Below are 56372 nucleotides of genomic sequence, written 5' to 3' on the forward strand. Positions count from 1 at the left end.
GGCAGAGGGCACGGCGGTTATTTACGCTAAAACCCGCCCCGGAACATTATCTTATGGCCTGGAAAACACGTCGCATTGGCATAAGCTTTATCCGGCCAGACGAAAAAACGTCCACAACGCAAATAGCTCAGTTAGTTTGCCTATTGACGCGATCTTACCCCGTGTGCTAGCATAAACTTTTTTGACACCCCTTTCAGGCTTTGTTATAATGATTACAACAAAGCTTAGGAGGTACTTCTGTTGTTTAACGTCGGCGACAAAGTGGTATATCCTATGCACGGGGCAGGGATAATTGAGGCAGTAGAAGAAAAAGAGGTATTGGGACAATGCCGGAAGTATTACATTTTAAGGATGCCTCTTGGCGATATGAAGGTAATGGTACCGGTGGACAATGTGGACGAGGTGGGGTTACGATCGGTAATCAGAAGCTCAGAAATACCTAAGGTGCTAAAGGTGCTAAAAGAGGGGGGTATAGACCCTGCGCCGATAAACAGCTGGAATCGCCGCTACCGAGCCAACATGGAGAAGATGAAGAGCGGCGATATTTTTGAGGTGGCTAAAGTAGTGCGTAGCCTCTCAGTTCGGGAGCGACAGAAGGGGCTTTCTACCGGGGAACGGCGCATGCTAGAGACAGCAAGACACATTCTTATCAGTGAATTGGTATTGGCCAAAGGGGGTGGAAGGGAAGAAGTCGAGTCATGGCTGGAGGCTGCAATGGTATAAGCGAGATCATTTACAGGGAAAATATGGGGTAGGAGGTGATAGCGTGGTTTATAAAATCGCGCGCTGGTTTATAGCCTTACTGGTGGCCGGCATCGGATTTGAGAGCTCGCTATGGGCTGTAAGTATTTGGTATGGTGGCGTTGGGCCCGGACTCAAGTGGTCATTGGTAGGTATTGGTACGGTTGCTGGTGGGCTAGGAGGTTTTTTGTTAGCCCCGGCGGTAATGCGGCTGGTCCAAATTACGACTCAGAAAATGGAGGGTTGGCTACATAAAACCCCGACCGCTGACGTGTTGAGCGGGGTAATCGGACTTATTCTTGGCTTAATAATAGCTAACCTATTTGGGGCACCATTTTCTCGAGTTCCGCTGATTGGACCCTATCTTCCGGTGGTCTTCAATATCTTCTGCGGGTATGTTGGTTTCAGTGTTGGCCTTAAAAAACGGGAGGACCTTGCTTCTCTGCTTGGTTCCATTCCTCGCTGGGGACCTCGGGATAAGGAGAAAGAAAAAGCTTCTAGGTCCCAACGATTCAAGGTGCTAGACACTAGTGTCATTATTGACGGCAGAATAGCAGATGTCTGCCGCAGTGGTTTTTTGGAGGGCACCCTGGTAGTGCCCGGTTTTGTTTTAGAGGAATTGCGACATATTGCTGATTCGTCCGATCTCCTCAAACGCAATCGCGGTCGCCGAGGTTTGGATATCCTAAACCGAATTCGTAAAGAAGAGGACGTTCGGGTGCAGATTGTCGAAGTTGATTATGAGGACCTATCTGAGGTAGACTCGAAACTGGTACGCCTAGCCCAGGAGCTAGGAGCACCTATTCTCACCAATGATTTCAACCTCAATAAGGTGGCAGAGCTGCAAGGGGTGCGGGTGCTTAACATTAATGAGCTGGCCAATGCGGTTAAGCCGGTGGTGCTTCCTGGCGAAGAAATGGTGGTCCAAGTAATTAAGGAGGGCAAAGAAGTGGGCCAGGGGGTTGGCTATCTGGATGATGGCACCATGATTGTGGTGGAAAATGGGCGCAGGTATTTGGGCCAGACCATTACTGTTATGGTTACCAGCGTGCTGCAGACTCAGGCTGGGCGCATGATCTTTGCCCGGCCCAAAGTCAGCGAGAAACGAGCTGGGGGAGTAGCTAGTCACGCAAACTCAACCACTGCTCAGGCCCAAGCGCATGCGCGGACCAGCGAACGGGGCGACTATCAGTGGCTGACCTAGCCGCCAGATCTGGAAATGGACCGGTAGCTGCTATTATAGCCGCGGCCGGAAAAGGGGAACGACTGAAAGCTGGATATAATAAACAATTTGTCCCTATGGCGGGCCAACCCATGTTGGCCCGCACCTTAATGGCCGTAGGTGCTTGCCCACATGTTGATGAGATAGTTGTAGTGGTTGGAAGCGGCGAGGAAGAGCTAGTTTGGCGTGAGATACTGGGGTATACTCAGCTGGGCGCACAAGAGACGGAAGCATGGCGAGAAAAAGTTAGAGCTATTATACCTGGAGGGCCACGGCGGCAAGATTCCGTGTTTTTTGGCCTTAGGGCGATCAGGCCGGAGACGGAAATAGTGGTAGTTCACGACGGTGCTCGACCTTTAGCTCCGCCAGAGTTATTCAGCCGGGTTATTGCCGCTGCCAAAGAAAGTGGCGCAGCTATTGCTGCGGTTCCGGTGAAGGACACCATCAAAGTGACCACCGAGGCTAGTTGCTCAGTCCAAATCGGGGGTACTTTGCCCAGGGAAAAGCTCTGGGCGGCGCAGACTCCTCAGGCCTTTCGGTATGAGTTGCTATGGCGGGCCTATGAGCAATGCCAGAGGGAAGGAATCGAGGTTACTGACGATGCTGCGGCGGTAGAACGCTTAGGGGTTCCGGTTGATTTGGTAATGGGAAGCTATAGAAACTTGAAAGTGACTACTCCTGAGGATATAGCTATAGCTGAGGTTCTTATGGGACAAGCCTTTGCAAACAATTTTAGAGTAGGTTTGGGGTATGATGTTCACCCCTTGGTGGCGGGGAGGCCCTTGATCCTGGGGGGGATCAAAATCTCTTACGACCGAGGGTTGGATGGCCATTCCGATGCCGATGTATTAGCTCATGCCTTAGGCGATGCTTTGCTTGGAGCTTGCGCCCAGGGTGACTTGGGTCTACATTTTCCCGATACGGATCCTGCCTATGCGGGGATAAGCAGCATGACCTTACTAAAGCGGATTCGCGAGCTAATCGAGACCGAAGGCTGGAGAGTAGGCAACATCGACGCGGTGATAGTAGCTCAAAGCCCGCGTTTAGCGCCTTACATTGGCGAGATGCGCAAGGTCTTGGCACAGGTGCTGGGAATAACTGAGCAGCAAGTCAGCATAAAGGCAACTACTAGCGAAGGCCTGGGTTTTTGCGGGCGGGGAGAAGGGATTGCTGTCCATGCGGTTGCTACCTTAGTGCGCTAACTACGGTGGGGCAACTTCGGCCAATTGCTATGATAGTTAGCATATACAGACTTGAGCCTGGAAGCCTTGTGGCCCTAACCAGCCTTGCCATCTGGCTTGACGGTGGACCGGTGATTTACTATAATAACGTTGCACCCGGGGCGTGGCGCAGCTTGGTAGCGCACTTGGTTTGGGACCAAGGGGTCGGGAGTTCAAATCTCCCCGCCCCGACCTCTAGGCTTTTGGCGGAGGCTAGGGTCAGTAGGCTCGTTGGTCGCCGATGTAGCTCAACGGTAGAGCAGCTGATTTGTAATCAGCAGGTTAGGAGTTCGAGTCTCCTCATCGGCTCCCTAATGGGTTATAATAGATGGTGCACTGGCTACGGTTAGAGTTGAGGGCCAGCAAGAGGGATAGACTAGTTTAAGAGTAGCGTTGGGGTGTAGCCAAGCGGTAAGGCAATGGACTTTGGATCCATGATTCGGAGGTTCGAATCCTCCCGCCCCAGCCTTTTTATTTCATTCCAGGAGAAAACCTGTCAATGATAGATTGCATAGCATTCAGTCCTGATCGGGGGTTAATCGTCGGTTTAGCCGAAGCTGTTCAGCTGCTTCAGCAAGGGCGATTGCACTGCTGGTTGGATCTGGAGAACCCGCAAGCAGAGGAAGTGTCTTATTTATCCTCTCAGGTAGGCATTCCCGAGCAACTCTTTGATCTAAAGTGGCGTAGGCAAGATCGGAAGGTCGAGATTGAATCGGTCGAAGACTTCGACATGTTTGGGTTTTACGTGCCAACAACGGGTAAGAGCTATTCCATTCATCCTTGGCAGTTCATTATACGAAACAACTTGCTTCTAACTGTCCGCGAAACGACACCGCCATTTCTTTCCGAGATTAAGGCCAAACTGAAGCGCCACCCAGAGCTTCTTGCCCAAGGTATGGGTAAAGTAGTAGCCGGGATTCTTGGGGAAAGCGTTAACCTTTTTCTCTCTAGTCTAGAAGAAAACCAGGCCAAGCTAGATCGCTTGGAGGAGGGAGTACTGGCTCACCCCGACCGAACTGGATTGAACAAGGTATTCAAGTTGAGAAAGCAAGTGGGCGGGTATTATCGGTGCCTGATGCCCAATGCAGAAGTCTTACATAGCCTATCGTTGCACGAGGATGGCAGGTATTTTGACCGCCAAACTCACACCCGCCTGGCGGAGCTAAACGAGGAGCTTTTACGGATCGCCGACTTGTATGAGAATTACTATGATCGGTTTCATGACCTGCTTGAAGCCCACCTTTCTTTGTCTTCGTATCGCACTAACGAAATCGTCAGGGTGCTCACGGTCATAACTACCATCCTTATGCCCTTAACCGTGATTACCGGTATTTACGGTATGAACTTTCAACATATGCCAGAACTGCATTGGCGTTATGGCTATTACGTAGTCTTAGCAGGCATGGGGGTGATTGTATCCTCTTTGCTGTATTACTTTCACCGGAAAGGGTGGATTTAAATTGCTTTTAGGTTAGGTAGGGTCAGGTAAAATTGAACATAATTTTATCAATTGCTAGCAAAAATATTGACAGAAAGATCTGGTAATAGTAGGATGATGTCGGTCGGTTGGCCGACCGATACTTGCGAGGTTGTAATTGTATGGACAGCGATAAGCGGACTTTGATTAAAGAAGTAGCTAAAAGGCTGATTAGTAAAAAGGGTGCCAAGTTGACAACGCTTGCCGAGATTGCCAAAGCAGTAGGCATCAGCAAAGGAACTCTTTTTTATTACTATCCCAGCAAAGATGAGATTCTCTTTGAAGTGTTAGATGATTGCTTTGCCCAATACACAAGTATGTTCTTCAGCTTTCTTAAAGAGGTCAAAAATGTGCCCTCGGTCGCCCCAAGTCAGGTTTTTCGATTATTGCTAGAATTGTTTGCTTGCGATCAACCTTTGGCCAGCCTGAATCTATTGTTGCTTCACGAAGCACTATCTCGAAATCAGAATTTGCTGGAACGGTTTCGCCAGAAGTATGAGGAGTGGAGAGAATTAATAGCCATCGGGTTGGGGGAGCTCTACTATCCGCGCCCTGAGCTTGGTAACAACGGGTTTACCTTGGCCTCTGTTATTTTAGCCTTGATTGACGGTTTTAGTATCCAGTACTTGATCGACGAAGGTAGAGTGCAGCCGGAGAGGATTGGTCAGGTGCTGGAGCTAGCCGTGAGAGGGGTGATTGAAGAGGGTAACGGTATGGGTAGTTAGTACTCTTGGAGTTCAGTTGGCGCAAAAAATTAACCGGGGAGGGTTTTTGGTGAGGATCGTCTGCTTAGGCGGAGCCGGGGAAATGGGTAGCCGAGCAGTTAAGGATCTTGCAGCTCAGGCTGATGTTGAAAAGCTTACCATAGCCGATATTAATCTGTTTAAGGCCAAAAGCCTAGCGGAGGAGATCAATGCTGAAGTTGGCAATAAGGTCGAAGTTGTGCACATTGATGTCAACGTGCCCGAAACCCTTGAGCGAGCCCTGGAAGGCCATGATATTGCTACTAGCACCGTTGGGCCCTTCTACAAGTTTGGCCAAAAAATAGCCAAGGGAGTCATCGGCAAAGGTCTTCACCTAGTAGACATTTGTGATGATTATGATGCCGTGCAGCAGATACTCACGTTGGATGAGGAAGCCCAAGCTAATCAGCAGACTATACTAACTGGCATGGGCTGGACGCCGGGCCTTAGTAATATGCTTGCCCTCAAAGCTGTTCGAGAACTAGATCGAGCTGAGCACATACATATCTATTGGGCAGGCAGTCCTCTCGGACCAACCGGTTTAGCTGTCATCCTGCATACGCTGCATATCTTCGTAGGGGAAATCCCCTCATACCAAAACGGAGAATGGGTGAATGTCAAGGCTGGATCTGGCAGGCAGGTAGTAAATTTTGCTGATCTAGGCGATGTAACTCAATTCCATGTTGGCCACCCCGAACCGGTGACCATTCCTCGCTATATAGAGAGCCTTAAGACAGTAACCCTTAAGGGTGGACTAACCGATCACTTCTTGAACGAGTTGGCAGTTCTTGTAGGTAATAGCGGTTTTACCGGCAGCGAGGATACCAAGGATATTCTGGGCGGGTTGTTGAAGGTTGTACTGCCTTTTGGAGAAATGCTGCTGCCAAGCAAGGAGACTAGGTCCGCTATCCGAGTTGATGTCATAGGCTTTAAGGACGGTGTTGAGAAGACCATTTCCTACCAGGCTCGGGCTCCCATGGCTGACCTGACTGGGCTGCCACTGGCTGTTGGTGCTCTGATGTTGGGCAGGGGAGAGATTACCAGGCGTGGAGCTTTTGCTCCCGAGGCAGCAGTAGACCCAGATAAATTCTTAGCTGAGCTACAAAAGCGGGGGATAGAGATCCTCCGGGAGAGTAACTAGAAACAACTATATCCGCCAGGGGCGCTACCCCTGGCGGTCCTTTTTTGGGAGCCGGTCGCATCAACCTATAAGCCCCGGAGCTGTTGATTCTTCTGGTGCGGCAGAAGGGATTTGAACCCCCACGAGCGCTATGCCCACTAGACCCTGAATTTCCTGCAGGCTGCTTTGTGAAGTCCATGTGCTGTTACCCGATGTAGGGATTGCAAGCTTTCCCGCCGTTTCCGCGCTTTCTCATACCCTATTACGCGACGTCCATCTGCACCTGGGTAGTTGGACTGGTTGTAGTAACCTCGGAGTTTTATTAGCGCCATATGCTAGATTTTTTGGCCTATGCTTCTATGCCACGCCAAGTGAGACCTTGGCGGTTTTTTGTTGCAAATAACTTTTTATAGCCGGGCTATCACGCCCGGCTATTTTGCACCTCAAAAAGACCAGGGCTCACGTGAGCCCTGGATTCGGAGGCACTCCTAAGCCGTTCCTAATACCAAGGATCAACAGGGTGGACACTTCGCGTTTGAGCCTTTGCCGCGCAAGGCTTTTGGGCATTACGTCTCCCGCTTGGCGGGAGCTTCACATATACCATACTTTTCCAGATAAGACTGCGGTGAAAGTCAAGTAGTTCTGCAAGGAAATTTTGCGATTGATCCTGGCCATAAGATCGCTGCTCTTTGGCAAAATGGGCGCACAGGAATAAGCCCACAAAAGAAGGCTCCTTTGGGCGACAGAAAATGTCGGGGCGCACCGCGTAAGCGTGTTGACGAGTCTTTCGCCCTTTGGTAGATTAAGGCTAGGCGAAGACCTTACGTGTTGACTGCTGGGTAACCCCGCGCATGTTCCTGCGGCTTCGCAGAGTTCTTTGGGGTATGCGGCGACCGTTTGGTCTTCGCTTTTCTCCGGACGGCCTTTATACCCCGCCTGTTTTGGGCCGTAGGATCGAGAACCTTAGCATTCACCTCCTGCCTGGCGCCCTCGGCTTGGTAGAGCACTCCCTTAGACAAAAGGGCATAGACGAGGCGCACCAGCTTACGTGCGGTGAGCGACAGCGCTCGCTTTTTGGAATGGCGAGGGGTTTCTTTGGCCTTCCTGGCATAGTACTCCCGGTACTCCTGGTTATGCATCACCAGGCATTGAGCCGCCTGGATCAGGTAGTAACGCAGGTACGGATTGCCGGTCTTGGTCATGGGGGTAATATCCCCGTTAAAGCCGCCGGACTGGCGCTTCCTCCAGGTGAGCCCGGCAAACTTGGCCAGCTTTTCCTGGCCGCTAAAGCGGGAGATATCGCCGATTTCGGATATGTCCGCTGCCAGCACCGCCCCGATGCCCGGGATGGAGGTGAGCGTCTGGGGGATCCCGGCCAGGTGTTTGGCAATGCGCTTGTCCAGCCGCTTTAAGAGCTTGTCTACAAGCTCCAATTCATTGAGGGCGAGTTTGACTATGAAGTGGACCTCTTTGGCCAGCACCGGGGGTATAAAAAAGGAGTCCTGGGCCGCCCGAAGGACAGTCTCGGCCTTTTCCTCTAGGTGGCTGAAGTGGTTGCGGCTAAACCTTAAAAGGTAGGCCTTAAGCTCCTCCAGGGATAAGGACCGCATGTCCTTAGCCGAGCCAAACAGCTTTAAAAGCTGGCCGGAACAAGCTCCGAACAGGTCCGAGAAAGGTCTAGCCCGCATCCATTCGCTAAAGGTCAAAAACAAAAGGGACTGAAGGTAATTCTTAAGCTGGGATTGATGCTGAACCAGGTGGTAGCGGAAGCGGGTCAGCCTTTCGAGGGCCAATAGGTCCTCGTCCGGGAGGTGCTGCTCGCTCAGGCGGCCGAAGCGGAGCCGGTCGGCGATCAGCGAAGCGTCAATAGGGTCGGTCTTGTCCATGTCGGCATAGGTCTTGCGGATCCCCTGGACCAGCTTGGGATTCAAGGCCAGGACCTGGGCCCCAAGGAGGCGCTCGTCGTTTCTCAGCGCCCAAAACAGCGGAAACCAGTATAAAGAGGTAGCCTCCATGCCGATTGAAAGCGCATCAAACCCGGAGTTCTCCATGAGCCCACATAGGTGCTCTATCATCTTGGCGGTGCCGGGAAGATTGTTGGGAAACCTCCGGGTCTTGCCCACGGCCCGGCCGTCGCCGTCCATCACAAACAGCTGGTTTTCCGTAAGGCTGACATCGATGCCGCAAAACAAGCGTCTTGACAAGTTCATCACCACCTTAGGATTAGTTGGGCATAAGGGTCCCTTAAGCCCGGCCAGATCAACACCCTCGCTTCAATTAGAATTCTAAGAAACAAACTGCGCGTCAGAAGTACCGGCCGGGCCAGGGGGCACGCTCTTTTCAAGAAGTCACCGAAGTGCAACAAGGAGGAACTGTGCTTCCCCTATGTCCAGGGACCATCATGCCCGAAACCCAGGACCCTGTAAAGGCCTGTGGATATGCCGCGGCTGTGGACTTCTGGACAACTCGGCTGGCCAAAAAACAGCATCTTTGTTCCAGACTCCTTTGAGCCAACCTTGTAGCTATCGCCAAGGGTTGCCCAGAGGGTCCACAGCCGCTTGGACAACGCTTCCGCGTTGCCCACATACCCACAGGCCCGGCGGCGGGGGCTGATGAAGAAGATGCTCCCACACCCAAAAACCTGAGGCCTATGGGTCCTGGAACCTAGATGTATGAAGGTTTCAAAGAGCCTATTGGGTTGCGATTTAATCTTAATACGAGGAGGTATGACCATGAAGAAGTTGTTAGCGGTAGTGTTGGCGGGAGTATTGTTGTTGGCGGGATCGGCTATGGTTGGCTTTACATGGGTCTACGACCCGGTGACAACCGAGCCAGTGGGAACGGAGCCCCTGCCCTGCCCGGTGCTGGCCAGGAACTACCTTTACCAGTTAGACGATACTCAGACCGGAGGCAAGGAGCTCTCCGCTACTTGGAGGGCCATGCAGCTTGACGAGTCAAAGACCTACGATGACAGCTACATTGCCGAGCCCGGGGCCAGCCACCCCACCTATACGGCTGTTGTAGGAAAATCGGCGGCGCGGCAGAAAGAAGATGTGTGCTATTCAGGCTTTTTAGGTACAATATTGTCAACAGCAGGGCAACTGATCGGTGCGATCGGAGTGAGAGTTTATGACTACTGCCAAGGAGGAACTGCTTCGCGTTGTAGAAAGCCTTGATGAGGGGCAGGCGGAAAAGCTCCTCAGAGCTGCCCAGAAGGTTAAGGGGATCAAGCAAAAAGACCGTAAATGGCCCGGGACCAGCCTGCTTAAGCTGGCCGGGGCTTTTGAAGGTCCCCCTGATTTATCTGAGCGGCACGACCATTACCTGGCTGGGGAACCTAATGGATAGAATGGCGGTGCTGGTCGATACCAGCGTAAGCGGTTCAAACCAGACCGGTAATAAAACATTACCCGTCTGGTTTGTGCCAAAATCGGGGACATTCTGCACGATGCTGTTGACGTTTTTCTTCTAGAGGCTGGCATAGGATCAGGCTATAATATCCATAGTGGGAGTATTCTAAAGGAGGCGTAAACCCGTGGGCGTGCCTAAGGACGAGCTACACCGGCTGGTGGAGGCATTGCCGGAGAAGGAAACCTCCGCGGTGAAAAGGTTTTTAGAGTTCGTGTTAGAGAAGGCTGAGGCCGAAGACCGGTCCTGGCTGGAAGCCGATTTAGGGGAGCTTCCCCCGTATGACTGGGGTCCGGAGGGCCCGCCTAAGGGAAAACCGGTGCGGTATCAGCCTGGCGTTGGCTTGGTTGTAGAAGGGGGCAAGAAGTAGTGGCCGCGAATCGGGTGGCCCCGGGGGATATCTTGCTTATTGCCCTTCCCTCCCAGTACCCCCACGGGCACGAGCAGGAAGGAACTCGACCGGCTGTTGCGGTTGGCATCCCCCAGGGGCCTGTACGCTACCCTGTGGTAATCGTAGTCCCCCTGACTACGCAAAGTGGTCCTTGGGCCAAGAAAAATCCCTCTTTATACCAGACCCTGCCGCCAGGGACTGGAGGGCTTCCCAGGGTCTCCACCGCTCTGGTCGATCAGGTACGGGCAGTTGACATTAGGCGCGTAAGGGCCTACCTGGGCACCCTGGAAGAGGCGGCCTTTAAGCCCATTCGAGACAGCCTGCTGAGGCTCTTTTCTGATTAAGCCTTGCCATCTCCTTGGGAGTTCTCCTCCTTTTTGAGCTCAATGTCTTCTCTAGTAACCCATTCAAGGGGTGGCGGTCAAGGAAGGATTGGTAGCCAGGAACGTTGCCAAGGACGTGGAGCTGCCTCCGGAGAAGAAACCTGACCCGAAGTTTCTCGCTGAGAAGCAGGTACGGCAGTTCCTGGATGTCGCTAGAGGCCATCGCCTCTATGCAGCCTTTTTGCTGGATCTCGGGACTGACCTCCGGCGTAGCGAGCTTCTTGCCTTGCGCTGGCAAAACGTCGATCTGGAAGCCGGGACTTTGCGGGTAATGAAAGGCATAGGACAGGTAAAGGGCAACCTGCTGTACCAGCCCCCTAAAAATGAGACTTCCTGGCGGACTGTGCCGATGCCCAGGGCCGTTTTGCCCGAGCTAAAGCGGTGGAAGGTCCGACAGAACCAGGAAAAGTTGCTATTGGGCGAAGCCTATCATGACAGCGGACTGGTATTTGCCAAGGAGGACGGGACTCTGCTAAAGCCGAGGACGTTTTACCACCACTTCAAAAGGCTGGCGGAAAAGGCTGAACTGCTTTCGGGCGTTACTCTCCACTCTCTCCGGCACACCTTCGCGACCTTGCTCCTGCAGTACGGGGTGCATTCGAAAGTGGTGCAGGAGCTTATGGGGCATAGCGACTATTCTGTAACCATGGACACCTATAGCCACGTGATGCCTCCAATGATGTACCAAGCAGTGAACGTTCTCAACGATGTTTTAGGAGAGAAAAAGAACCCTTCCCTGAGAACCCCAAGGAAGGGAACTAGAAGAAGCACAAAACCTAGCGCTTACAGCCGTCAGGACCGCCTCCTGGCGGCTGCGCATAGCGCTAGCGGCAACGCCCACAGGTTGTTGTAACGTTGTAGTATCCCGACAAAATGACGTTAAACTAGTCTCCAGCCGCAAACGCTGAAGCCCTTGATTCTTCTGGTGCGGCAGAAGGGATTTGAACCCCCACGAGCGCTATGCCCACTAGACCCTGAATCTCACTATCTTCATTTAATCCAGTTTAGCCTAGTGCCAAAACCCCAGCAAAATCAAGGTTTTTTGGCCTTCCTGCTGGCATAGCCTTCCTGTTGGTTTAACCCATTTTAATGCTTTTTAACCGTATTTGCATTATGAATTGCATTACTGCAGTAACCCGGAGGCGGCCTATTGGCCGTTGTTTTAACTCTAAACTACTTCTTCATATGGAGGCTAAAAAACTATTGACAGACCAACGCGAACTGATATAATTAATCCAGAAAGCACGTTTCCAAGTATAGGCGGGGTACGTATGCCCATTTTTAGCGGTGCAGAAAGGCTTTTCTGGCAAGAGGTATGGGAGAACGCCAGACTTGCCTCCTGTCGAGCCAAACCCAAAGCAAGGGGGATTGGGTGGAGGATGACCCCGGACGAACTTCTTAAGAAGCTTAGGGACTGGGGATTAGGGATTGACCGTCGAACCCTGACGAACTACATAAAGGGGGGTTTGGTTACGGCCCCTGAGCAACGGAGTGGCGGCAAGGGGGTGAAGGCGAGCTTCCCGGAACATGCTGTAGCGGAAGCGGCGGCGGCAGTGGAGCTTATGCGGGAACACGGATGGAAGAAGGAAAAGGTGCTAGGTGCCAGGAAGTTTTTTGCTTCTGTAGCGAGCAACGATGAGGATTTTAGCCTTTTCGAGAAGGTGGAGGCGGAGGAGTTTGCCAGGCTGTTTGTTAGAGAAGGTGAGGCGGAGAAGCTTAGGTATGCGCTGCTTGTTTCTCAGGCTAAGGTTTACTGGACGGTTTTGCAAATGTACTACCTGAAAACGCTAGGCTAAAGACAAAAACCTAAAGACGACTCAAGGCTGCCTGAAAACCCAGGCGGCCTTTTTTATTGCCCAAAAACTTTAAGGAGGCGATTGGCATGAAGCAGGCAGTTAATTCGAGCGAGCGGCTAACCTATACGGTGCCAGAGGTTGCCCGGCTATTGGGGATAAACACTATTACCGCTTACTACCTGGCCCGGCGGGAGGATTTTCCGGCTGTTAGAATTGGTAAGCGGATTATCATTCCAAAGGTTGCCCTGGAACGGTGGCTTGACCGTCAATCTGGTGCAGGCGCTGAAAGGTAGGGAGGGCAAGGAGTTGCGGGCGCATGATGCAGTTTTAATGCAAAGAAAAACCCCGGTTACTGGCCGGGGCAGGAAAAGGAGCAAAAGCAGATGGCTTCTGAGGTAAGTATATCACAATTTGCTTATGAATACTACAAGCAAGGATTCGCAATCATTCCGGTTGCCCGTAGTAAAAAGCCCCTCGTTCGATGGGAAGAACTCCAGCATCGTAAGCCAACAAGCGAAGAAATAACTGCGTGGTGGAGGCGGTGGCCCAAGGCCAACATCGGCTTGCTGACGGGTGAAATCAACCAGTTAATAGTCCTAGACGCGGACGGCAGAGAAGGCTTGGCCACCCTGCGCGGTAAGCCCCTGCCACCAACTCCTTGTGCGAGAACTGGCGGAGGCGGCCTCCATTATTATTTCCGGCACCCCGGCTATCCGGTGCAGAACTTTGTTCGCAAGCTACCCGGCCTGGATTTTAGAGGCGATGGCGGGTATGTGTTGGCCCCGCCAAGTCTCCATCCTTCCGGGAAGCGGTACGAATGGGTAACAGGCCTCGCTCTCTTTGAGATTGAGTTGGCCCCGCTCCCGGCCTGGCTGGTGGCAATCCTAAAACCCGAGCGGCCCCAAGGATTGAGCCGAAGCGTTGAGGACTGGCGGAAGCTGGTGAGCGAGGGAGTAACCGAAGGGCAGCGGAACAACTCCATAGCGGCCTTGGCGGGGCACCTACTTCGCAAGTATGTTGACCCATGGGTGGTCCTGGAGCTTTGCCTGGCCTGGAACCAGGTGAAATGCAGGCCCCCGCTAGACGATGATGAGATAGTCACAACTGTAGATTCGGTAGCCCGGCTTGAAGCTAAGCGGCGGCAAAGGGAGGCGAGGCAAGATGCCTAGGGAGCTTGTAGGAATTGCCAGCCTCTTGGCACAGAAAGATAGGCCAGCAGAGCCGGAGCCCGAGCTTCGGATAGCACCCTGGCCGGACCCCCCAAAGCCACAGGCTTTTTTTGGCCTTGCCGGAGACTTCATAAGGAAACTGGAACCGCATACGGAGGCCGACCCGGTAGGTATCCTGGTGCAGTTTTTGGCGGCATACGGAAATGCCGTAGGCCGAGGTGCTTTCTGCACGGTTGAAGCGGACAAGCACTATCCTAATCTTTTCATTGCCCTGGTAGGTGTAACCAGCGGAGGACGCAAGGGCACTGCCTGGGGACATTGCCGGAGGTTCTTCAGAACCGTGGCTCCTGACTGGGAGCAAAGGATTATGACCGGCCTGTCCAGCGGCGAAGGATTAATTTGGCAGGTGCGCGACCAAGAAGATGACGATGAAGGCGTGGCAGACAGGCGGTTACTGGCCTACCAGCCCGAGCTTGCCAGCGTATTAAAGGTTATGGAGCGGGAAGGAAACACATTGTCGCCTACCCTAAGAGCCGCATGGGACGGAGAGCCCCTTCGGATTATGACCAAGAATAGCCCGGCTAAAGCAACCGATGCTCACATAAGCCTTATTGGTCATATAAGCAAACATGAACTGGTTCGTTACTTGAAGACTACCGAGGCGGCAAGTGGTTTCGGCAACCGCTTTTTATGGGTATGCGTAAAGCGGTCTAAGGTCCTCCCGGATGGCGGCAATATCCAGGCGGTGGATTTTGGCCCGGAACTTAGAAGGCTGGCGGAGGCCATAGAGTTTGGGAAGACCGCTGGGGAATTACAACGAGACGAAGAAGCCCGCGAAGTTTGGCACCATGTGTATGAGGCGCTTACGAGGGAGAAGCCCGGTTTCTTGGGAGCAATGATAGCACGGGCGGCCCCCCAGGTAGTGAGGTTGTCCTTGATTTATGCGCTTTTAGACCTAAGTCCAGCCATAAGGCGGGAGCATCTGGAAGCGGCCCTGGCCCTTTGGGACTTTTGCGAAGCCTCAGCCAGGTTTATTTTCGACGAATCGCTGGGTGACCCCAATGCCGACAAGCTATGGGAGGCGCTTCGCAAAAAACCAGAGGGTATGACCAAGACGGAGATACGGGACCTATTCCAGCGAAATCTATCGGCCAAAGAAATGAGCCGGGTGGCGGGGATGCTCGTAGACTTCGGCTTGGCCGAGTGGAGGGAAAGTCCCAGCACAGGGGGGCGTCCAGCCCAAAAACTGGTTGCTAGGCTTTTGTCGCCTTTTGTCGTTGACCCCCCATAGGCGGAAGGCTTGAAAAATAAGCAATGTCGTATGTATCGTTTTTGTCGTAACCGTAATATGTGGTCTCAGCCAAGGAGGGGGTTACCGAAACATGGCTTATCCAGGCCAAGCGGAAGGACCAAGAGACCTTTTGACCGATGCAAAGGACGGAAGGGTACTGGTAGGCAGTAACCCAGCCCTTTCCGCTAAAGAAAAGTTATAGAAGGTACGACAAAAACGACATCAACGACAAACCCCATGGCTCAAGGCTTTCAGCCGATAGGCGGTTACGACAAATACGACAAAACCCAGGGGGGTGGAGTATGGGTTATTTGGAGATGGCCCAGCAGGTGCCTAGAAAGACGGAGCAGGAACCCCGCTCCCAAACCGACTTTGTAACCCAGGGCAAAAGGCTTCTGGCAACCCAAGGCTGGTTTGCCATGCACTCAGAGACGCTTGGTGAGACCGTCCTGATAGCGAAGGACGGCATAACTCCACCAGGAAGCGATATGGCCGCTGTCTATACCCTGGAGGAATTGCGGGAGCTAGCCAAGCCACCCAGGGTAGGACCCCAGGAGCTTCGCTTCCTGCACGAAGCCAAGAAGCAGTTTGGCGGCAAGGTGGTCCAGAGACCGCTTGCGCCTAGTGAGAGGGATAGGCTCATTGCCCTGGCCGGAGGCATAAAGGGTACAAAAGAGGTGCAAAAAAGGTAGCAAAAACGGGAGGTGAGACATATGCGGCGAAGCCCAAGCTATGAAGTGGTTCATGAGCTAATCGAGGCCCTTGGCTCAAGAGGGCGGGCAACCACGGTTGTTGATGCCATAAAAGGCCCTGGCCGAGGCGGTTGACCGACTGGCCGAAGCCGTCAAGTCGCTTAAAAGCGAGCGTTCGGGAGGTGGACCCAATGATTTTCCTGAGATTACCCGACCATCTGGTGGTCCTAACGCCGGGTGAGGTAATGACTGCACTCCAGGCCCGGCCCGAGATTTGGGAGCGGGGCATCAAAAGAGGCAAGGCACATATCCGGGCGATGCGGCGGGCACAGAGGCCGGGTAAAGGCAGGGAGGTGAGACCGAACACTTGATAGCACAATCAGGTGGCGTTGCTGAAACCAAGGAGTACCAAGGCCAAAGAGAGGCCGGATGCAATAATGATGCAATGGGAGGTTGAATAAAATGGCTCAGACAATTGAAGACAGGATTCACCAATTCGGAGCGTCAATCCTACAGGAAGCGGAGACCAGGAGGCAGATGATTAACAAGCTCCAGATGTCGGGGAGCTACACTCCTGACTTTATCGCCAAGGAGCGCAAGACGGGGATTGAGGCACTTCAGAAGGAAGTGGGAGACTGGTTTGCCGACCTGAAGAAAGAACTCCAGGGCAAGATGGGCCAGATTGAGAGCAAATACAGGCAGACCCCGGTAGGTGACCCTTCGGCCCAACTGCTGGCCTTCCAGCGTACCCAGGCTAGGCTTAAAGCCATGGGGAAGGAAGAACTGGAGGCCGAGGCGTTGAAGTATATCCAGACCGGGACTGTAGCCAGCCTAGATGAGTTAGATTTGCTTCAAGCCGAGCTTAGGAGCCGGGGCATGGACAACCTGGCTGACCGGGTAAGGCTTGAGGCCCAAGAGCGGTATCACAGTTATGAGCCCTGGAAGGCTGACCCTGAATACCAGCAAGCGGAGCAAGACCTGCAGAAAGCCAATGTTTACGGTGCTGACCTTAACACGGTTTACGTCAAAGCGAAGGATGGTGTTGTTGAGGCCCGGCTTATATCCGACCTGCTCCACATGAACACCGACGACGTCATTGGCCGGTGGTAAGGCTGGGTGGTGCCCAGGGTGGCCTTCGCTGGCTGCCCTGGGGAACATCCCCTTAAGGTGGTGATATGATGGCCCGGAAATGCTCCATATGCGAACACCCACGAGCGGACGAAATAAACGCGGCCCTACTAGGCGGCGTCCCATTACGGGACATAGCGGGACAATTTTCCGTTTCCAAAACGGCCCTGCATCGGCATAAAGACCATGTCCCTGCCGGCCTGGTGAAGGCCCAGGAAGCCCAGGAGATAGCCAAAGCCGATACCCTTCTTGACCAAGTTACCGAACTGCGGGACAAGGCCCTTTCCATCCTTGCCAAAGCAGAACAGGCCGGAGATTTGCGGACGGCCCTGCAGGGTGTGCGGGAAGCAAAAGGGTGCCTGGAACTACTGGCAAAGCTGCAGGGAGAGTTACAGGAACGGACTACCGTCAACGTCCTGATTAATCCGCAATGGCTATCCTTACGAGCAGCGATATTGGCGGCCCTGGAGCCTTTCCCGGAGGCCAGGCTAGCACTTGCCCAGGCCTTGCGGGAGGTGGAAAGCAATGCTGGTAAGTGACCTGGCACAAGCGTTAGACCCGGTTATTTTCGCCAGGGAAGCGTTAGGTTTTACCCCTGACCCCTGGCAGGAGCAGGCGTTAAGGTGGAGCGGTAAGCGGCTTTTATTAAACTGTTCACGACAAAGCGGAAAATCGACAACGGCGGCAATCCTGGCCCTGCATAGGGCGATATTTTACCCTTCCTCCCTGGTGCTGCTGGTAAGTCCCAGTTTGCGGCAATCAAGCGAGCTTTTCCGCAAGGCACAGGACTTGCTGAAGGCGTTACCAGCAGAGCAGCAGCCCGAACTTGTAGAGGATAACAAGCTGTCCTTAACCATGAAGAACAAAAGCCGGATAGTTTCCCTGCCCGGCAGCGAAGGAACTATTCGAGGCTTTAGCGGTGCCAGTCTCATTATTGAGGATGAGGCGGCTAGGGTGCCCGATGACCTTTACTTTGCGGTGCGGCCCATGCTGGCAGTATCAGGCGGCAGGCTAATCCTAATGTCAACCCCCTTCGGCAAGCGAGGCCATTTCTTCAAGGAGTGGACTGAAGGCAGCGACACTTGGGAACGGATACAGATAACGGCCCATGAATGCCCTAGGATAAGCCCGGAGTTTCTGGAGGAAGAGCGGCAGGCCCTCGGTGAATGGTGGTTTAGGCAGGAATACCTTTGCGAATTTGTGGAAACGGTTGACCAGGTTTTTACTTACGACCAGGTGATGGCGGCCATAAGCGGGGAAATTGAACCCTTGTTCGGAGGTGCAGGCAATGTATAAATTCTTCCTTGGCCTTGACTTGGGACAGGCTCAGGACTATACGGCCCTGGCGGTGGTGGAGCGGAAAGTTTTCCGTTACGAGGCGAAGCCGGATGAATACCATATCCGGCACTTGGAGCGGCCCAAGCTGGGTACTCCCTACCCGGCCATTGTGGAGCGGGTACAGAACCTGATGCAGTCTAACCAGCTAATAAACCGGACGGCCCTGGTGGTGGATAAAACCGGCGTGGGTGCCCCGGTGGTGGATATGTTCAGGAAGGCAGGACTTAGGCCCGTGGCAATCACTATTACCGGGGGGAATTCCGCAAGCAGCGGTGACGGCGGCTACCATGTCCCTAAGCGTGACCTGGTAACTACCCTTCAGGTGCTATTCCAGACCGGGAGGCTTAAGGTGGCGGCGGAATTGGCTGATGCCCGGCTTTTGGTGGAGGAACTGCTGAACTTCAAGGTGAAAATCAACGTCAAGACGGCCCATGACAGCTATGAAGCCTGGCGGGAGGGTGTGCATGACGACCTGGTATTGGCAGCGGCCCTAGCCTGCTGGTATGGGGAGAAGTGCCAGAGGATGACCCCAGTCCCTAAGCCGGCAGGCTGGTGAATGCATTACTTTTGCATTGCGAAGGCGCAAAAGCCCGCAAATGCAGGCGTGCGGGAGGCCCACTAGATTACCCATCAAGCAGTTAGTCCCAAAGTCCAATTACTTCTTCTTCCATCTTAGTGCCACATAGTGGGCAAGGCATGTTTTCCGTATCAAAGAGAGGTACTTCCTGGCAGCAATTCAAGCAGCGGGTTCGGGGTTTATCAGGATTGGCGTAATCGGGCGGACAGGCTATGCTCCGGTCATCCAGGAGAAAGACGGTTTCAAAACTGGTAGCAGTTTGGTTAGCTCCTTCTGGCCAAGTAAAGTCTTCATCGCGAGCCACCATAGGGGTAGTAAACTTCTGGCACCTGGGGCACCAGACCACGCCATAGCATTGGCGAGACCAGCCCCACCCAATACACAGTATACCGCTATTTAACCCGCATTTAGGACACCGAAGCGTTATCATCTCACCCATATTTGGCATTACTCCTTTACTTCTTGTTTCTGTTCTTCACCTTTCAATAGACGGTTTAATTCGGATTCGGAGATTCGCCAGAAGTGACCTATTTTAACGGCCTTTAGGTGGCCTTCCCTTATCCATCGATAAAGTGTTCGTATATCAATCTTAAGTTTCTGGGCAATTTCTTGCGGCGTATAAAAGTTTTCCATTGCTATTCCCCTCCAAGCAGTATTGTACCCTTAAATGCACTTCTGCACAATGAAGTACTTGACATTCCGCTGTTACTGATATACACTATTATACACAAGTAAACACTTCTGAACCAAGGGAGGAAGAGGCAATGAAGCAGATTGTTGACGGCAAGCTGTACGACACGAAAAAGGCCCAGCTGGTGGCCCACGACCGTTACTGGGACGGGAGAAACTTTGAGAGGAACGGCAGGAATACCTATCTTTACCGGACGGCCAAGGGGAACCTTTTCCTGCACCATACCACCTGCTGGCAGGGGGAGCGGGACTACATTGAGCCCGTGTCCAAGGAATACGCCAAGGCCATGTACGAGGAACTGCCGGAGCATGAGCTTGGGTACGAAGAAGCCTTCGGGGAAGCCCCGGAGGAAGCCTAGGGAGGAAGCAGGATGGTTACCATTGACATCAAGTCTCTTTACGGCGATACCGCCAAGCTGGACCAGTTGGCAGAGTACACCAGCAAGGCCAAGGAATTGGCCGGGAGCGGCAATGATGTGGTTCTTACCGGCCCCGCTCCTGTTTGGCTTTACCTTGCCGTGGCCCATACCCTGCATGGAGTAGCTAAAAGCCTTGCCTATGACAGCCCGGTTACCGGTAAGGTGGTTATCTTCAATCATAACCCGTTTTAGGAGGAAGAGGCAATGAATCCATCGGCTAGAGAGATTATCGAGAGCTATGAGCGAGCGGCAGAGTCTTTGCTTACCGACCCAGCCATACGGCCCATACTTTGGGACCAGCTTCGGAACCCGCTAGATTGGGATGCATCCCCGAAAGAATGCCTTGAGGTTGCAATGGGAGCGGGACTGAAGTCTGAAATAGCTGTTCTCGGTTACCTGTTTATCCAGCGGCTTCGAGGACTTTCCAGAAAGGAGCTAGAGCGTTTGCTCCTGGTTGAGGGGAGAAGAAAAGATGGCTAAGCGGCGGGGCAATGGTGAAGGAACCATCTACAAGCGGTCTGATGGCACTTGGGCAGGCCAAGTAACCGTTGGCTATGACCCGGAAACGGGGAGGCCAAGGCGCAAGAGCTTCTATGGCAGAACCCGGAAGGAAGTTGCCGACAAGATGGCTGAGGTTTTGCGGAGTGTCAGGACTGGCACTTATGTTGAACCTGTAAAGACTACCCTGGCTGAGTGGTTGGACTGCTGGCTTGCTGGAAAGAAGGGGCAGTTAAAGCCAAGCACTTTCGAGAGCTACGAAAGGCTGATTGATACCCACATCAAGCCTGCTTTGGGCAAAACCCCGCTGGCAAAGCTACAGGCCCATATGTTGCAGGCTTTCTACAACGAGAAGCTGGAAAGGGGTAGAGCAGATGGCAAAGGCGGCCTGTCAACCAGGATGGTGCGCTACCTCCATACCATAATCCGGGAGGCCCTGCAACAGGCGGTCAAGGAGGGACTTCTGCCCCGCAATGTTGCTGATGCCACCAGCCCGCCGGTAGCCAAAAGCAGACCCATTCGACCCCTGACCGAAGAGGAACTGCTTATCTTCTTTGAAGCGGCCAAGGATGACAGATTGTTTCCGGCCTATGTGCTTGCGGCTACCACCGGCTTAAGGCGGGGAGAACTTTTAGGTTTGTGCTGGGACAGCATAGACCTGGAGCATGGCGCTATTGTTGTCCAGCGGGAATTGCTGGCGCTGAAGGAAGGCCTTTTCCTGCAGGACACCACCAAGAGCAAGAGCGGCAGGCGAACCGTTACCCTGACCGATGACGCAATCCGGGAGCTAAGGAAGTGGAAGGCCCGGCAGAACCAGGAGAGACTGATGCTTGGCCCAGCCTACCAGGACAATGGGTTAGTATTCTGTCGGGAGGACGGCACCCCGCTTGACCCCTCAGAATTCACTAAGCATTTTCAGAGGCTTTTGGTTAAGGCTGGACTTCCCAAGGTGAGGCTGCATGACCTTCGGCATACCCATGCCAGCCTTTTGCTGGCAAGGGGAGTGCATCCTAAGGTGGTCCAGGAGCGGTTAGGCCACAGCAGTATTACCTTGACCCTTGACCTATACAGCCATCTTGCCCCTGGCCTAGAGGAAGGGGCGGCACATACATTGGACGGCTTACTGAGGAAAGAAAGAGGCCCTGCGAGGACGCAAGGCCAAAGATAAAAACCACCTAGCTAACATTAGCAGGGACACCACCCCTGCTATTCTTTTGCCCAAAACTGCATTAAAACTGCATTACTGAGGCTGTTTTTGTGCTGGTTTCGGAAATTGGCCCGAACGCTGAAGCCCTTGATTTTCCTGGTGCGGCAGAAGGGATTTGAACCCCCACGAGCGCTATGCCCACTAGACCCTGAATCTAGCGCGTCTGCCAGTTCCGCCACTGCCGCATTCCCTTTCGATAGATATTCTAGCAAAGGAAAGGAATAGTGTCAACGACGATCGCCGGGCGTTGTCACGAGGCGGTGGGCCCGAGCTATCCTGGCCTTTGCTGCTGGGAGGTAAGCAGCTGGCACCCCGTATCGCTAAATCAGCTAGTTGACAGTTTCAGGAGGCTAAAGTAGAATTCTTCTGTAGAACGGCGAGGTAACCGGGGGATAGGGCAGCAGGACGGCAGGATAGGGCAGGAAATCCCTTCTAAACTGACTTAGCCATCCCTTGCCAAAGTTCAGACATTCCTTCCTGATTTGCCAATCCATAGTCCGGTTAAAAGCCGACAAATCAGTGAGGGGGACTGGTTTATGAGGCGTTGGGTGGTCGTGCTTTCAATTTTGCTTTTGAGCTTGAGCATGTTTGGTTGTGGGTCTGCTTCCAATAAGCAACCTGAGAAGGTGAAAGTGGGCATTATCCAATGGGCTGAGCACACGGCTCTAGATGCAGCTCGGCAAGGGTTCTTGGACACGCTGAAGAAAAACGGCTATGAAGAAGGGAAGAATCTGGAAGTCGATTTCCAGAATGCCCAGGCTGATACTAGCACGGCTAGCACCATAGCCAATCAATTTGTAGGGCAGAAGGTTGACCTTATTCTAGCCATTGCTACGCCTGCCGCTCAGGCAGTCGCCAGCAAAACCTCTGACATCCCTATTCTAATTACAGCAGTCACGGATCCGGTGGCAGCAGGCTTGGTAAAAAGCTTGGAGAAACCGGAGACCAATGTTACCGGGACTACTGACATGAATCCCATAAAGGAGCAGCTCGAACTCTTAAAGCAGTTGGTACCTTCGGCTAAGAAGGTTGGGGTGGTCTATAATACCAGCGAAAAGAACTCGGAGGTCCAGGTAAACTTGGCCAAAAGCCTGGGTCAAGAAATGGGCCTCAGCTTTGTGGATGCTGTAGCCACCAACACCAATGAGGTCCTGCAGGCCGCCCAGTCTTTGGTGGGTCGCGTGGATGCTATTTATGTGCCCACGGATAACACTGCTGTAGCGGCGATAACCTCCATAGTCCAGGTTGGAGAACAGCACAAGATACCGGTAGTCGTGGCCGAAGCTGGCGGAGTCGACAAAGGAGCGCTGGCTACCATTGGCATCGACTACTACCGCTTGGGGCAACAGACCGGAGAAATGGCTCTAAGGGTAATCAAAGGCGAGAAACCAGCTAGTATGGCTATTGAACAGCAAAAGGATTTTCAGCTGGTTCTAAACTTGAAAGCTGCTCAGGCCATGGGAGTAAAGATACCTCAGGAGTTAATAGACAAGGCAGACCGCGTGATCAAGTAGACAAGTAGCTCAGTAACCAAGTGGACTAACCAAGGCAGCTAGCCAACTAAAACGGGCCAAAACATACCCGAGGTGTCAGGAGTGTGGCAAACCTTAACAATCAGTACTCTGGAGCAAGGACTCGTTTATGCGCCCATGGTCTTGGGCGTTTACCTGACCTTTCGGGTCCTCAACTACGCTGACCTTTCGGTAGACGGTAGTTTACCTTTAGGGGCAGCTATAGCTGCCCACCTTATTGCTAGCGGAGCCGACCCTTGGTATGCCAGCCTATTGGCCTTCATAGGAGGAGCCGTGGCGGGTATGACAACCGGGCTGTTGCATACCCGCCTCAGGATTGCTCCCTTGCTCTCAGGTATTCTCACCATGACGGCTCTGTATTCGGTAAACCTGAGAGTAATGGGCAAGGCTAACGTACCCCTAATAAGAGCTACCACTGTCTTTACTCAATTTGGCGAGCTGGGCTTACCCACACAAATTGCCGTGATTGTCCTTTCCGCTATTACTTTAGCCATATTCGTGGGCTGTATTTACTGGTTTTTGCAAACAGAAATAGGTTTGGCGGTGAGGGCTACGGGCGATAACGAGAGGATGATAATTGCCCAGGGGGTAAATACCGAGACTACCAAAATAATTGCTCTTAGCATATCTAACGCCTTGGTGGCCTTTTCGGGGGCGTACGTAGCCCAGTCCCAGGGTTTTGCCGATGTGGGCATGGGAATCGGTACTATCGTGGCTGGCTTAGCTTCGGTAATCATGGGGGAGGCATTGTTTGGTAAGTCTTCCATCTTCCGGAGCCTAATGGCGGTAATTGGAGGGTCTATTGTCTATCGCCTAATACTCGGATTGGTATTGTGGTTTGGTCTCACTCCTACTGACCTTAAGCTAATGACCGCAATCATCGTGGTCTTAGCGTTAGCCTGGCCATCCTTTCGACACAGGGGGCATGGACAAAGTTGAGCTATATGCTAGAGCTTCGTAATGTGGAAAAGGTATTTAACCTTAATACCCCCAATGAGAAGGTAGCGTTAAGAGATATTACCTTCAACCTTCGGCCTGGTGATTTTGTCACTATAATTGGTAGTAATGGCGCTGGCAAATCCACCCTTTTGAATGTAATTGCTGGTGTTTTTTCAGTTGAAAAGGGCTCAATTATTATAGACGGGAAGAACCTTACCAATACGCCGGAGCACGTACGGGCTTGCCTTTTAGGCCGAGTTTTCCAGGACCCGCTTATGGGTACAGCTGCCTCCATGACTGTGGAAGAGAACTTGGCCATTGCTCTGAGGCGTGGTGACAGGCGATCCCTTCGGATTGGCATCAAGAAGGGGGACCGGGAACTTTTTCGTGAGAGACTGGCGGTCTTGGGATTAGGGCTAGAGGGGCGCCTAAATGAAAAGGTAGGACGATTATCTGGGGGTCAGCGCCAAGCCCTTACCTTGCTTATGGCTACGCTCCGGAAACCCAAAATCTTACTTTTAGATGAACATACTGCCGCCTTGGATCCCAAGACGGCAGAAAAGGTATTGGAACTTACCAAAAGCCTTATCTCCGACCAAGGCCTGACTGCACTAATGGTCACGCACAATATGGCTCAGGCTCTTCAGGTAGGTAACCGGACGTTTATGATGGATGATGGCAAGATAGTCCTTGATCTATATGGTGCAGCTAGGAAGAATACCACTGTAGACGATCTGCTATCTTACTTTGAACAGTTTCGCGGCAAGAAAATGGTTAATGATCGAGTCTTATTGGCATAGATCTAGTTTCGTGGGAAAAACCTGTCTTGTTTACAGCGGTTTCAGTAAATTGGCGCAACATTCATAAGCGGATATTGTTAAAAAAATTTCATAAGAAATCTCCCCAGCAAAGAAGGATAAAGTTCATAGATGTAGAAAGCAATTATTGCTCTTAAAATATCCGCACTCACCTTGGCATAGTTGCTGTAATAGTTTGCAACCACAGGAGGACAAGACGTGGCTTTTTCTATAGCTGTAGCCGGTAAAGGCGGGACGGGCAAAACTACCATTTCCAGCTTGATGATTGGTTACCTTGTAAGGAATGGCAAGGTCCCTATCTTGGCAGTAGACGCTGATGCCAACGCAAATTTGTCAGAAGGTTTGGGGTTAGAAGTTAGGGAAACAGTGGGATCGGTATTGGCTGAATTTGAAACTAATAAGATCTCGATTCCACCAGGCATGCCTAAAGAAACCTATTTAGATTTTCGGCTTAATGAGATTCTGGTTGAGGGCAAGGGTGTAGACCTATTGGTTATGGGGCGCGGGGAGGGGTCGGGCTGTTATTGCTACCCCAATGCTGTGCTTCGGAAGTACCTAGATGATTTGTCGGGGAATTATCGTTACCTAGTGATTGATAATGAGGCAGGGATGGAGCACCTCAGTCGGAGGACAACCAGGGACATCGATGTGCTGCTGATCATCAGCGATCCTACCCTAAAGGGAATACGGACTGCGGGTCGGATCAAACAGTTGGCTACCGAACTCGACCTTAACATCAATGCGGTACAGCTAGTTGTCAATCGGGTAACTGGTGAGCTGCCGACGGAGCTTAAAGAGGAAATCGGGAAGCAAGAACTAAGATTAATTGGGACGGTACCAGCTGATGAAAGTGTCTACCAATGCGATTTGCGGCAAAAGCCTCTTATAGGGCTTGACTGCACGCCAGCATCGGCAGCAGTAAGGGCTATAGCTGAAGCTTTGGGTATATAAAGGAAGGGCGATTCTCAATTTAACATACTTTAAGAAAATATTCACAATATATGCATTCGGGCTACAATCCTAATTATAAGGAGTGAGGGTGTAGTATGAGCTATACGATGGAGGAGAAGGAGCTTTTTAATGGCCAAAAGGTTAAGGTTCTAGGCGCAACCTTTGAGCCCGGCAAGCCGCTTGAGCCCCTGAGGTGGAGGCACAAGGAGCAAACGCGGGAAGAAATGCTCAAGTTTCTCGAAAGCTCACAGAGGTACTGGTACAGCAATGAATGGTATGGCAGTGAGCGCCGAAAGAACCCGGCGTAAGATACTAGGAGAAAGAGGTGAAATTAGGTGCCCCTAGAATTGAGCAAGACCGCCTATACGGGCAGAATTAGGGAGATCACTCTGGGTTCCGGCGGGTCTGCCGTGACTGTCGGAGGAGAGACTTGTTATCCGTTTTATCTGTTTGAGGGGCAAATGCCTCACCCACCCAAGATTGCCATGGAAGTCTATGATGAGGTGCCCGAAGACTGGCCTGTAGCAGCCCTTGAACCCTTTGGAGATGCCATCAACGATCCGGCTGAGTGGGCTAAGAAATGCGTTGAGGATTATAAGGCCGAGCTGATCTGTTTACAGCTGACTAGTACCGATCCCAACGGAAAGAACCGCAGCGCTGATGAAGCGGCTGCCATCGCCAGGAAGGTGGCTGATGCCGTTAATGTTCCCTTGATCGTCTGGGGTTGCGGAAATGATGAGAAAGATAGCGAAGTGCTTCGGAAAGTGGCTGAAGCCTGCGAGGGCAAGCAGGTGATCTTGGGGCCAGTCGTAGAGGGTAACTACAAAAAAATTGGAGCAGCTGCCATCGGTTACCAACACACGGTGATTGCCTCTACTCCCATTGATATTAACCTGGGCAAGCAGCTGAATATCCTACTGGAGAATTTAGGTGTTTCCCCAGATAAGATGCTGATCGATCCTACTACCGGAGGGCTAGGTTACGGAATCGAGTATACTTACTCGGTGATGGAAAGGGAGCGCATGGCGGCGCTAACCCAGCAGGACGACAAGCTCCAGCTACCTATCATCTGTAACTTAGGAAAAGAAGTTTGGAAGAGCAAAGAAGTGAAAATTCCCGAAGCAGACGATCCCAAATTAGGTGATGTCAAGCAACGCGGAATTCTGATGGAAGCGGTAACCGCGGTGCTACTTTTAATCGCGGGTGCAGACATCTTGATTATGAGACATCCCGAAGCAATCGGGCTGGTACGGCAGATGATCAGTGAATTAATGACTTGATCGAAGGTTACTGGTGAAGGGGGTATAGAAATGAGCAGCCATGAGTCCCGGAGCGTTGATCCTGCGACTTTAGAAATGTTGGAAAAGGCGGCTAGCGACGGGGTAAAAACTGCCTTTGAACGGGCGGATGATGTGCGGCCGTGCAACTTTGGATCGGAAGGGCGCTGCTGTCGTAACTGCTCCATGGGCCCCTGCCGAATCAGCAGCAAGAAGGAAGCAGAAGCTAGGGGAGTCTGCGGAGCTACGGTGGATACCATTGCTGCCAGGAACTTTGCCCGTATGGTGGCTGCCGGTGCCGCGGCTCATTCGGATCATGGTCGAGCAGTAGCCGAAACCTTTATTGCCGCTGCGAAAGGGGAAGCTCCAGGTTACGGCATCAAGGATGTGCAAAAGCTTTTGCAAGTAGCTTTGGACTTCGGCGTGGAGATTGGCGATCGCCCGGTAGAAGATATTGCTCTGGAAATCGGAGAGAAGGCGCTGGAGCAGTTTGGGCAGCAAGAAGGTGAGCTTGTATACGTAAAAAAGGCTCCCCTGAATCGCCAGAAGATTTGGAGGGAGCTTGGAGTAGTTCCCAGGGGCATCGACCGCGAGGTTGTAGAGTCCATGCACCGAACCCACATGGGCGTGGACCAGGATTATGAAAACATTTTGTTGCAAGCTACTCGGACGGCTCTGGCAGACGGCTGGGGCGGTTCTATGATTGCTACTGATCTGCAGGATATCATGTTTGGAACTCCAGTTCCCATCCTTGGCCGCGTAAACCTGGGAGTACTTAAGGAAGATCAGGTCAACATAATCATCCATGGGCACGAGCCCTTGCTATCGGAAATGATAGTCTACGCTGCTCAAGATCCGGAGATGGTGGCCCTGGCTCAATCCAAGGGAGCCAAGGGCATCAATGTTGCTGGTATCTGCTGCACTGCTAATGAGATCTTGATGCGCCATGGTGTGCCGCTAGCGGGCAATTTTCTGCAGCAGGAACTGGCAATAGTTACCGGAGCAGTTGAGGCCATGGTTGTGGATGTCCAGTGCATCATGCAGTCGCTGCCTGACGTAGCCCAGTGCTATCACACCAAGATTATTACTACCTCGCCCAAGGCTAAGATCCCCGGTGCTACCCACATCCAGTTTGACGAACACGATGCCTTGAGCTCGGCTAAGCAGATTGTCAAGGCGGCCGTGGAGAATTTCCCTAACCGGGGTGCCAACGTTAAGATTCCTAAGTATGAAGTGGATTTGGTGGCCGGGTTTAGCCATGAGACTATTGATTATCTCCTGGGCGGTACCTTCCGGGCCTCTTATCGCCCCTTAAACGACAATATCATTAATGGCCGCATTCGAGGAATTGCCGGGGTGGTTGGGTGTAATAACCCCCGAGTTAAGCATGATGAAATTCACACCACCTTGGTTAAAGAACTAATCAAGAACGACGTAATCGTGCTCCAGACTGGCTGCAGCGCGATGGCTTGCGCTAAGGAAGGTCTGCTCACTCCTGAGGCAGCCTCCAAATTTGCCGGAGGCGGCCTGGCGGAAGTGTGCGAGACCGTGGGCATCCCGCCAGTCCTGCATATGGGTTCATGCGTTGACAATAGCCGCATCCTGATGGCAGCTACCGCTGTAGTTAAAGAAGGCGGATTAGGGGATGACATTAGCGATCTGCCAGCTGCTGGAGCTGCCCCTGAATGGATGAGCGAGAAGGCAGTATCGATCGGGCAGTATTTTGTTGCCTCAGGCGTTTTCACTGTATTCGGCGCTACCTGGCCTACCACAGGGAGCGAGAAAGTTACCGACCTATTGTTCAAAGGATACGAAGATATTTTCAAGGGCAAGTGGGCGTTTGAACCTGATCCTTACAAGATGGCCAAGCTCATGCTTGACCATATCGACAAGAAGCGTAAAGCCCTCGGCATCGACAAGGCGCGCGAGCGGGTCCTTTATGACATGGCCATGCGACGCGAGCTAGATGCCGTCTAGCTATGGGGAGTAGGAGGGAGGGAATGCTATGTCCAAGATCATTGCTTCAGCTGCCATAAGGGGAGCCCACAAGATTGTCGATAAAGCCGAAGCCAAGTGGAAAGAAGCCATGGATAAATGGGGGGCTAAGCAAGAAGTAGGTTTCCCAAACACTGCCTACTATTTGCCTATCATTTACGGGATTTTGGGCACTCCAGTTAAGACCTTGGGTGACATGGAACCGGTCTTCAAGAAATGCCGGGATTTGCTGCCGACTCCGGTGCGGGAGACAGTTCATTTGCCCTATCTCGGCCCCATTCTTGACGCTGGGATGGTTACTCTATGGGCAGAAGAAATGATGGAAGCCATTCGTTATCTTGAGGATCCGAGCTTTTACGTGGCGGGAGAGGAACCGGAGGAAAACCGGATTTGGCTAGGAGCGGCTGACGATATCATCCTACGTAAGCGCGGGGTAGAATTTGTGGACGGAACTGCTCCTGGTTTCGCCGCGGTGGTTGGCGCTGCTCCCGATAATGAAACTGCTGTAAAGATTGCCCAGGAACTTCAGCAGAAAAACCTTTATGTCTTTATGGCAGCCGAGCACGAGGGAAAAAGGTTTTCGGAGCAGCTAGTGCAGGAGGGTGTTCAAATTGGGTGGCCGACGCGGTTGGTACCCTTTGGGCCTGATATTTCCGCTGCTGTTTTTGCCATTGGGTTTGCCACCAGAGCGGCCATGTCTTTTGGCGGCATCAAGCCGGGCGAGTACCGCAAGATATTGATCTACAACAAGGATCGCATTTTCGCCTTCGTGTTACCTTTGGGCTTCGTAAGCGACGAATGGTATGCTAATGCAGCTGGGGCCATCAACTGGGGATTCCCAACCATTGCCGACACACCTATTCCTCAGATCCTCCCTACCGGGGTGTGCACTTACGAGCACGTGGTTTCTAATGTTCCTCACGACCAAATTGTAGCCAAGGCCATAGAGGTTCGAGGCCTCAAAGTTACGGTTACCGAAGTTCCGGTGCCAGTGGCCTACGGACCAGCCTTTGAGGGCGAGCGTGTCCGCGGCGATGACATTTATCTTGAGTGCGGCGGTGGGCGCACCCCTGCAGTAGAGTGGTGTACCTCTAAGCGCATGGAGGAGGTCGAGGACGGAAAGATTGAAGTAATTGGGCCAGAAATCACAGACGTACCCGAGCGCTCGACTTTGCCTCTAGCCATCGTAGTAGAGGTGGCTGGCCGGCAGATGCAGGAGGATTTTGAGCCCATCCTAGAGCGCCAAATTCACCACCTTATCAACTATGCCCAAGGTGTCATGCACATAGGGCAACGCGACATTGCTTGGCTCAGAGTGAGCAAGCAGGCTGTACAGAAGGGATTCCGGTTATCTCATATTGGTTCAATCCTTCACGCCAAGTTGCACCAGGACTTTGGAGCTATCTTCGACAAATGCCAAGTTAAACTGTACACTGAGGAAAACAAGGTTAAGGAAATATTGGAAAAAGCCCGGCAGGTATACCATGCCCGGGATGCGCGGATTGAAGGTATGACTGATGAAGATACGGAGATTTACTACTCTTGTACCTTATGTCAGTCCTTTGCACCCACTCACGTATGCATGATCAGCCCGGAAAGGACTGGTCTCTGTGGTTCGTACAACTGGATGGACTGCAAAGCCTCCTATGAGATTAATCCTACCGGCCCCAACCAGCCAGTCCATAAGGGCGAATGCCTAGACCCGCGGCTAGGCCAGTTTAAGGGCATCAATGAGTTCGTCTACAAAGCCTCGCGAGGCAAGATCGATCACTATAACCTCTACAGCATCGTTCATGACCCCATGACCACCTGCGGTTGCTGTGAGTGCATCGCGGCTATCTTGCCCATGTGCAATGGTATCATGACGGTAAACCGCGAATACACCGGACCTACACCTTGCGGCATGAAATTCACCACCTTGGCTGGGACTATCGGCGGAGGCCTAAGTACCCCAGGCTTTTTGGGCCACAGCAAGTACTATATTTGCCAGCGCAAGTTTATTGCTGGCGACGGAGGTCTGTTACGCCTGGTATGGATGCCCAAGATGCTCAAGGAAGAGATTAGCGAGCGCCTCTATAAGCGGTCAGAGGAACTAGGCATTCCCAACTTCCCAGACATGATAGCTGATGAGACTGTGGGGGTCACAGAAGAAGAGATTCTTCCCTTCTTACAGGAGAAGGGGCATCCTGCCCTAACTATGGATCCCATCCTATAGGGTTCGGAAGCGATAAGGAGGAGTGCAGATGCCGCTCACAGGAATAGAGATATTTAAGTTGCTACCCAAAACTAATTGCCGAGAATGTGGGGTGCCTACCTGCCTTGCCTTCGCCATGAATTTAGCTGCAGGCAAAGCCGAGTTGGCTTCTTGCCCCTATGTTTCCGAAGAGGCGAAGGCCAAGCTGGAAGAGTCTTCTGCCCCTCCCATCCGGCAAGTTGTCATAGGAGCCGGGGAGGGCGCCCTCAAGATCGGCGGCGAAACGGTGATGTTTCGCCACGAAAAGCGCTTTGAGAACCCTCCCGGTATTGCAGTGTTAGTCAGCGACCTGATGGAAGAGCCCGAGATCAACGGTAGGCTAGCTAGGTTCAAGGAACTCCGGTATGAGCGGGTAGGTCTCTTGTTGAAGCCGGAGTTGGTAGCTATAAACAATGAATCAGGGAACACCGATAAGTTTGCTTCCCTGGTGCAAAAGGTAGCCTCAGAAACCGATGCGTTGCTGATATTGATGTCCGGTGACGCCGAGGCGTTAAAGCAAGCCGGAGCGGCGGTAAAGGACAAAAAGCCGGTGCTGTATGCGGCCACCAAGGATAATGTTGATGCTATGGCGGCCCTGGCCAAGGAATGGGGCTGTCCTCTGGCGGTCAAAGGGGAAGGATTAGAAGAGGTCAGCCAGCTGACCAGCAAGCTAACCGAAGCCGGCCTAAAGGACCTGATAATCGATTCCAGCCCCAGTTCGTTCCGCAAAGCCTGGGAGGATAGCATCTTGATTCGACGCGCGGCGCTGGTAGATAAGCACCGTCCCCTAGGCTTCCCAACTATTGTCTTTGCTAACCGGCTAGCCCAAGGATTGGCTCAAGAGACAATAGTGGCATCAGCGTTAATCGCTAAGTATGCCGGCATAGTAGTGCTATCCGATTTTCGGGGGGAGAGCTTGTTCCCGCTGCTGGTAGAACGGCTCAATATTTACACCGATCCGCAGCGGCCGATGGCTACAACTGAGGGCATCTATGAGATCAATGGGCCAAATGAGGACTCACCGGTACTGCTTACTTCCAACTTCTCCCTAACTTACTTTATAGTCTCCGGGGAAATCGAGAATAGCCGGGTACCCAGTTGGCTTTTGGTCAAAGACACTGAGGGCCTATCGGTAATGACTGCTTGGGCAGCTGGCAAATTCTCGGCTGACACTATCGGACCCTTCGTTAAGAAATCCGGTATAGCTGATAAGGTGCGCCACCGGAAACTAGTTATCCCTGGCTACGCTGCTGCCATCAGCGGAGAATTAGAGGAGGAACTACCCGATTGGCAGATCCTAATTGGACCGCGGGAAGCAGCCTATATTCCTGGTTACCTTAAGGGTTGGACTCCGAGCTAGAGGAGGGAGAGGTATGATTCTGGTTGGCGAAAACCTCAACGTAATGTCAGCTACTATTGGGCCGGCTTTAAAGGAGCGGCGCGCAGAACCCATTAAGGAGTTGGCCATGGCCGAGGCTCAAAGGGGAGTTGACTATCTCGACCTCAACATCGGCCCGGCACGCAAAGGCGGAGATGAGCTGATGGATTGGCTGGTGGGTGTGGTGCAGGAGGTAGTTGACTTGCCATTATCCTTGGATACCACCAATCACCTGGCCATGGAGGCAGGTCTAAAGAAATGCCAGAAAAAAGCGCTAGTAAATTCGGTGTCGGTTCAGCCGGAGAGGCTGGAAAACACCTTACCGCTGGTGAGCAAGTACAATGCTTCCATGGTGGGCTTGCTCTGGGGGAAAGAAGGTATGCCCCGCGATGCTGCCGAGCGGGCGGCGCTCTGTGTGGAGTTGGTATATGCTGCTAATGAAGCTGGGGTGCCCAACGAGGACATTTGGATTGACCCCATTGTTAGCCCCATATCCGTGGAGGTCAATCAGGTAAAGGCTTGCGTGGAGTTTATGAGCATGTTATCGGAAATAGCTCCAGGATGTAAATCCATCGTAGGGCTATCAAACGTTTCCAATGGTACGCCCACCAACCTTCGCCCGTATTTGAATCGCGCCTACTTAGCAATGCTGATGAAATATGACCTCTATGCTGCCATTGTAGATGCGTTTGACGAGGAACTGATCAGGCTGGCGCGGGGGCAAATGCCTGAGATTGTTCAGCTGGTGCACCAGATGATGGATGGTTATGAGCCAGACATGAATGCTTTAACGCCTAAGGAAAAAGAATATGCCAAGACGGTCCGGGTGTTGATGGGTAAGAGCTTGTATTCTCACTCATGGTTGGAGCTCTAAGTTTCTTGGGTAACAATAAACTCCTAATGGCAAAGGACAGCTTTGGTGTGGCTAAGGCTGTCCTTGTGCTAACTACCTGTGGAGGTCCTAAGGTATATTGTTAAGGAGGCAGGGGAATGGAAGGCGGCGACCAACTATCCGTACACAAGAACTACCAAGTGGCTTTAGACCTGGCTAAGGCACAATTCCAGAAAAGTGATCCGGTTAAGCTAGCTAGGGCCTCCGGTGCGAAAGTCCTCAAGCATGCCGGCGAGGGGGTCCGGCTAGGATTAGTCTTCATGGGGTGGCCTGTAGAAATTGCTTGGCCAGAGGGCGAAGTAGGATATGCCGAAACTGTCTCTGGGGAAGTTAGCGTTTGGCACCAGATTCTCGTTCTCCATTATCTGGTCAATGCCAAGCCGGCGGATCCGAGCGGAAAGCTGATCACCTTTAGGCAGTTGGAAGGTGGGGAAGTATATTATCCAACCTTTCAAAAGCGGGCTAGCTTGAGGCTTCTTCATACCTTTGGCGAGTTTCCAGAACGTTTGCAGGTGGTGGGCGAAGAAATAGGGGGCTCCCCTGGGGGAATTGGAGATGCCAGCATCTGTATTCGGGCCTTTCCCAAGGTGCCCATAACCCTAGCTATCTGGAAGGGTGACCAGGAATTTCCTCCTGAGTGCAATATTGTGTTCGATGCTACCATTAGCACTTTTTTGTCCACTGAAGATGTAGTAGTTTTGTGCCAAGAGACAGTGAGTCGCCTAGTAAAACTTGCCAAGGTGAGGTGGCCAAGTTGAAAATAGCTATATCGGGCAAGGGGGGAGTAGGGAAGACCACCCTGGCAGCAGGGTTAGCCCATTACTTTGCCGATCGAGGCGAGACTGTTTTTGCTGTGGATGCCGACCCGGACCTGAATTTGGGTACGGTCTTAGGAATACCCGACGAAATGATTAGGAACTTAAAACCGATAGCGGACATGAAAGAAGTCATAGCGGAGCGCACGGGTGGGGAAGGTCCTTATTTTTCGCTGAATCCAGAGGTTGACGATCTCTTAATGAAGTATAGTATAAAACTAAATGGTATCCATTTTCTAAAAATGGGCAGCATCAAAGCTGGTGGAACATCGTGTTATTGTCGGGAGAATGTGGTGCTTCATGCCATGGTAGGTTCGTTGCTTCTTAAGCATCACGAGGTGGTCATCTTGGATATGGGGGCGGGGATTGAGCACTTGACCCGGGGAACTGCTCGGGGAGTAGATATAATGATGGTGGTGAGCGAACCTTCTAAAGTTAGCATTCAGAGTGCGGACGTGATTAGCCAACTGGCTAGGGATATCGGCATTGAGGAAGTGCGGTTTGTTGGGAACAAAGTCAGGAACGAGAAAGAAGAGAACTTACTAACCCGGACTTGGGGTGACAGACTTATTGGGATTATTCACCATAGCGAAGAAGTAATCGATGGAGCACGGGAAGGAAGCTTTAAGTCAGACCCTCGATTTCGAGAAGAAGTTAAAAGGATTGGCGATTTCATTAGCTCTCACTGCGCCCCTTAGTCCGAGTAAGTTTTGTAAATAGACTGCGGCACCAATAGCTTGTAGCTGCTGATAGGAGTGATAGGGATGTCCGATGTCGTAGTTACCTTCCTCCCCGATAACGTTGCGGTTACAGTAAAGTCTGGTACTAATTTGTTTGAAGCTGCCACTTTGGCGGGAATCGAGCTACAGTCCAGCTGTGGCCATAAAGGCACTTGCGGGCGTTGCGTAGTGGAGGTAAAAGAGGGAAAGGTCCAAGCTAAAGAAGGAGGGCGGCTGTCCAAGAAAGGTGGCAAGCCGGGGCAGGTACTGGCTTGCCAAGCCATCGTCACGGAAACGGTAACAGTGGAAATCCCTTCTGACTCTCGATTGACTGAGCACCAAGTGCTTCTGGCGAACCGAGAGGAAAAGGCAATTCTCGAGGAAAAACCTTTGGAACTAGAGGGCTATGCATTTCAGCCTTTGTCGATAAAGGTATTTCTGGAGCTAGAGCCCCCTACAATTCTAGGCGCTGCCGATGACCTTTCCCGGCTGAGGAGTGCCCTTAAACCATATGGCTTTACCGACGTCAGTATTGATACCCGAGTATTGCGGCAGCTGGGGGAGGTACTGCGAAGCTCAAACTGGCAAGTAACCCTTACCATCAATAGGCTGGAAGACAGAGCAGAAATCATCGCTGTTGAACCTGGAGACCAGTCGCGCCGATCCTACGGGATTGCCCTGGATATAGGGACGACCACGGTAGTAGCTTATTTAGTTGATTTATTAACAGGCAAAACCATAGACCGCCAGGGAGGGTATAACCGGCAATCCCGGTATGGTGATGACGTTATTTCCCGAATCATATACGCCAATAGCAATCCAAATGGGCTTTCCGATTTGAGCGGGGCTGTTACCGAGACTGTGAACCGGCTACTTGGTAAACTCTGTGATCGTAACCGCATCCGCCCAGAAGAGATCGGGATTTTGGTTTCCGCAGGCAATACCACCATGGGCCACCTGTTCTATGGAATCAATCCAAAGTATATCAGGTTTGAGCCTTACGTCCCCACAGTTACCGACTACCCGGTGGTTAAGGCCCAGGAACTAGGCATTAACATCAACCCGGCGGGATGGATAGTAAGCCTGCCGGCAGTAGCTAGCTACGTCGGTGGAGATATTGTATCCGGCGTCCTGGTCACTGGGGTAGCCCGCCAGCATGCTTTGACTCTATTCATAGATATCGGTACCAACGGGGAAATTGTCCTTGGTAACAATGAATGGCTGATGGCTTGTGCTTGCTCGGCTGGGCCGGCCTTTGAGGGCGGCGGGATTACTTTTGGAATGCGGGCCATGGATGGTGCTATTGAAAGAGTAAAGATTAATCCTGACACTCATGAGGTCCAAGTAGAGACTATTGGCAGCAAGAAGCCCATGGGTATATGTGGCTCAGGCTTGATCGACCTAATCGCTCAGATGCGGGAGTTGGACATTATTGACCGGACGGGGAAGTTTTCAGAGCTTGACGGTCACCCCCGGTTGAGGCGGGAAAACGGGGAAGCTGAATTTGTGCTGGTGTGGGGTAAAGACACCGAATGCAAGAAAGATATTGTAGTCACCGAAAGTGATCTTAAGACTCTAATTTATTCCAAGGGAGCGGTTTTTGCTGGCATACTTAGCCTAGTTAAACAAGTGGGGGTTAGCTTGGAGGACATTGAAAAGGTGATCATTGCTGGGGGGTTTGGCAATTATCTCAATATCCGCGATGCTGTGGCCATAGGACTCCTGCCGGACCTACCCCCTGAGCGCTACGAGTTCGTAGGCAATTCTTCGGTGAAAGGAGCTAAGCTGGCGCTTTTGTCGGAGCCAGCCTTCAAGGAGGCTAAGGCTTTGGGCCGGAGCATAACCTACGTGGAGTTGTCTTCCGGCAATCTTTTTATGAATGAATTTATTTCTGCTCTGTTTCTACCCCACACCAATTTGGAGCTATTTCCATCCTTAGCCAGCTAACTTTCATATTTCTATCCCTGGTTGCATAGCAATAGGCTATGGACGGGGGTGAAATCATGGGGGTAGAGGAGCAAGAAGCAATTAAATTGGCCGACCAAGCCATAGAGTTTCTGCAACACCAGCAGGCAGACCAGGCTGAAGAAGTTATTGGCCGCCTCAGCCAATGCCTGCTACCGCTCTTGGACTTTAAGTACGGGTATTTGCGGGCAGCGGTCGAACAAGTCCTGAGGCAACGGCTGGCCGAAGGCGACTTTGCCCAGTCTGCTCCTGGGATGGAGGAACAATTAGCCAAGGCTATCACCGGCGGAATCGAACGCGCTACCCAAATCAATTGCGGGCTAGAGCCGAGAAGCACATTTGAAAGGCTGGGAACAGTACTAGCCTCGCTATTTCCTTCAGAGAGGATTTATCCTGACTACTGGCTGGGAGGAAGCCGTCTCGACTTTTTTATCCCGGAAAAGAGGCTGGCTTTTTGTATAACTGCTGGTCCCGCTGCGGAGTGTAGCTGTTGGCTAGTCGAGAGAGCCTGCCGGAAGCGAGGCATAACCCCGATCAAGCTTGAACCAAGACAAGTGAACCGAGTCAATTTTCGGCAGCAACTAGCCCGATGGCTACAACAGGAGGAAATTCGTACCACCCCAAGAAAACGGTTGACAAATACTCATCGCTTACCGTAAGATACAAGGCAAGTAGCAGGATTGCTAAAATTGCGTAGCACTCAAAAAGTGGGCTATGAAGGGGCAAACTAAGCAGCAACCCGCAAGCGACTGAGGGTAGGTGTGAGCTCAGGGGTCGGCTGCTTGGAGGGCCACCCCGGAGCTGATAGCGATGAGTTATCCGGAAGGCACCCGTTATCATGCCAGCAGCCGCAGGCTGAACAATGAGTGGGCTTTGGCCAATCAGGGTGGTACCGCGGGTAGTAATCTCTCGTCCCTAACAAGGAAGGAGAGATTTTTTATTAATGGGGTGATTGAGCATGCGAAGGGCGATTCTTGAGATCCTGGAAAGCAATAGCAAGGCCACGCCAGAATATATAGCTACGCTCTTGGGGTCAACCCCTCAAGAAGTACAAGCTGAAATCAGGGCTATGGAAGAAAAGGGAATTATACTCCAGTATCGGACCTTAATTAATTGGGAAAAAGCTGGTCATGAAATGGTTCATGCCTTAATTGAAGTTAAGGTGACTCCACAAAGAGATGTAGGCTTTCACCAGGTAGCGGAGCGAATCTATCGCTACCCAGAGGTCCGGTCCGTAGCTTTGATGTCTGGTACGTACGATCTTTCCGTGGAGGTACAAGGAAAGAGCATGAAAGAGGTAGCGCTATTCGTAGCTGAAAAGCTGGCCACCTTGGAACATGTTACCAGTACTGTGACTCACTTTGTCTTAAAGAAATATAAGGAGGACGGGGTAATTTTGGAAGGGGAAGAAACCAACCACCGGCAGGTGATAGTACCATGACCAAGCTCTTTGACCCGGTCACCCATATTTCTCCTGTCGTCAGAGATATGGCTCCTTCTGGGATCCGTAAGTTCTTTGAGTTGGCTGCCACCACCAAGGATGTAATATCCTTGGGAGTTGGCGAACCTGATTTCGTTACCCCTTGGCATATTCGCGAAGCCTGTTTCTATGCTTTGGAAAAGGGTTATACCATGTACACATCTAATTTGGGTTTACCAGAGCTTAGGGTAGAGATTTCCCGGTATTTGGAACAACGGTTCGGCTTAAGCTACGACCCGGCCCAGGAGATCTTGGTTACGGTCGGAGCTAGCGAGGCGGTGGATCTAGCTCTTCGGGCCTTGATCTCGCCGGGGACAGAGGTCTTGGTGCCGGAGCCATGTTATGTCGCTTACAAGCCTTGTGTTATTTTAGCCGGGGGGACTCCGGTCAGCGTACCTACATCTTTTGCTGACGGGTTTACCCTCAAAGCCGAAGAGCTCCGCAAGTATTTGACGCCTCGAACCCGGGTGCTGATTCTGAGTTATCCCAATAATCCTACCGGAAGTGTGTTGAGTTACGGGGAGTTGCAAAAGTTGAGCCAGGTCATAAAGGAACATGATTTGGTAGTGGTTGCCGACGAGATATATGCAGAACTGACTTACGAACGGCAACACGTGTCAATAGCCTCAATGCCGGGTATGCTTAAGAGAACTATCTTAATCAATGGCTTCTCCAAAGCTTTTGCCATGACCGGTTGGCGCCTAGGCTATGCTGCTGCTTGCAGAGAATTCATTGAGGCCATGCTCAAGATTCACCAGTACACCATGCTTTGTGCTCCTATAACTGCCCAAATGGCTGCCATCGAGGCATTGCGAAATGGTTTGGGCGATGTTGAGACCATGCGAGAACAGTACAACTACCGTCGGCGCCTAATGCTAAGCCGGTTACGCGATATGGGTTTATGCTGCCCGGAGCCAAAAGGAGCTTTTTATGTCTTTCCGTCCATTGCTAACACGGGGTTAACCTCAGAGCAATTTGCCGAGAGATTGCTCAAGGAAGAAGGAGTAGCGGTAGTCCCAGGTAGTGTCTTTGGGGCTGGAGGTGAAGGGCATATCCGCTGCTCATACGCAGCGTCCATGGCTCAACTGCTGGAAGCGTTGAAACGAATGGAGAGGTTTGTGCAGAAGCTAGAGGTTGGAGCGGCTTAGCTAAGGTGAAGTCTTTTTACTATGATGTCGACCCTGGACACATTAAGGGCGGTCATGTGTTCTACGTTTTTCTTTATAGCTCTCTGAAGGTGGGCGCTGGTAACCGGTAGCGGTTGGCTTAGATCAGCAGTAATTTCCGTAACGATATTTATACGGTCGGACTGCTGGGTACTTTCAATGTGTAGGACTTCTTGCACACCAGGAATACCTCGAGCTGAATATCTTACCATATCATTGATGGCAGTGACGCTAACATAAAAGTGGCCAAAGTAGCTAAAAGCAGGCCGGACCACGGTTTGGTCTACCCACAACCCGGAAGACGCGGCGGCAGTGCTCTGCGGCCGCCGGAATAAAGCCAACATAGGTTCGATGATGGTTCCGGCCAGCCGTGGTCGAACTTCGACTATGGGGGCAGGGACAACGTGGCGGCCATATTTGATCCTGGCTAGTTTGGCTCGTTGAATTTGTTCATTGGTGGCTACTTCTTCAATCCTGATTACCTGGCTGGGCATAGGTAAGCGCAGGCGCTGGCAGATGACTTCGGCCATTCGCTTTGATGTAGCTAAGACCAAGATTCGAGAGGGGTTTATTCTGGCAATAGCCTCTTGGGCTTGGCGAGCGGATTCAGGATTTTCGAACAAGGCAGTTCTAATTGCCCCAACTACTGATGGCTCTTTCTTGGCTGAGGAGCCGGCCACAATACGAGCGCCCTCGATAATCAAGCCATCATCAATGATTACTTTGATATTGTATTCATGAGCTAGAGCTTGGGCTCGGTGGCTTTTACCAGTACCAGTAGGGCCAATCAAGGCGAATACTTCCACGATAGCCTCCTGGATTGACTATCAGAGTTATTGCTTCCACGATTATACTGCTTTATGGTAGGGATTCCTAGGGGGGTGCTTCTTCAAGGTTCGGTGCAGGTTATCCAAATCTGGAAGCACGTGCTATAATAGTGTACACCACAGCCATAAGAGGGGTTGTCTATGGGCGCAAATCAGGATGAATCCAGGATGGGAGCTAGCCTAGAGTGGGCCCTTTTCCGGCAGTGTGTGACTATTCCCGGAAGGTTTCTTAAGACTTATGCCCAACTTGGGTTGTCGGATCTGGAAGCCATGCTGATTGTCCACCTCTTTGGTATAATTCAGACCGAGGAGAAACCTTCGTCGGTTTTGGAAAAGCTCGAGAGTTATATGGCCTGCGACAAAGAAGCCATCCAGGCTCTGATCGCTGGCTTGATTGAAAAGGGAATGCTAGCGGTGACCGATACCTTCGATTTCGAACAGGGGTACACCACCGAGTATAACCTGGATGGCCTATTTATGAAGCTGGCTCAGCTTGAACCTGGGGTTAAGGGGCAACCTGGAAGATCTACGGCCGACAATGAGGAGCTAAAGAAGCTCTACAGTGTTTTCGAACAGGAGTTTGGCCGGCTGCTGTCTCCCATGGAAACCAGTCAGGTTTTAGAGTGGTATTATGGCAATCATTACTCTCCGGAACTAATCCTCGAGGCCTTGAAACGTGCAGTCTTGAGGGGGGTCCTCAACTTCCGATACATTGATTCTATCTTGCGTGATTGGGCTCGCCAGCGGATTAAATCGCCTCGACAAGTGGCAGCTTGTGAGAAACAAGGGGCGCCTCGAAGTGAAAAGGCTACCCAACACCCAGGAGCGGGTGTCAGATCGAAAGCCAAGAAATATGAGGATGTTTATTTGACCTAAGGTTGGGAATGGCATGGAACCATTGATCGATGGCAATTTGCGAGCCAAGATCTATAGGCTATACGATCTGTTTAAGAGGCGAGGCCCAAGCCTTAAGGCATCTCCCGCTACCCAAGTATCTTGCCCTATATGCTTAGATCGAGGCATTGTTTATAACGGCGAGCAGGCCCACATATGCCGCTGCATGCGTGAACAGGCTCTCCGCAATCGGCTTAAATTCTGTCAGCCGGGGTACTATTTTCGCAACAGGACCTTTGCGGACTTTGATTTAGCTTTCTATTCCAGGGATTATATAGATCCAGACAGCGGGATTTCCTATTACCAGATGGCGGCGGCTACCCTAAAGGCTTGCCAGCAATTTGTGGAAACTGCTGCGAACGACCCCCATGCCCGGGGATTATTTCTCAGTGGCCCAGTGGGGAGCGGGAAGACGTTCCTAGCCATGTGCATCACTAACGCTTTGATCGCCAGGGGACGAGAGGTAGTCTTTGTGGTTGTTCCCGACCTGCTGGACGAACTGCGGGCCACTTATGATCGGACCGACCAGAACGTGAGCGAGATTGATCTCCTGGACCTTTGCGGCAATGCCGAAGTGTTGGTTCTGGATGACCTCGGGGCCCACAACTATACTGAATGGACCAAAAATAAAATATACTCTATCCTGAATCACCGCTTGAATCTCCTTCTTCCGACGGTGATTACTAGCAATCTAGACTTGGACCAGCTGGAAGAGTATTTGGGTCAGCGCACTACCTCGAGGATAATTGAGATGTGTTTGGTTTACCGCTTGCGAGTGCATGAAGATATCAGGTATGCTAAGGCTAGGCGGTCTCGACCTAGCCCTGGTCCTGGCTGAAGTTCCCTCGTGAGTATTGCCATTAATCCCTTTGGCCCTAACCCTTAACCGTGAACTCAGAAAGCAGGCTTGACGGCGGGGCGGAAGGAAAGTATAATCTTAGATAGCCAGCGCCCGTAGCTCAGGGGATAGAGTAACGGAATCCGAGTCCGGAGGTCGCAGGTTCAAATCCTGCCGGGCGCGCGATAGATACAGGCCATTAGCTCAGTTGGTAGAGCACCTGACTCTTAATCAGGGTGTCCAGGGTTCGAGTCCCTGATGGCCTACAGGTGAAGCCCAGGAGCCGCACGTAGTTGCGGCTTTTGCTATTTTAGAGCCGGCAAAGGGTGGTTGCTGTGGCCTTTAAGATTGAGATCAGTTCCCAGTACCGAGAGCAAGTGATCGATGTCACTGATAAGGTAAACCAAGTTATAGCAGAAGCCCAAGTGACCAGTGGGATATGCTACCTGTTTATTCCCCACACTACCTGTGCAGTGACCATAAACGAAGGTTTTGACCCTGATGTCGCCGCCGACATTCTGGCCCATTTGAATTCAGTAGTACCTAGGGCCAAAACTTACCGCCATCAAGAGGGGAATGCTGATGCTCATATCAAATCGGTCCTGGTTGGGTCCTCGATTTCTGTTCCCATCGAGGGCAGAAGGTTGGCTTTAGGGCAGTGGCAGCGAGTGCTTGTCTGTGAATTTGATGGCCCAAGGAGGAGGCGACTGAACATCTCGGTTATTGCGACCTAGGAACAGATGGAACCTCAGGGCGGCAGGAGTCGGAGAAACAAGATAGAAAGTTACCATTATTCTAGCCAATGCAGGAGGTTCATTAATGAATCAACGTCGGCAAGACTCGACCATCCGGGATCTATTATTGGCTCCCATGGGTCATACCAAAATTGCTTGGGCTTGGGAGCATATGCCCATCCTGGGCCAGATTTACCCAGGTTTCGAGGCTGAACAGCCATTCCGCGGCCTTACCGTGGCCATGTGTCTTCACCTAGAGGCCAAGACTGCTTGTTTGGCTAGGCTCATTCAAGCCGGTGGAGCCCACGTAGTAGTGACAGCTAGTAACCCTTTGTCCACGCAGGACGATGTGGTAGCTGCTCTAGTTGAGAGCGGTATACAGGCTTTTGCTTGGTATGGGGCTACGGAGGATGAATACTGGCGGCATATTGACTTGGCCTTGCAAACAGAACCGGATCTAATTATCGATGATGGAGCAGATATGATCGTACGCCTGCTGACTACCCGTCACGACTTAGCCAAAAAGCTAATTGGAGCTTGCGAAGAGACTACTACCGGAGTGAAACGCCTCAGATCTTTGCACCTTCAAGGATACCTTCCCTTTCCAGTTATAGCGGTTAACAACGCCTATTCCAAATATCTGTTTGATAACCGTTATGGCACTGGCCAATCGGCGTGGGATGCCATTATGCGAACTACCAACCTGCTGATAGGTGGGAAAATCGTGGTGGTAGCTGGCTACGGTTGGTGTGGCCGCGGTATAGCCATGCGTGCAAAAGGTCTGGGGGCCAGGGTCATTGTTTGTGAGGTAGATCCGGTACGGGCCAATGAGGCCTTGATGGATGGTTTTTGGGTGATGCCTATGCTGGAGGCAGCTAGGTTAGGCGATATTTTTGTTACTGCCACCGGTAACCGGGACGTAATTCGGAGGCAACATTTTGAGGTTATGCAGGATGGAGCGCTCTTGGCCAACGCTGGTCATTTTAATGTGGAAATCTCGGTTTCCGATCTGCAATGTATGAGTGAGAGGCGGGAAGAAATACGCCCGGGGGTGGAGCAATTTACCTTAAAAGATGGCAAGCGGCTTTTGCTGTTGGGCGAAGGCCGTTTAGTCAACCTTGCCTGCGGTGATGGCCATCCAATTGAAATAATGGATCTCAGCTTTTCCTTGCAAGCTCTTTCCTTGCGGCACCTGTACCTGAACCGACAAGAACTTAAGCCGGGCGTGCTTGATGTTCCTGTGCATATTGACGAGGCTGTTGCCCAGCATAGACTGGACGCCATGGGTGTGGCCATAGATGAGCTATTGCCAAGCCAAGAAGACTACTTGCGGAGCTGGTAAAAGCGGCGGTGGGGGAAATGGCAGTGAGTGAACCTAATCTCAAGGTCCTCTTGATCGGAGCCGGTAAACGGGCATTTTCGGTATCCCGCTGGTTGAGTACCACCAAGGGAATCGAGCTAGTTAAGTGGCTAGCTTTGCCGGACGAGGTTGGGGAGCACTACCCCAAGTCCAACATCCAGGTTTTGGCGGACCCTGGGGAACTAGCAACTGCGTTAAGCAACAGCCAGGCCCACGTGATAGTGTGGGCTCCTAAACAAAGATACTTCGGCCAAAGGAATTATTGGCTGTCGCAGGTCCAAGCCGAGGTGCAAGTAATTACGGCCGAGTATGTGCCGACACTGTTGGGGCCATTGGCGGTTAAAGAGGAGCTTGAAGAAACCAGAAAGCTCAAAGGGGAGCTCGCCGCCATACTAAACTCTGTTCAAGAAGCGATCGAGGTAGCTGATGGCCATGGGCGAATTAAATACGTGAACCCCAGCTTCACTCGGGTTACAGGTATCCCAGCGGCAGCAAGAATTGGCCAGAATATCTTGGAAGCCTCACCCAGTGGTGCCTTGGCGCAGGCCTTGATCACCCAGAAGCCGGTAATCGGCTATCGAACCAAAGTTGGCGGGTCAGGGGTAGAAGTAATCTCCAATGCTTCCCCCATTGTTATTGATGGCAAGATCGAGGGAGCAGTAGTTGTCTTTCAGCCTATGAACGATCTCATTAAGCTCATGGAAGAGCTTAAGAAGAGCAACACGGTCATTGAAAACTTATATGCGCAGATGGGGCAGATGTCAGGCGCCAAGTACACGTTTGATGACTTGGTAGGGAAGAGCAAGCTGTTTAAGGCTAGCATCGAGATGGCCAAGAAAGCAGCTAAGAATGATTCAACGGTCCTCATCCTAGGAGAAAGCGGAACCGGTAAAGAGATCTTTGCCCATGCTATTCATAATGGCAGTTCGCGCAAGAACCGACCGTTCATTAAGGTCAATTGTGCTGCTATCCCCGAGTCCTTGTTGGAAAGCGAATTCTTTGGATATGAGAGGGGAGCTTTTACCGGCGCTACACGCACCAAGCTTGGCCGAGTAGAACTTGCCAATGGTGGAACCCTTTTCTTGGATGAAATCGGAGATATGAGCCCGTTTTTGCAAGCCAAGATGCTTCGTTTTTTGCAGGATATGGAATTTGAACGGGTGGGAGGCACCCAAACCCTAAAGGCTAATGTAAGAGTAATCGCTGCCACCAACCGGGACCTTAAAATGTTAGTTCGTAAAGGTTCTTTTCGCGAAGACCTGTATTATCGACTAGCCGTCTTCGAGCTTCGTGTGCCTCCCTTACGAGAGCGCAAAGAAGACATAGGATTAATTGCTAATTACCTATTGGCCAAGTTCAACCGCAAGCTGGGCAAGCATGTAGAAAGGATTGCTCCCGAAGCTATGGAGCTCTTAATCAATTACGACTGGCCCGGAAATGTACGCGAGTTGGAAAATGTGATTGAGCGAGCTATGATTTTGGCTGACGGTGATGAGCTTAGCTATAAATGCCTGGCACAGTATTTGCTTGATATAGATTATAGTGCTGTACCTAGCACGACCGATCTGATGCCCCTAGACAAGATGGAGCAGGTGATGTTGAGGATGGCCTTAGCGAGGTATGGCAACTCCTTGGAGGGGAAAAGGAAGGCTGCTAAGAGCCTAAATATATCGTTGGCTACACTGTATAACAAGTTAAAGAAGTATGGCGCTAACCTAGGCTAATGTACTTTCTAGAATGTAGAAGGATTCTAACTTATAGAAGCGCCGACGCTTACCTTGAAGGGAGGTCCGTACTCTGGTTACTGACGCTAAGAGCAGGTTGGAGGATGAGCTGAGTAAGTGGGAAGATGAGATAGTTGGCCGGGTAACAAAGAAAGCGCCAGAGAGGAAATCTCAGTTTGTCACTGACTCAGGAGTAACCATCAAGAGACTATACACACCCCTCGACCATGCGGTTGAAGAATATGAGCAACGGGAGGGATTTCCTGGGCGGTACCCTTTTACCCGCGGTATACAGCCTACCATGTATCGAAGCCGGTTTTGGACCATGCGCCAGTATGCCGGCTTTGGTACCGCCGAGGCTACTAACGAACGGTTTCGGTATCTCTTAGAGCAGGGGCAGACCGGGCTGAGCGTAGCTTTTGACTTGCCAACCCAAATTGGTTATGACTCTGATTTTGCCTTGGCGCGAGGAGAAGTAGGGAAAGTAGGAGTGGCCATCGACACCTTGGCCGACATGGAAACTCTCTTTTCGGGGATCCCTCTGGATAAGGTTAGCACTTCTATGACCATTAACGCTCCGGCAGCCATTATCTTGGCCATGTACATAGCGGTAGCGGAGAAACAAGGGGTTGTCCCAGGCCAACTTCGAGGTACGATTCAAAACGACATTCTAAAAGAATACGTGGCTCGTGGCACCTATATTTTCCCGCCTGCACCTTCCATGCGGTTAATTACGGACATCTTTGCCTACTGTAGTCAGAATCTACCCCACTGGAACACGATTAGCATCAGCGGATACCATATCCGAGAAGCTGGGGCCACAGCGGTGCAGGAGATAGCTTTTACTATGGCCAATGGTATCGCCTACGTGAAAGCTGCGCTCCAGGCTGGTCTTGCTATAGATGATTTTGCTCCCCGGCTTTCCTTTTTCTTCAATGCCCACAATAACTTTTTTGAGGAAGTGGCTAAATTCCGCGCTGCCCGGCGGATATGGGCTCGGATCATGAAGGAGCGGTTTGGAGCCCAAGATCAGCGGTCGTTGATGCTTCGCTTCCATACCCAGACCGCAGGCTGCACGCTGACGGCTCAGCAACCACAAGTGAATATTATCCGCGTGGCCTTTCAAGCCTTGGCCGCCGTGCTGGGAGGCACCCAGTCGCTGCATACCAACTCGTGGGACGAGGCCTTGGCTTTACCCAGCGAAGAAGCGGTCACTATAGCTTTAAGAACGCAACAGGTCATAGCGCATGAGTTGGGAGTAGCGGACACCGTCGACCCTCTGGGCGGATCCTATTTTATTGAGAAGCTGACTGACGAGATTGAGGCTCGGGCGTGGGAGTATTTGAAGAGAATCGACGAGATGGGCGGTGCAGTAGCAGCCATCGAGTCCGGCTACATGCAAAAAGAAATCCACGAAAGCGCTTACCGGTATCAGAAAGAAGTGGAGGAAGGAGAAAAAGTTGTCGTCGGGGTCAACAAGTACCAGTCGGCTGAGGAGCATCGATATCGGTTACTGAAGGTCGACCCCGAAGTAGTAAATCGTCAGATCCAAAAGTTGGAACAAATAAAGGAGAACAGGAGCGCGACAGAAGTAAGCAATGCTCTGGCAGAACTGAGGGAAGTCGCTCACTTTGGGGGCAATCTGATGCCTCCAATTCTTCGAGCTGTCAAAGCTTATGCCACTTTAGGGGAGATCTGCGGAGTGCTTCGCGATGTATTTGGAGAGTACCGAGCTAAGTCGCTGTTCTGATGGAGGGAAGGCAATGACGAAACGTATCCGGGTGCTAATTGCCAAAGCGGGCTTGGATGGGCATGACCGAGGAGCTAAGGTAGTAGCTCAAGCCCTCCGAGATGCCGGCATGGAGGTTATTTATACCGGGTTGAGGCAGACTCCCGAGCAGATAGTTGAGGCTGCCATCGAGGAGGATGTTCAAGTAGTGGGTATCAGCAGCTTGTCTGGAGCTCACATGTACTTGATACCCCCCGTAGTAGAGATGCTCAAGGAGCGTGGGGCCGGTGATATCCTGGTAATTGCTGGAGGGATCATTCCCAATGAGGATGCTGACTACTTGAAACAAATTGGTGTGTCAGAAGTATTTGGGCCAGGAACTGCCACCTCCAGCATCGCCAAGTACATCTATGATCATCTCGAATAGGAGGCGATCCTGTGAATCCAAAAAAGATTGATCATATCGGAATTGCCGTGCAAAATATGGAGGAGGCTCTGGCCACTTATAGAGCTTTAGGATTAGAGGCTTCCGGGAGCGAGATAGTGCCTGAGCAGAAAGTCAAAGTGGCTTTCCTCCCCATTGGCGATACTAGAATCGAATTGTTGGAGGCCACGGCCCCTGATAGTCCTATTGCCAAGTTCATTGAGACCCGAGGTCAGGGAGTGCAGCACATTGCCCTTAGGGTGGAAAACTTAGAAAATTGGTTAGAATACTTGAAGGGGCAAGGCTTTAGATTGATAGATGAAGCTCCTCGCTACGGAGCAGGTGGCGCCCGCGTTGCCTTTCTTCACCCCAAGAGTACCCATGGGACCCTGGTGGAACTCAGTGAGCATGAATAGGCAGGAGGTACAGTATGCCAACTACCATCGAAGAAAAGCTGGAAGATCTGCAACAAAGACGAGAGAAAGTCTTACAGGGTGGGGGGCCAGCGCGAATCCAGAAGCAGCATCAAAGCGGCAAATTGACTGCTAGGGAACGGCTTGAAAAGCTCTTAGATCCAGGTTCCTTTGTCGAGTTGGATCAGTTCGTTACCCACCGAATCACCGATTTCGAGATGGATAAGGTGGAAGCGCCTGGGGACGGGGTGGTCACTGGCTGCGGCCTCATTGACGGCCGGCAAGTATATGTTTATGCCCAGGATTTCACGGTGATCGGTGGTACCCTAGGGGAAATGCATGCTGCCAAGATCTGCAAAGTCCTAGATTTGGCGCTTAAGACAGGAGCGCCGGTGATAGGGATCAACGATTCTGGTGGAGCGCGGATCCAGGAGGGGGTTGACGCCCTTAACGGCTACGGAGAAATATTCAAGCGCAATACCTGGGCGTCAGGCGTCATACCTCAAATCGCTATCATCATGGGGCCGTGTGCTGGCGGTGCTGTCTACTCGCCCGCCTTGATGGATTGGGTATTCATGATTGGCAGAACCAGCCAAATGTTCATTACTGGTCCCCAGGTGATCAAGTCGGTGACTGGCGAGGAAATAACCGCGGAAGAATTAGGCGGATCGCAAGCGCATAACCGAATTAGTGGGGTGGCTCATTTCCACGCTGAAGACGAAGAAGAGGGCCTTCTGCAAGTGAAACAGCTTCTCTCCTATTTGCCCTCCAACAACTTGGAAGACCCGCCCTATCGGCCTACTAATGACCCTGGGGGTCGCCAGGAGCCTAGCTTAAGGAACGTGGTACCGACCGAGCCGCAGCTTCCCTACGATGTTAAATCAATCATCCCTATGGTATTGGATGACGGCCAGTTCCTTGAAGTCCAAGCCCAATACGCCCGGAACATGGTAGTTGGTTTCGGACACCTGGGGGGGCATGTGGTCGGGGTAATAGCCAACCAACCTTCGCATCTGGCCGGGTGTTTGGATATTGACGCTTCTGACAAAGCGTCTCGGTTCGTTCGCTTTTGCGATGCATTCAACATTCCCCTTCTAACCTGGGTGGATACTCCGGGTTACCTGCCAGGTATTGTGCAGGAGCATGGGGGGATAATCAGGCACGGTGCTAAACTCCTCTATGCCTATTCCGAGGCTACGGTACCCAAGATTACTGTTGTCCTCCGCAAAGCGTACGGCGGAGCTTATTTAGCTATGTGCTCCCGGGCATTGGGCGCAGACATTTCTATAGCCTGGCCTACGGCTGAAATTGCAGTCATGGGCCCTGAAGGGGCTGCCAACATAATTTTCCGTAAAGAGATTCAGGAAGCTTCCGACCCGGTAGCTGTGCGAACACAAAAAATTGAGGAGTATAGAGAAATGTTCGCTAACCCTTACATTGCTGCCAGTCGGGGTTATATCGATATGGTAATAGACCCCCAGGATACTAGGCCGGTCTTAATTCAGGCGCTCAGTTCTTTATTGACCAAAAGAGAGGGTCGTCCTAAGAAAAAGCACGGTAACATACCAGTTTAGGGCCGTGAAAGCAGGGGGAAGTGGGAAGTGAATGGATATAGCTTAGGAATTACGCTCACAATCATGGGTATGGGAACGGTTTTTTTGGTCCTGGGCGTTCTGGCGGGGCTTTTGGGCATGCTCAATCGGAGTTTTGCCAGTTTACCATCGGAAAAAGACTCCCTGGCGTCTTTGTCTAATGCTAGTACCAAAGAGTCGGAAACCCCGGCCCAAAATCTAGCTGTAGTAGCTGCGGCCATGGGAGCCATAGCCGCCTTAGAAGGAGACAGGCAGTTTAAGATCATATCCATATCTCCTGTAAACCAGCCCAAAGCCACCTCGGCCTGGGTGAGGGCGGGGCGAGACGAGCTAATGGAAACATCGCAGCCATTTCTAGGGTGAAAGGAGTTCGGTGCCTCGGTGAGAAAGTTTCGGGTGAAGGTTAACAACCAAGTGTTTGATGTGGAAGTAGAGGAGGTAGTGGAGCAGTCCAATGCTAACCCCGGGCTAAAAACAACCAACCCAGTGGCTACTGCTGCTCCTAACGCCAGGCCAGCTCCGGGTCCGGTACCTCAGGCCGAACGAAAGTCGGAGGCAAACGTTGTTGGCTCCGAAGGGGAGACTATAACTGCACCCCTGCCCGGGAATATTGTCGAGGTCAAGGTGGCACCAGGCCAAGCGGTAAAGGCGGGGGATGTTCTCCTAGTGATTGAGGCTATGAAAATGGAGAATGAAGTTGTAGCTACAGTGAATGGGACTGTTAAAGAAGTCCTGGTGCAAAAAGGAGAGACGGTGGCAGTCCGGCAACCATTGGTAGTCATTAGTTAAGTTATTTGGGGATGGCGAGGTGATAACTTGAGCCTGGGCCAGGTAGTCATGGATGGGCTTCAAAACTACTTGACCAACTATTTTGGCTTGACCCAGTTGAGCTGGGGTAACATAGCTATGTTCCTGATTGCCGGGATTCTGCTATATCTTGCTGTTTTTAAACACTACGAACCTCTCCTTTTGGTTCCAATCTCCATCGGTATTATTTTGGGTAATCTTCCCCTTACGGGTTTACTCCGGGAACCTACCGATGAACTGTTTGGAGGGCTCCTCTATTACATAGGGTACGGCACCTGGCATGGCATTTATCCACCTCTGATTTTCATTGGGATCGGTGCCATTACCGATTTTGGTCCCTTGATTGCCAATCCTATTACCCTACTATTGGGGGCGGCGGCCCAATTTGGCATATTCACTAGTTTCCTAGGAGCCATTGCCTTAGGATTTACGCCTGCCCAAGCTGGCGGTATCGGTATCATTGGTGGAGCTGACGGACCAACAGCTATTTATACCACCGCTATCTTAGCGCCCGAGCTGTTAGCCCCAATTGCCGTGGCTGCTTATTCCTACATTGCCTTGGTGCCCTTAATACAACCTCCTGTTATCAAGGCCTTGACCACCAAGAAAGAGCGCGCCATAGTCATGCAGGAGCTCCGGCCGGTATCTCGAACGGAAAAGCTGCTTTTTCCGGTTATCGTCTTAATAATCTGTGGTCTCTTAGTTCCCAACAGCATTTCCTTGGTGGGGCCACTGATGCTGGGTAATATATTGCGAGAATCCGGAGTTACCGGCCGACTAGCAGAGACAGCTGGCCATGCTCTCATGGATATAGTGACGATCTTCTTAATGATTACCGTGGGTGCTAGCGCTTCCGCCGATCGCTTCTTCAGCGCTGAATTCTTAAAAGTCTTATTTTTGGGCCTAGCAGCTTTTATCGTAAGTACAGCCGTAGGCGTAATTTTTGGCAAGATATTATGTTGGGCCAGCGGAGGCAAGATCAATCCCTTAATCGGTGCTGCGGGCGTTTCTGCGGTGCCGGAAGCGGCGCGACTTTCACAAAAACTGGGAAGGGAGGCGAATCCGAGGAGTTTTCTCCTGTTGCATGCCATGGGGCCTAATGTTGCCGGGGTGATTGGGTCGGCAGTAGCCGCAGGAGTGCTGATATCCATGCTTCACTAAAAGCCTTATTCCTAGGGAGGTAAAAAAAGGAGGGCAGGAGAAGTGCGAACTATAAGTTGTAACCAAATAGTAGAAACGGTAGCTAAGCTATGCATGGACGCCAATTATTTTCTTGATGATGAGGTCTTGGAGGCCTTCAAGCGGTCCCTGGAACAAGAGGAATCGCCCACCGGCAGGGACGTACTAAAGCAGCTAATAGAGAATGCCAGAATCGCTGCTTTGGAACAAGTTCCCATGTGCCAGGATACTGGGGTGGCGGTGATTTTCTTAGAGCTAGGGCAAGATGTCCGTGTCACCGGTGGGGATCTCTACGATGCTGTTAACGAGGGAGTACGAAAAGGGTATCAAGAGGGGTATTTGCGGAAGTCGATGGTTAAGGATCCCTTTGATAGGGTAAATACTGGCGACAATACTCCTGCCATAATCCACACCACTATTGTGCCGGGGGACCAGTTAAAAGTGACAGTTGCTCCCAAGGGTGGCGGTAGCGAAAACATGAGTGCCCTAGCCATGTTGTCTCCATCAGCTGGGGTAGAGGGTGTAAAACAATTCGTAGTAGAAACCGTGCGTAAGGCGGGCCCCAATCCTTGCCCCCCCATCGTTGTTGGGGTAGGAATAGGTGGCAACTTCGAAACCGCAGCTCTCATTGCCAAGAAAGCTTTGCTAAGACCTTTAGGACAAGCTAATCCTAAGCCCGAATACGCAAAGATGGAATCTGAATTGTTGGAGCGGATTCAGAATCTGGGTATTGGCCCCCAAGGGTTTGGAGGCCGAGTAACTGCCCTAGCTGTTCACGTGGAGACAATGCCTTGCCATATTGCTAGCTTGCCGGTGGCCGTTAACATTCAGTGCCACGCCAGCCGGCACAAGACGGCAATTCTTTAGGGGGTGAACAAGGGTGGCAGACAAATACGTATCTCCACCGCTAACCGATGCAGATGTGATGCAGTTGCGAATAGGGGACCAGGTATTTATTACCGGCGTAATCTATACGGCCCGGGACGCAGCCCATAAGCGCTTGGTTGAGCTTATAGACAAGGGAGAAGATCTCCCAATCGATCTTAAGGGCCAAGTAATTTATTACGCCGGTCCTAGTCCAGCCAAGCCGGGCCAAGTGATAGGCTCGGCTGGCCCTACTACCAGCGGGCGGATGGATGCTTATTCTCCCAGGCTGATTGCCGAGAAGGGTCTCAAACTGATGGTAGGCAAAGGCTCTCGGTCTCAGACAGTCAAGGAAGCTATGCAGAAAAATAAGGCCGCATACCTAGCGGCAGTGGGTGGGGCAGCTGCATTAATTGCCAAATGCGTAAAGAAGGCGGAGGTGGTGGCTTACCCAGAACTAGGACCAGAAGCGATTAGCCGGCTGGAAGTAGAAAACTTTCCGGCTATTGTGGTTAACGATTGTTACGGTGGGGATCTGTACGAAGAAGGAGTTAAACAATACGCCAGATAAAAGCTGGTAAAGGAGGCCGAAACCATGTTCATGACTAAAGAAGAACTGCTGGCCAAAGCTAAGAAACCTGCAGCCGATGCCATGAGACTGCACCCGTTTTATCGGGGCAAAATGCAGACTATACCTCGTTGTGCTGTCCGTAGCCTGGATGATTTTGCCATTTGGTACACTCCTGGGGTAGCTGAACCCTGTAAAGCTATTAAAGAGAACCGGGAGTTGGTCTATGAATTTACCAGCAAATGGAACACGGTAGCTGTGGTGTCAGATGGAACCAGGGTCCTGGGGCTTGGCGATATTGGCCCTGAAGCTGGTATGCCGGTCATGGAAGGAAAGGCGTTGTTGTTTAAGTATCTGGGTGGGGTGGATGCAGTACCTATTTGCCTAGACACTAAGGATCCTGAGGAGATTATTCGCACCGTAAAGCTTCTACAGCCTTCTTTTGGTGGCATCAACCTAGAAGATATTGCCCAGCCCAAGTGTTTTGATATTTTGGACCGCCTCCGTGCCGAAATGGAAATCCCGGTCTGGCATGATGACCAGCAAGGGACGGCAGCAGTAACCCTGGCCGGCTTGATCAGTGCCCTCAAAATCGTAGATAAGAAGATAGAGGAAGCCAGGATTGCCATGATTGGCGCTGGTGCCGCCAACATCTGTATTGCCAGGATATTGATAGCGGCCGGAGTTCGTCCGGAGAACATTGTTATGACCGACACCAAAGGCATCCTCCATCGGGGTCGAGTGGAGCTTAAAGAAAAATATCCTCAAAAATGGGAGATGTGCGAGAAGACCAATGGCGAGGGGCGTGTAGGCGGCATTGCTGAGGCCATGAAGGGAGCCGATGCGGTGATTGCCCTTTCCCAGCCTGGGCCCGGGGTGATCCAAAAAGAATGGATAAAGCAGATGGCCAAGGACGCCATAGTCTTTGCTTGCGCTAACCCGGTGCCGGAGATTTGGCCCTGGGAAGCTAAGGAAGCTGGAGCCAGAATAGTGGCTACTGGTCGCTCCGACTTTCCCAACCAGGTCAATAACTCCCTAGGGTTTCCTTCCATTTTTAGAGGGGCATTGGATGTGAGGGCAAAGACCATCACTGACGAGATGTGTATAGAATCTGCCAAAGAACTATCGAGATATGCTGAGGATAAGGGGCTATTAAGCGAGGACTATCTCATTCCCACCATGGAAGAATGGGAAGTCTATCCCCGGGTAGCAGCAGCTGTAGGCAGTAAGGCGGTGGAACAGGGCATCGCTCGTGTCAATAAGACCTGGCAGGAACTGTACGATAATGCGGTCAAGATGATTAAAGAAGCCAGGGATATGACTCAGCTGTTGATGGAAAAAGGGTTTATTGCCGAAGCGCCAGAGTGAGCCAAGACCAAGATAGGGGCTGAAGCGAAGCAGTTCACGCGGCTGATCACGGGTCGTTGACGGAGGTGGCGAGCAGTAATATAATAAGGGTGTCCTTCGGGGATCGGTGAAATTCCGTACCGGCGGTATAGCCCGCGAGCAGACGCTGATCCGGTGAAATTCCGGAGCCGACAGTTAAAGTCTGGATGGGAGAAGGGCTGAATAACGGCTTATTATGCCCGGTCCCCGAAAGGGAACCGGGCATAGTTTTTGGGGGAAAGCATGCCAGAAGCAGGAGAAACCAGTGATATCCTCTATATGCAGCGAGCCCTTAGTCTAGCAGCTCAAGGACGGGGTTGGACCAGCCCTAACCCTATGGTAGGAGCAGTATTGGTCCAAGATGGTCAGGTCATAGGCGAGGGATATCACCGAGCGGCTGGACAACCTCACGCTGAGATCGAAGCTTTAAAGGCTGCTGGTTTCAATGCCTCGGGAGCTACCATATATGTCACTTTAGAGCCTTGTTGCCACTTTGGCCGAACTCCACCATGTACCCAAGCCCTCATTAAGGCCGGAATTCGGCGAGTGGTTTGTGCGATGCTGGATCCTAATCCCTTGGTACAAGGAAAGGGAGTGGCTCAGCTCCGGGAGGCGGGAATTGAAGTTACGGTAGGAGTGCTGGCTGACCAAGCCCAGCGGCTTAACGAAGCTTTTAGCAAATGGATTACTACCCGGCGCCCTTTTGTGGTCCTGAAGGCCGCCATTAGCTTGGACGGAAGGATTGCTGCTGCTAACGGTTCATCACGGTGGATTACTTCCGAAGCAGCCCGGCAGAAGGCCCATCAGCTTCGCTCCCAGTATGATGCCGTTTTGGTAGGAGTACAGACAGTGATTAAAGATAACCCTCAGCTAACTTGTCGTCTGGAAGGCAGCCAACACCAACCGGCGCGGGTAGTAGTTGACAGCCAGTTACGCCTGCCCTTAGATGCTCAGGTTGTGAGCGAAAGGCTGCTAAAGGTGAGCCCCACCATAATTGCCCACGGCAGCATTTATGATAGGCAGAAGGCCCAGCTACTTAAAGAGCGAGGGGCAGAATTGTTGGAAATAAGGATGACTCCAAGTGGTGTGGACTTAGAGCAGCTGATCGAAGTTTTGGGGCAACGGGGAATTACCAGTATTTTGATCGAAGGCGGGGCCGAAGTTAACGCTTCAGCCTTGGAACAGGGGATTGTTGACAAAGTGGTGCTATTCGTTGCTCCCAAGTTTATTGGTGGCCGGGAAGCGCCGGGCATGGTGGGAGGCCACGGCGTCGAGGACGTGAACTCAGCTCCGAGCCTTCGCGATCTAGAGATTAGCCGGGTTGGCCCCGATTTGATGATAACCGGTTACTTGTAGGGAGAGA

General features: G+C 51.9%; 61 protein-coding genes, 6 tRNA genes and 1 riboswitch. Of the genes, 62 read left to right on the forward strand and 5 right to left on the reverse strand.

From position 1 onward, the window contains the following. Window positions 1–240: 240 nt before the first annotated feature. The 9 genes from H5U02_01700 to H5U02_01740 all read left to right on the forward strand — a co-directional run bounded on the left by H5U02_01700 (window position 241) and on the right by H5U02_01740 (window position 6544). Window positions 241–723: a CarD family transcriptional regulator gene (locus H5U02_01700; protein ID MBC7341165.1), complete on the forward strand. Its 483-nt coding sequence runs from the start codon at window positions 241–243 to the stop codon at window positions 721–723. 223 nt (window positions 724–946) lie between these two features. Next, the gene (locus H5U02_01705; protein ID MBC7341166.1) at window positions 947–1945 is read left to right on the forward strand and encodes a PIN/TRAM domain-containing protein; all 999 of its coding nucleotides are present in this window, start codon (window positions 947–949) and stop codon (window positions 1943–1945) included. A 32-nt stretch (window positions 1946–1977) separates the two neighbouring features. Continuing rightward, window positions 1978–3165, forward strand: a complete 1188-nt coding sequence (gene ispD / locus H5U02_01710) for a 2-C-methyl-D-erythritol 4-phosphate cytidylyltransferase (GenBank protein MBC7341167.1) — start codon at window positions 1978–1980, stop codon at window positions 3163–3165. A gap of 136 nt (window positions 3166–3301) precedes the next feature. Continuing rightward, a tRNA-Pro gene (locus H5U02_01715) sits at window positions 3302–3375 on the forward strand. 45 nt (window positions 3376–3420) lie between these two features. Further along, window positions 3421–3492: transfer RNA gene (locus tag H5U02_01720), tRNA-Thr, on the forward strand. An 85-nt stretch (window positions 3493–3577) separates the two neighbouring features. Next, a tRNA-Gln gene (locus tag H5U02_01725) sits at window positions 3578–3649 on the forward strand. Window positions 3650–3682: 33 nt separating this feature from the next. After that, on the forward strand, window positions 3683–4642 hold the full coding sequence (gene corA, locus H5U02_01730; protein ID MBC7341168.1) for a magnesium/cobalt transporter CorA: 960 nt from the start codon (window positions 3683–3685) through the stop codon (window positions 4640–4642). A gap of 140 nt (window positions 4643–4782) precedes the next feature. Next, the gene (locus tag H5U02_01735) at window positions 4783–5385 is read left to right on the forward strand and encodes a TetR/AcrR family transcriptional regulator (GenBank protein MBC7341169.1); all 603 of its coding nucleotides are present in this window, start codon (window positions 4783–4785) and stop codon (window positions 5383–5385) included. A 49-nt stretch (window positions 5386–5434) separates the two neighbouring features. After that, a complete protein-coding gene (locus H5U02_01740; protein ID MBC7341170.1) occupies window positions 5435–6544 on the forward strand; it encodes a saccharopine dehydrogenase NADP-binding domain-containing protein in 1110 nt (369 codons plus the stop codon). 800 nt (window positions 6545–7344) lie between these two features. On the opposite strand, the gene H5U02_01745 is transcribed toward H5U02_01740, so the two are convergent. Continuing rightward, complete coding sequence (locus H5U02_01745; GenBank protein ID MBC7341171.1) at window positions 7345–8727, reverse strand: IS110 family transposase; 1383 nt, start codon at window positions 8725–8727, stop codon at window positions 7345–7347. Window positions 8728–9255: 528 nt separating this feature from the next. Here H5U02_01745 and H5U02_01750 point away from each other — a divergent pair. The 15 genes from H5U02_01750 (at window position 9256) to H5U02_01820 (ending at window position 18675) form a co-directional block, all read left to right on the forward strand. Then, a complete protein-coding gene (locus H5U02_01750; protein MBC7341172.1) occupies window positions 9256–9699 on the forward strand; it encodes a hypothetical protein in 444 nt (147 codons plus the stop codon). Continuing rightward, on the forward strand, window positions 9653–9871 hold the full coding sequence (locus H5U02_01755) for a hypothetical protein (protein ID MBC7341173.1): 219 nt from the start codon (window positions 9653–9655) through the stop codon (window positions 9869–9871). Before H5U02_01750 ends, H5U02_01755 begins: the two co-directional genes overlap by 47 nt. Window positions 9872–10058: 187 nt before the next feature. After that, a complete protein-coding gene (locus H5U02_01760; GenBank protein ID MBC7341174.1) occupies window positions 10059–10301 on the forward strand; it encodes a hypothetical protein in 243 nt (80 codons plus the stop codon). Further along, window positions 10301–10666, forward strand: a complete 366-nt coding sequence (locus H5U02_01765; protein MBC7341175.1) for a type II toxin-antitoxin system PemK/MazF family toxin — start codon at window positions 10301–10303, stop codon at window positions 10664–10666. The genes H5U02_01760 and H5U02_01765 overlap by 1 nt, the downstream gene beginning before the upstream one ends. An 88-nt stretch (window positions 10667–10754) precedes the next feature. Beyond that, window positions 10755–11558: a site-specific integrase gene (locus tag H5U02_01770; GenBank protein MBC7341176.1), complete on the forward strand. Its 804-nt coding sequence runs from the start codon at window positions 10755–10757 to the stop codon at window positions 11556–11558. Between the two features lie 526 nt (window positions 11559–12084). Continuing rightward, window positions 12085–12501, forward strand: a complete 417-nt coding sequence (locus H5U02_01775) for a hypothetical protein (protein ID MBC7341177.1) — start codon at window positions 12085–12087, stop codon at window positions 12499–12501. Window positions 12502–12587: 86 nt separating this feature from the next. Then, window positions 12588–12794, forward strand: a complete 207-nt coding sequence (locus tag H5U02_01780; protein ID MBC7341178.1) for a helix-turn-helix domain-containing protein — start codon at window positions 12588–12590, stop codon at window positions 12792–12794. A gap of 90 nt (window positions 12795–12884) precedes the next feature. Next, window positions 12885–13670 (forward strand): bifunctional DNA primase/polymerase, encoded by a 786-nt coding sequence (locus H5U02_01785; GenBank protein ID MBC7341179.1) that lies wholly within the window; start codon window positions 12885–12887, stop codon window positions 13668–13670. Further along, entirely contained in the window at window positions 13663–14961 is a 1299-nt protein-coding gene (locus H5U02_01790) for a DUF3987 domain-containing protein (GenBank protein ID MBC7341180.1), read from the forward strand. Before H5U02_01785 ends, H5U02_01790 begins: the two co-directional genes overlap by 8 nt. Before the next feature lie 302 nt (window positions 14962–15263). After that, window positions 15264–15653, forward strand: coding sequence for a hypothetical protein (locus H5U02_01795; GenBank protein ID MBC7341181.1), 390 nt, complete (start codon window positions 15264–15266; stop codon window positions 15651–15653). A 191-nt stretch (window positions 15654–15844) separates the two neighbouring features. Beyond that, on the forward strand, window positions 15845–16024 hold the full coding sequence (locus H5U02_01800) for a hypothetical protein (protein MBC7341182.1): 180 nt from the start codon (window positions 15845–15847) through the stop codon (window positions 16022–16024). 91 nt (window positions 16025–16115) lie between these two features. After that, window positions 16116–16763, forward strand: a complete 648-nt coding sequence (locus H5U02_01805) for a hypothetical protein (GenBank protein ID MBC7341183.1) — start codon at window positions 16116–16118, stop codon at window positions 16761–16763. A 65-nt stretch (window positions 16764–16828) separates the two neighbouring features. Continuing rightward, window positions 16829–17320 (forward strand): hypothetical protein, encoded by a 492-nt coding sequence (locus H5U02_01810; GenBank protein ID MBC7341184.1) that lies wholly within the window; start codon window positions 16829–16831, stop codon window positions 17318–17320. Beyond that, on the forward strand, window positions 17307–18077 hold the full coding sequence (locus H5U02_01815) for a hypothetical protein (GenBank protein ID MBC7341185.1): 771 nt from the start codon (window positions 17307–17309) through the stop codon (window positions 18075–18077). The genes H5U02_01810 and H5U02_01815 overlap by 14 nt, the downstream gene beginning before the upstream one ends. Next, window positions 18070–18675 carry a hypothetical protein gene (locus tag H5U02_01820; GenBank protein MBC7341186.1) on the forward strand — a complete coding sequence of 202 codons (606 nt, stop codon included), beginning with the start codon at window positions 18070–18072 and terminating at the stop codon, window positions 18673–18675. Before H5U02_01815 ends, H5U02_01820 begins: the two co-directional genes overlap by 8 nt. Window positions 18676–18757: 82 nt before the next feature. Here H5U02_01820 and H5U02_01825 read toward each other — a convergent pair whose 3' ends face one another. After that, window positions 18758–19135, reverse strand: coding sequence for a hypothetical protein (locus H5U02_01825; protein ID MBC7341187.1), 378 nt, complete (start codon window positions 19133–19135; stop codon window positions 18758–18760). Window positions 19136–19143: 8 nt separating this feature from the next. Beyond that, window positions 19144–19329 carry a helix-turn-helix domain-containing protein gene (locus tag H5U02_01830; GenBank protein ID MBC7341188.1) on the reverse strand — a complete coding sequence of 62 codons (186 nt, stop codon included), beginning with the start codon at window positions 19327–19329 and terminating at the stop codon, window positions 19144–19146. A 131-nt stretch (window positions 19330–19460) separates the two neighbouring features. On the opposite strand from H5U02_01830, the gene H5U02_01835 reads away from it, so the two are divergent. The 4 genes from H5U02_01835 to H5U02_01850 are packed head-to-tail and all read left to right on the forward strand — an operon-like array spanning window position 19461 to window position 21471. Then, a complete protein-coding gene (locus tag H5U02_01835) occupies window positions 19461–19745 on the forward strand; it encodes a hypothetical protein (GenBank protein MBC7341189.1) in 285 nt (94 codons plus the stop codon). Between the two features lie 12 nt (window positions 19746–19757). Beyond that, window positions 19758–19997, forward strand: coding sequence for a hypothetical protein (locus H5U02_01840; GenBank protein ID MBC7341190.1), 240 nt, complete (start codon window positions 19758–19760; stop codon window positions 19995–19997). Window positions 19998–20009: 12 nt separating this feature from the next. Beyond that, complete coding sequence (locus H5U02_01845; GenBank protein MBC7341191.1) at window positions 20010–20285, forward strand: hypothetical protein; 276 nt, start codon at window positions 20010–20012, stop codon at window positions 20283–20285. Next, a complete protein-coding gene (locus H5U02_01850; GenBank protein MBC7341192.1) occupies window positions 20278–21471 on the forward strand; it encodes a site-specific integrase in 1194 nt (397 codons plus the stop codon). Before H5U02_01845 ends, H5U02_01850 begins: the two co-directional genes overlap by 8 nt. Before the next feature lie 136 nt (window positions 21472–21607). Here the strand turns inward: H5U02_01850 and H5U02_01855 are convergent. Further along, window positions 21608–21695, reverse strand: a tRNA-Leu gene (locus H5U02_01855). A gap of 351 nt (window positions 21696–22046) precedes the next feature. Between H5U02_01855 and H5U02_01860 the strand changes: the two genes are divergently transcribed. From H5U02_01860 to H5U02_01935, 16 genes are all read left to right on the forward strand, one after another. Beyond that, window positions 22047–23024: an ABC transporter substrate-binding protein gene (locus tag H5U02_01860; protein ID MBC7341193.1), complete on the forward strand. Its 978-nt coding sequence runs from the start codon at window positions 22047–22049 to the stop codon at window positions 23022–23024. An 81-nt stretch (window positions 23025–23105) separates the two neighbouring features. After that, entirely contained in the window at window positions 23106–23981 is an 876-nt protein-coding gene (locus H5U02_01865; GenBank protein MBC7341194.1) for an ABC transporter permease, read from the forward strand. A gap of 5 nt (window positions 23982–23986) precedes the next feature. Further along, window positions 23987–24781 carry an ATP-binding cassette domain-containing protein gene (locus H5U02_01870; GenBank protein ID MBC7341195.1) on the forward strand — a complete coding sequence of 265 codons (795 nt, stop codon included), beginning with the start codon at window positions 23987–23989 and terminating at the stop codon, window positions 24779–24781. 216 nt (window positions 24782–24997) lie between these two features. Beyond that, window positions 24998–25750: an AAA family ATPase gene (locus tag H5U02_01875; GenBank protein ID MBC7341196.1), complete on the forward strand. Its 753-nt coding sequence runs from the start codon at window positions 24998–25000 to the stop codon at window positions 25748–25750. 107 nt (window positions 25751–25857) lie between these two features. Next, window positions 25858–26058, forward strand: coding sequence for a hypothetical protein (locus tag H5U02_01880; GenBank protein MBC7341197.1), 201 nt, complete (start codon window positions 25858–25860; stop codon window positions 26056–26058). A gap of 27 nt (window positions 26059–26085) precedes the next feature. Continuing rightward, a complete protein-coding gene (locus H5U02_01885) occupies window positions 26086–27030 on the forward strand; it encodes an acetyl-CoA decarbonylase/synthase complex subunit delta (protein ID MBC7341198.1) in 945 nt (314 codons plus the stop codon). A 30-nt stretch (window positions 27031–27060) separates the two neighbouring features. Continuing rightward, entirely contained in the window at window positions 27061–29004 is a 1944-nt protein-coding gene (gene cooS, locus H5U02_01890; GenBank protein ID MBC7341199.1) for an anaerobic carbon-monoxide dehydrogenase catalytic subunit, read from the forward strand. A gap of 28 nt (window positions 29005–29032) precedes the next feature. After that, on the forward strand, window positions 29033–31237 hold the full coding sequence (gene cdhC / locus H5U02_01895) for a CO dehydrogenase/CO-methylating acetyl-CoA synthase complex subunit beta (GenBank protein MBC7341200.1): 2205 nt from the start codon (window positions 29033–29035) through the stop codon (window positions 31235–31237). A gap of 28 nt (window positions 31238–31265) precedes the next feature. After that, on the forward strand, window positions 31266–32615 hold the full coding sequence (locus H5U02_01900) for an acetyl-CoA decarbonylase/synthase complex subunit gamma (GenBank protein MBC7341201.1): 1350 nt from the start codon (window positions 31266–31268) through the stop codon (window positions 32613–32615). 13 nt (window positions 32616–32628) lie between these two features. Further along, window positions 32629–33507 (forward strand): dihydropteroate synthase, encoded by an 879-nt coding sequence (locus tag H5U02_01905; protein ID MBC7341202.1) that lies wholly within the window; start codon window positions 32629–32631, stop codon window positions 33505–33507. A 116-nt stretch (window positions 33508–33623) separates the two neighbouring features. Further along, complete coding sequence (locus H5U02_01910) at window positions 33624–34283, forward strand: DUF3786 domain-containing protein (protein MBC7341203.1); 660 nt, start codon at window positions 33624–33626, stop codon at window positions 34281–34283. After that, window positions 34280–35038: an AAA family ATPase gene (locus H5U02_01915; GenBank protein MBC7341204.1), complete on the forward strand. Its 759-nt coding sequence runs from the start codon at window positions 34280–34282 to the stop codon at window positions 35036–35038. The genes H5U02_01910 and H5U02_01915 overlap by 4 nt, the downstream gene beginning before the upstream one ends. Before the next feature lie 66 nt (window positions 35039–35104). Continuing rightward, a complete protein-coding gene (locus H5U02_01920) occupies window positions 35105–37006 on the forward strand; it encodes a DUF4445 domain-containing protein (GenBank protein MBC7341205.1) in 1902 nt (633 codons plus the stop codon). A 56-nt stretch (window positions 37007–37062) separates the two neighbouring features. Next, on the forward strand, window positions 37063–37683 hold the full coding sequence (locus tag H5U02_01925) for a hypothetical protein (protein ID MBC7341206.1): 621 nt from the start codon (window positions 37063–37065) through the stop codon (window positions 37681–37683). A gap of 299 nt (window positions 37684–37982) precedes the next feature. Further along, a complete protein-coding gene (locus H5U02_01930) occupies window positions 37983–38465 on the forward strand; it encodes an Lrp/AsnC family transcriptional regulator (protein ID MBC7341207.1) in 483 nt (160 codons plus the stop codon). Continuing rightward, complete coding sequence (locus H5U02_01935) at window positions 38462–39652, forward strand: aminotransferase class I/II-fold pyridoxal phosphate-dependent enzyme (GenBank protein ID MBC7341208.1); 1191 nt, start codon at window positions 38462–38464, stop codon at window positions 39650–39652. The genes H5U02_01930 and H5U02_01935 overlap by 4 nt, the downstream gene beginning before the upstream one ends. On the opposite strand, the gene H5U02_01940 is transcribed toward H5U02_01935, so the two are convergent. Continuing rightward, on the reverse strand, window positions 39649–40476 hold the full coding sequence (locus H5U02_01940) for an Asp23/Gls24 family envelope stress response protein (protein ID MBC7341209.1): 828 nt from the start codon (window positions 40474–40476) through the stop codon (window positions 39649–39651). The genes H5U02_01935 and H5U02_01940 overlap by 4 nt on opposite strands. A gap of 162 nt (window positions 40477–40638) precedes the next feature. Here H5U02_01940 and H5U02_01945 point away from each other — a divergent pair, with 162 nt between their 5' ends. The 18 genes from H5U02_01945 (at window position 40639) to ribD (ending at window position 56365) form a co-directional block, all read left to right on the forward strand. Next, window positions 40639–41373, forward strand: coding sequence for a DnaD domain protein (locus H5U02_01945; protein ID MBC7341210.1), 735 nt, complete (start codon window positions 40639–40641; stop codon window positions 41371–41373). A 13-nt stretch (window positions 41374–41386) separates the two neighbouring features. Further along, a complete protein-coding gene (locus tag H5U02_01950) occupies window positions 41387–42229 on the forward strand; it encodes an ATP-binding protein (GenBank protein ID MBC7341211.1) in 843 nt (280 codons plus the stop codon). Between the two features lie 110 nt (window positions 42230–42339). After that, window positions 42340–42412: transfer RNA gene (locus H5U02_01955), tRNA-Arg, on the forward strand. Between the two features lie 10 nt (window positions 42413–42422). Continuing rightward, window positions 42423–42495: transfer RNA gene (locus tag H5U02_01960), tRNA-Lys, on the forward strand. A gap of 69 nt (window positions 42496–42564) precedes the next feature. Then, the gene (locus H5U02_01965; GenBank protein ID MBC7341212.1) at window positions 42565–42963 is read left to right on the forward strand and encodes a YjbQ family protein; all 399 of its coding nucleotides are present in this window, start codon (window positions 42565–42567) and stop codon (window positions 42961–42963) included. 85 nt (window positions 42964–43048) lie between these two features. Then, window positions 43049–44305, forward strand: coding sequence for an adenosylhomocysteinase (locus H5U02_01970; protein MBC7341213.1), 1257 nt, complete (start codon window positions 43049–43051; stop codon window positions 44303–44305). 17 nt (window positions 44306–44322) lie between these two features. Further along, entirely contained in the window at window positions 44323–46047 is a 1725-nt protein-coding gene (locus H5U02_01975) for a sigma 54-interacting transcriptional regulator (protein ID MBC7341214.1), read from the forward strand. Window positions 46048–46120: 73 nt separating this feature from the next. Next, a complete protein-coding gene (locus H5U02_01980; protein MBC7341215.1) occupies window positions 46121–47797 on the forward strand; it encodes a methylmalonyl-CoA mutase family protein in 1677 nt (558 codons plus the stop codon). 13 nt (window positions 47798–47810) lie between these two features. Further along, the gene (locus H5U02_01985; GenBank protein MBC7341216.1) at window positions 47811–48203 is read left to right on the forward strand and encodes a cobalamin B12-binding domain-containing protein; all 393 of its coding nucleotides are present in this window, start codon (window positions 47811–47813) and stop codon (window positions 48201–48203) included. An 11-nt stretch (window positions 48204–48214) separates the two neighbouring features. Beyond that, a complete protein-coding gene (mce, locus tag H5U02_01990) occupies window positions 48215–48616 on the forward strand; it encodes a methylmalonyl-CoA epimerase (GenBank protein ID MBC7341217.1) in 402 nt (133 codons plus the stop codon). A gap of 14 nt (window positions 48617–48630) precedes the next feature. Beyond that, window positions 48631–50187, forward strand: a complete 1557-nt coding sequence (locus H5U02_01995; protein ID MBC7341218.1) for a methylmalonyl-CoA carboxyltransferase — start codon at window positions 48631–48633, stop codon at window positions 50185–50187. Between the two features lie 27 nt (window positions 50188–50214). Beyond that, window positions 50215–50568 carry an OadG family protein gene (locus tag H5U02_02000; protein MBC7341219.1) on the forward strand — a complete coding sequence of 118 codons (354 nt, stop codon included), beginning with the start codon at window positions 50215–50217 and terminating at the stop codon, window positions 50566–50568. A gap of 18 nt (window positions 50569–50586) precedes the next feature. Beyond that, window positions 50587–50994, forward strand: a complete 408-nt coding sequence (locus tag H5U02_02005; GenBank protein ID MBC7341220.1) for a biotin/lipoyl-binding protein — start codon at window positions 50587–50589, stop codon at window positions 50992–50994. Between the two features lie 48 nt (window positions 50995–51042). After that, window positions 51043–52173 carry a sodium ion-translocating decarboxylase subunit beta gene (locus tag H5U02_02010; GenBank protein ID MBC7341221.1) on the forward strand — a complete coding sequence of 377 codons (1131 nt, stop codon included), beginning with the start codon at window positions 51043–51045 and terminating at the stop codon, window positions 52171–52173. A gap of 42 nt (window positions 52174–52215) precedes the next feature. Further along, window positions 52216–53058 (forward strand): fumarate hydratase, encoded by an 843-nt coding sequence (locus H5U02_02015; GenBank protein ID MBC7341222.1) that lies wholly within the window; start codon window positions 52216–52218, stop codon window positions 53056–53058. A 13-nt stretch (window positions 53059–53071) separates the two neighbouring features. Then, window positions 53072–53626 carry a Fe-S-containing hydro-lyase gene (locus H5U02_02020; protein MBC7341223.1) on the forward strand — a complete coding sequence of 185 codons (555 nt, stop codon included), beginning with the start codon at window positions 53072–53074 and terminating at the stop codon, window positions 53624–53626. 24 nt (window positions 53627–53650) lie between these two features. After that, on the forward strand, window positions 53651–54991 hold the full coding sequence (locus H5U02_02025; protein ID MBC7341224.1) for an NADP-dependent malic enzyme: 1341 nt from the start codon (window positions 53651–53653) through the stop codon (window positions 54989–54991). Between the two features lie 88 nt (window positions 54992–55079). Beyond that, window positions 55080–55192: riboswitch (FMN riboswitch) on the forward strand. Window positions 55193–55252: 60 nt separating this feature from the next. Next, entirely contained in the window at window positions 55253–56365 is a 1113-nt protein-coding gene (gene ribD / locus H5U02_02030) for a bifunctional diaminohydroxyphosphoribosylaminopyrimidine deaminase/5-amino-6-(5-phosphoribosylamino)uracil reductase RibD (GenBank protein MBC7341225.1), read from the forward strand. Window positions 56366–56372 lie beyond the last annotated feature (7 nt).

Source organism: Clostridia bacterium (assembly GCA_014360065.1).
Taxonomy (GTDB): domain Bacteria; phylum Bacillota; class DSM-521; order Neomoorellales; family JACIYF01; genus JACIYF01.

What these genes read in the sequence shown, in the direction of transcription:
- H5U02_01705 (MBC7341166.1), top strand. Translation starts at nt 947, where the DNA reads ATGCGGCTGGTCCAAATTACGACTCAGAAAATGGAGGGTTGGCTACAT.
- corA (MBC7341168.1), top strand. Translation starts at nt 3,683, where the DNA reads ATGATAGATTGCATAGCATTCAGTCCTGATCGGGGGTTAATCGTCGGT.
- H5U02_01735 (MBC7341169.1), top strand. Translation starts at nt 4,783, where the DNA reads ATGGACAGCGATAAGCGGACTTTGATTAAAGAAGTAGCTAAAAGGCTG.
- H5U02_01750 (MBC7341172.1), top strand. Translation starts at nt 9,256, where the DNA reads ATGAAGAAGTTGTTAGCGGTAGTGTTGGCGGGAGTATTGTTGTTGGCG.
- H5U02_01755 (MBC7341173.1), top strand. Translation starts at nt 9,653, where the DNA reads ATGACTACTGCCAAGGAGGAACTGCTTCGCGTTGTAGAAAGCCTTGAT.
- H5U02_01775 (MBC7341177.1), top strand. Translation starts at nt 12,085, where the DNA reads ATGACCCCGGACGAACTTCTTAAGAAGCTTAGGGACTGGGGATTAGGG.
- H5U02_01780 (MBC7341178.1), top strand. Translation starts at nt 12,588, where the DNA reads ATGAAGCAGGCAGTTAATTCGAGCGAGCGGCTAACCTATACGGTGCCA.
- H5U02_01785 (MBC7341179.1), top strand. Translation starts at nt 12,885, where the DNA reads ATGGCTTCTGAGGTAAGTATATCACAATTTGCTTATGAATACTACAAG.
- H5U02_01790 (MBC7341180.1), top strand. Translation starts at nt 13,663, where the DNA reads ATGCCTAGGGAGCTTGTAGGAATTGCCAGCCTCTTGGCACAGAAAGAT.
- H5U02_01795 (MBC7341181.1), top strand. Translation starts at nt 15,264, where the DNA reads ATGGGTTATTTGGAGATGGCCCAGCAGGTGCCTAGAAAGACGGAGCAG.
- H5U02_01800 (MBC7341182.1), top strand. Translation starts at nt 15,845, where the DNA reads ATGATTTTCCTGAGATTACCCGACCATCTGGTGGTCCTAACGCCGGGT.
- H5U02_01805 (MBC7341183.1), top strand. Translation starts at nt 16,116, where the DNA reads ATGGCTCAGACAATTGAAGACAGGATTCACCAATTCGGAGCGTCAATC.
- H5U02_01810 (MBC7341184.1), top strand. Translation starts at nt 16,829, where the DNA reads ATGATGGCCCGGAAATGCTCCATATGCGAACACCCACGAGCGGACGAA.
- H5U02_01815 (MBC7341185.1), top strand. Translation starts at nt 17,307, where the DNA reads ATGCTGGTAAGTGACCTGGCACAAGCGTTAGACCCGGTTATTTTCGCC.
- H5U02_01820 (MBC7341186.1), top strand. Translation starts at nt 18,070, where the DNA reads ATGTATAAATTCTTCCTTGGCCTTGACTTGGGACAGGCTCAGGACTAT.
- H5U02_01825 (MBC7341187.1), bottom strand. Translation starts at nt 19,135, where the DNA reads ATGGGTGAGATGATAACGCTTCGGTGTCCTAAATGCGGGTTAAATAGC.
- H5U02_01830 (MBC7341188.1), bottom strand. Translation starts at nt 19,329, where the DNA reads ATGGAAAACTTTTATACGCCGCAAGAAATTGCCCAGAAACTTAAGATT.
- H5U02_01835 (MBC7341189.1), top strand. Translation starts at nt 19,461, where the DNA reads ATGAAGCAGATTGTTGACGGCAAGCTGTACGACACGAAAAAGGCCCAG.
- H5U02_01840 (MBC7341190.1), top strand. Translation starts at nt 19,758, where the DNA reads ATGGTTACCATTGACATCAAGTCTCTTTACGGCGATACCGCCAAGCTG.
- H5U02_01845 (MBC7341191.1), top strand. Translation starts at nt 20,010, where the DNA reads ATGAATCCATCGGCTAGAGAGATTATCGAGAGCTATGAGCGAGCGGCA.
- H5U02_01850 (MBC7341192.1), top strand. Translation starts at nt 20,278, where the DNA reads ATGGCTAAGCGGCGGGGCAATGGTGAAGGAACCATCTACAAGCGGTCT.
- H5U02_01860 (MBC7341193.1), top strand. Translation starts at nt 22,047, where the DNA reads ATGAGGCGTTGGGTGGTCGTGCTTTCAATTTTGCTTTTGAGCTTGAGC.
- H5U02_01870 (MBC7341195.1), top strand. Translation starts at nt 23,987, where the DNA reads ATGCTAGAGCTTCGTAATGTGGAAAAGGTATTTAACCTTAATACCCCC.
- H5U02_01880 (MBC7341197.1), top strand. Translation starts at nt 25,858, where the DNA reads ATGGAGGAGAAGGAGCTTTTTAATGGCCAAAAGGTTAAGGTTCTAGGC.
- cooS (MBC7341199.1), top strand. Translation starts at nt 27,061, where the DNA reads ATGAGCAGCCATGAGTCCCGGAGCGTTGATCCTGCGACTTTAGAAATG.
- cdhC (MBC7341200.1), top strand. Translation starts at nt 29,033, where the DNA reads ATGTCCAAGATCATTGCTTCAGCTGCCATAAGGGGAGCCCACAAGATT.
- H5U02_01900 (MBC7341201.1), top strand. Translation starts at nt 31,266, where the DNA reads ATGCCGCTCACAGGAATAGAGATATTTAAGTTGCTACCCAAAACTAAT.
- H5U02_01905 (MBC7341202.1), top strand. Translation starts at nt 32,629, where the DNA reads ATGATTCTGGTTGGCGAAAACCTCAACGTAATGTCAGCTACTATTGGG.
- H5U02_01910 (MBC7341203.1), top strand. Translation starts at nt 33,624, where the DNA reads ATGGAAGGCGGCGACCAACTATCCGTACACAAGAACTACCAAGTGGCT.
- H5U02_01920 (MBC7341205.1), top strand. Translation starts at nt 35,105, where the DNA reads ATGTCCGATGTCGTAGTTACCTTCCTCCCCGATAACGTTGCGGTTACA.
- H5U02_01925 (MBC7341206.1), top strand. Translation starts at nt 37,063, where the DNA reads ATGGGGGTAGAGGAGCAAGAAGCAATTAAATTGGCCGACCAAGCCATA.
- H5U02_01930 (MBC7341207.1), top strand. Translation starts at nt 37,983, where the DNA reads ATGCGAAGGGCGATTCTTGAGATCCTGGAAAGCAATAGCAAGGCCACG.
- H5U02_01935 (MBC7341208.1), top strand. Translation starts at nt 38,462, where the DNA reads ATGACCAAGCTCTTTGACCCGGTCACCCATATTTCTCCTGTCGTCAGA.
- H5U02_01945 (MBC7341210.1), top strand. Translation starts at nt 40,639, where the DNA reads ATGGGCGCAAATCAGGATGAATCCAGGATGGGAGCTAGCCTAGAGTGG.
- H5U02_01950 (MBC7341211.1), top strand. Translation starts at nt 41,387, where the DNA reads ATGGAACCATTGATCGATGGCAATTTGCGAGCCAAGATCTATAGGCTA.
- H5U02_01970 (MBC7341213.1), top strand. Translation starts at nt 43,049, where the DNA reads ATGAATCAACGTCGGCAAGACTCGACCATCCGGGATCTATTATTGGCT.
- H5U02_01975 (MBC7341214.1), top strand. Translation starts at nt 44,323, where the DNA reads ATGGCAGTGAGTGAACCTAATCTCAAGGTCCTCTTGATCGGAGCCGGT.
- H5U02_01985 (MBC7341216.1), top strand. Translation starts at nt 47,811, where the DNA reads ATGACGAAACGTATCCGGGTGCTAATTGCCAAAGCGGGCTTGGATGGG.
- H5U02_01995 (MBC7341218.1), top strand. Translation starts at nt 48,631, where the DNA reads ATGCCAACTACCATCGAAGAAAAGCTGGAAGATCTGCAACAAAGACGA.
- H5U02_02010 (MBC7341221.1), top strand. Translation starts at nt 51,043, where the DNA reads ATGGATGGGCTTCAAAACTACTTGACCAACTATTTTGGCTTGACCCAG.
- H5U02_02025 (MBC7341224.1), top strand. Translation starts at nt 53,651, where the DNA reads ATGTTCATGACTAAAGAAGAACTGCTGGCCAAAGCTAAGAAACCTGCA.
- ribD (MBC7341225.1), top strand. Translation starts at nt 55,253, where the DNA reads ATGCCAGAAGCAGGAGAAACCAGTGATATCCTCTATATGCAGCGAGCC.